The sequence below is a fragment of the Oceanobacillus sp. E9 genome, assembly GCF_001741975.1.
Classification (GTDB): Bacteria; Bacillota; Bacilli; order Bacillales; family Amphibacillaceae; genus Oceanobacillus; species Oceanobacillus kimchii.
On sequence record NZ_LSNA01000001.1, the window covers coordinates 692,057 to 749,727 of the forward strand.

Here is a 57,671-nt window from a genome sequence, read left to right on the forward strand (position 1 = left end):
AAGGTAAAACAAGTCTCTAAGTAGCAGTGTTATTTCAGTGGAGTTCAATTTCATAATATCGCTCCTTGAAATGCGATTCATGTACTCTTTTTCCTTTTTATAAAGAAACTCAAACTATCAATTTACTAAAGCAAAAATAATGTTTTCATTAATTCAGTTTATTATAGAGAGAATTTAATGTAGCTTTCAATGATTGGTACCATAGGTTTAGTAAGTAAATACAAATTACCAATTTTTGTAACTGTTTTCATACTTATACAGATGAATGAATAAGTATATAAATCTTAATTTTAAAGGGTCTCATCGGAATTTTTAATGAAATTCAATGAAAGATAAGAAGGAGGTGTTTTAGTAACATAAGAAAAGATTAGTCTGTCCAAAATCTATTGTTTTATGATAGAATATTGTTTACCGGTTGGTAAACCGCGTGTAGTGGGGATTATAATCCCCACCGGGCACAGGATGTATTTTATTAATTCACCTATCTTAAGACACCAATTCAAAAAACTCCTTCCACAAATTAACATCATATCGTTTATTATCCCAATGCCCATTCATAATTACTAAGTATAGAGAGGATATCACACATATAAGAAAGAATTTTCAGAATAGAAAGGATGGAATTACACCATGAGTTTAACTAAAAAGATATTAATTGCGCTCATTGCAGGTGCTGTTGTTGGAGGAATTTTAACATTTACACCTGATTCATTTTTTGGACCAGTAGATAAGTATTTTCTAAATCCAATTGGTCAAATATTCTTAAATTTAATTATGATGCTTGTTGTACCGCTAGTATTCGTATCTATTACTCTAGGAACAGCTGGATTAGGTGAACCAGCTAAACTAGGTAAAATTGGTGTAACTACTGTTGGGTTTTTCTTATGTACTACTGCACTTGCAATTACAATAGGATTAGGTTTAGGTTATATCATACAACCAGGAGAAGCAGGAATGTTCGATACCGAAAATGCGAACTATGAGCCAAGTGAAGCTCCTCCGATAATGGATACATTAATAAACATCATTCCAGAAAATCCAATCGCAGCAATGTCATCAGGAGAAATGTTACAAATAATTGCTTTTGCAATATTTATTGGTATTGCTTTAGCTTACCTTGGAGATAAAACTCAAGGGATTTATAATTTATTTGAACAAGCAAATGAAATATTGAATTGGTTAGTTATGGTAGTAATGAAATTCGCCCCTTATGGAGCTTTTGCTTTGATCGCATCGGCCATAGGTGGTGCTGGGATAGACGCAGTAGGATCTATGCTAAGCTATATGTTAACGGTTATACTTGGATTATTTGTTCATGGTCTATTAGTATATGGTTTGGTCATTTGGTTCTTAGGAAAACAGAATCCATTTACCTTTTATAAAGGATTTTTCCCGGCAATGTCTGTTGCGTTTAGTACATCAAGTTCCAATGCAACATTACCACTTTCCATGAAGACAGCACAGGAAAATCTCGGGGTAAAGAAAGAAATTAGTAGTTTTGTTCAGCCTCTAGGAGCAACCATAAATATGGATGGTACTGCAATAATGCAGGCCGTTGCGACCGTGTTTATCTCGCAAGTATATAGTATACCATTAGGATTTTCAGAACTACTAATGGTAGTGTTAGTTGCAACATTAGCTAGTGTTGGAACAGCAGGAGTACCAGGTGTAGGAATGATTATGTTAGCAATGGTATTAAATCAAATTGGTTTACCTGCAGAGGGTATTGCATTAATTATTGGTATTGACCGTATTTTAGATATGCTACGTACATCATTAAACATTACTGGTGATGCAACAATAGCGTATGTAATTTCTGAAAGAGAAAAACGTAAAGAAGCAGCTAGCGTGAAATAGTAAAACAAATTTGCAGGAAGAAAACCATTCGCTATAAGAGTGGCTTTCTTCCTGTTTTTTTGCAAAATGCGGACAAGGGACTTTAAAAAAGTCACAAAATGTTCTAAAATAGATAACAGTTACCAAAATGTTTTAATAATTTCGTGTAATTAAAATTGTAATCGTTTGCAAAATCATAGTGAGGTGATTAAATGGATATGCAAGTAGTACCTGCACGTGAAGGTAATCATAATTTAAAGGATTATGAAGCTTTTAGAAAGAATTTTTCATGGGAGGAAGTCAAGAAAAATTTCTCTTGGTATGAAACAGGAAAGGTGAATATGGCCTATGAAGCAGTAGATAAGCATGCAGCTAATCCAAACAAAAAAGATCAAGCAGCCTTATTATACTCTGCTCCCAATCATGAAGAGAAAGTAACGTTTGAACAACTTCGACTAAAGAGTAATCAATTTGCAAATGTACTAAAGAAATATAACATTGAAAAAGGCGATCGTGTCTTTTTGTTTATGCCGAGGAGTCCAGAATTCTATGCAGCATTTTTTGGAATTCTAAAAATCGGAGCTATTGCCGGTCCATTATTTGAAGCGTTTATGGAACAGGCAGTAGGAGATCGGTTGGAAGACAGCGAGGCTCGAGTGTTAATTACAACGCCAGAATTATTATATCGTGTACCACAGGATAAGCTCCCGAATTTAGAAAAAATTGTACTTGTAGGTGATAATTCAGAAACAGATGATAAATATATTCATTATGATGAAGAGATGAAAGACGCATCTGAAGAATTTGATATTGTCTGGGTTGATTTAGAGGATGGAATGTTATTGCATTACACATCTGGTTCAACAGGAAAACCAAAAGGAATCCTTCATGTGCACAATGCCATGATTCAGCATTATGCTACTGCAGAATGGGTCCTTGATTTAAAAGAAGATGATATTTATTGGTGTACCGCAGATCCAGGTTGGGTAACTGGTACGAGTTATGGAATCTTTGCCCCGTGGCTTCACGGAGTAACCAATGTTATTCGCGGTGGACGGTTTACACCAGATGATTGGTATCAAACATTACAAGATTATAAAGTATCGGTCTGGTATACGGCACCAACTGCATTACGAATGTTGGTAAGTTATGGAGAAGACACGGTGAAAAAATATGATCTATCTTCTGTTCGGCACATCCTTAGTGTTGGAGAGCCATTGAATCCAGAAGTAATTACATGGGGGTTAAAAGCTTTTGATCTGCGAATTCATGATACATGGTGGATGACAGAGACAGGTGCGCAATTAATTGTGAACATCCCTTCTCTTGAGATTAGACCAGGATCCATGGGAAAACCAATACCTGGCGTAGAAGCTTCAATCGTTGATAATGAAGGAAATGAAATTCCACCAAACCAAATGGGGAACCTTGCTATTAAGGAAGGCTGGCCATCGATGATGCGGGAAGTGTGGAATAATAAAGGTAAGTATGATAGCTATTTCGTAAATGGCTGGTATGTGTCGGGTGATAGTGCATACCGTGATGAAGATGGGTATTTTTGGTTCCAAGGTCGTCTGGATGATGTCATTAATACATCAGGCGAAAGAGTCGGCCCATTTGAAGTAGAAAGTAAATTAATAGAACATCCAGCGGTTTCAGAAGCAGGTGTTATCGGAAAACCGCACCCTGAACGCGGTGAAATTATTAAGGCATTTATTACTTTAAATGCAGGGTATGAAGATAGTGAAGAATTATTAGAGGATATTCGTCAATTTGTCAAAACAGGCTTAAGTGCACATGCAGCTCCTCGAGAAATTGAGGTGAAGGATAGTATTCCAAAAACGAGAAGTGGGAAAATTATGCGTAGACTTCTAAAATCTTGGGAACTTGGTTTGCCTACAGGAGATACATCTACTTTAGAAAAATAATAATAGGGTATTAGAAGTGGCTGGGATGACCTCCCAGCCTTTGTCGTGCATTTTTACGACTTAAGAAAGGGTTTTGTTCAAAGTTAATGATGTTTAGCAAAAATGTAACTGGGGAACAAAATATTATATAAGTCATTAAAGGAGTGGATAAATAATGAAAAAACGTATAGCAACTGTAATTACGGATATGTTTGAAGATGTGGAATACACCGACCCTGTCCAATCCTTTAAAGAGGCAGGACATGAAGTGATTACGATTGAAAAAGAAAAAGGAAATTCAGTTAAAGGAAAATCAAATGATACCAACGTAACAATAGATGAAGGTATTGATAATGTGAATCCAGAAAACTTTGATGCATTATTTATACCTGGTGGTTTTTCTCCCGATATGCTTCGTGGAGATGATCGGTTCGTAACTTTTGCTAAGCATTTTATGGACGAGAAAAAACCAGTAATGGCGATTTGCCATGGACCACAGCTCTTAATTACTGCTAGATCGTTAGAAGGAAGAGGGGCGACTGGCTATAAATCTATTCAAGTAGACATGGAATATGCAGGTGCAAAAGTGAAAGACGAAGAAGTAGTAGTTTGCCAAAATCAATTGGTAACTAGTCGTCAACCTGATGATATCCCTGCATTTAATCGAGAATCATTAAAAGTTCTCGAAGGATAAATAATCAATGTATAGGAAAGCCTCAAGGAATTATGAAAAATCCTTGAGGCTTTTTTTGGACATAAGTAAGCACAAATATTTGGACTTTATATTTATTTATAATCAGGTGCCTAAGCTTTGTTCTTTCTTATTCTAGTTTGGTGATGGTGAATTGATCGTTTAGTAACAACCAGTTTTGTGGGAAGGCTAAGCCGAGTTTCCAATAAGCAATCCCAAGCAAGTTGAATTCACGAATTAAATCGAATTTACCTTGAATCGAACGAGCATCCTCAAACCAAACTTCATGATTTGCTCCAGCACTATCTGTATATGTGAAAAAAGGTGCTTGGGCTACAGGATCAAATTGAATAGCAGCATTATTTTCGATAGCAATTTGTATTGCTTGTTGTGGACTGACTGCTTGAGCTGGACCACCACCTTCTACAAAAGGAAGCGTCCAATCGTATCCATATAGATTTTGCCCCATCAATATTTTTTCCGGTGGGATAACGGAAACAGCATATTCAATTACATCACGGACCGAATTTAATGGGGAAACTGCCATTGGAGGCCCGTAGCTGTATCCCCATTCATATGTCATAAGAACAACAAAATCTACTATTTCTCCATGGGCCGCATAATCATGTGCTTCATACCACTGTCCAGTCTGAGTACCACTTGTTTTAGGAGCAAGCGCAGTGGAGACAAGTAACCCTTCCTGCGATAAACGTTCTTTTGCAGTCCGAAGAAATTGATTATAAGCTTCGCGATCATCTCCAGGCAGAAATTCAAGGTCAAAATGCACGTCTCTAAATCCTTGTTGAAGTGCTGTATTGATAATTTCTGTTAACAATGTATTTTGTACGGCACTTACGGTAACGATAATATGCCCCAGTTCATCACTGAACGCGCCCTCTTCTAAATTGGTTATAACCATGGCCATTGCTGTATTATTTGCATTTGCCGTTTGAAATAAATTACCAGCCGGAGGAGCCTTCAATGTTCCATCTCGGTTTACTTGATAACTAAATAGTGCAAGGTAGGTTAAATAAGGAGATCTATTTTCTGCTGCTGTTTCTAGAGTTGAAGATACTGTATCCCCGAAAGGTTCTACATAAGCATAAGAAGTGATAGGGCGTTTTTCAATCGGTGGTATATAAATCCGCATGCCAGACGATAATGTCTGATTTATAGATAATCCATTAATCCGTGCAATTTCCTGTACTGTAAAACCAAATTGATTAGCAATAGAAGTTAACGTATCACCAGGTTGAACAAAATAAAATTGACCAACAATTGGAATAACAAGTGCTTGCCCAATAGCAAGTGCATCAGGAGAAGTTAAATCATTTGCTTCTATAATATCAGCGACGGAGGATTCATATGTATTAGCAAGTTGGTATACACTATCTCCTTGTTGCACAACGTGAATTTGCAAAGGAACTACCTCCTTACATAGAGTCTCTAACTATCTATATGAGGAGGTTGGAGGCATTATGCTAAACTGGAGATATATCTGCATCCATAACTGATTCCATTAAATATAAAGCGTAGTTATTGTTTTCTTTTTGTTCAGAAGCCATACAATTTTTGGGAATAGACATTTTTATTTTATACATGTAAGCATCTTTTGCACTAAACAAAATACAAATATCTCCTGCTATTCCAGCAAGAATAATATGGTTTCTCTCCAATTCTATAAGTAAGGAATGAAGAGGAGTTTGAAAAAAAGCGGAATGCTGTGGTTTAATCAAAAAGTAATCATTGTCATCGGGTTTAACCTGTTCGATAATTTCTCTACTTTTTTCATTCGAACAATAATCGATTACCTTGCTAAAATCAGCTTGCCACAAGCCATAATGATCATTAACATAGATAATAGGTAAATTGTTTTCTTTGGCAAAGGAGCGTAGTTTTATAATATTCGGTATGATTTGTTTCGTATTGTAAAGCAGGTCGTCTCCACCATCAAATTGAAAATCATTGATTAAATCGACAAAGACTACTGCAGTATTTGTAGGTGAAAAATCCATAATGCCCCTCCTTTGATATTCTAGTGTTATTATTACCGTTCAAATCTAAATTAAAACTCTAAATAAAGTGATGTGATACAGTGAAAGACGAAATAACAGTGAGCCAAGATGAATTATTTATGGCAGCTGCAATAAGAGAAGCAAGACGAGCGTGGGTTCTGAATGAAGTTCCAATTGGAGCAGTAATTGTTCATGATGGAGAAATTATTGGCAAAGGCTTTAATCTTCGTGAATCGATGCAAGCCACCCTCACACATGCTGAACTATTAGCCATGCAAGAAGCAAATAATGAAATTGGTAGTTGGCGATTAGAAGATTGTACGTTGTATGTCACATTGGAGCCTTGTCCGATGTGTGCAGGTGCGATTGTTCAATCAAGAATGAAACGGGTAGTTTATGGAGCACCTGATACGAAAGCAGGATGTGCAGGGACATTAATGAACTTGTTAAATGAACCTCAATTTAATCACCAAGTTGAGGTAACATCTGGAATTTTAGAGCAACAATGTAGTACGATTTTAAAAGAATTTTTCAAAGAACTAAGAGAAAAAAAGTCTAAAAATACTTCGGCAGATGACTAGAACGGTTTGCTCATCCTAACAGTTAGTAGTACGGAGCTTCAAGACGATGAGTCTATAACCAAAAAGGATAATTCTGCTCGTAAAGATTCGATTCTGTTCATCTAATATTCGGTGATGCAGAACTAACACCGCCATAGAATGAAGTATCACTTTATCATTGCAATTTTATGTCGCTGACTTTATAATAGAAAATACGTGCTAAGCGGGGAGGTAGCGGTGCCCTGTACTCGCAATCCGCTATAGCGAGGCCGAATTCCCACTCGAGGTGGGACGACTTTATGGTCTGACTTAAGGGATTGGTGTTGACGCCCGGGTCCTGCGCAACAGGAACCCACGAATCCTGTCAGGTCCGGAAGGAAGCAGCAGTAAGTGGTTATTCTTGTGTGCCGCAGGGAAGCCTAGGCTGAGCCATGAACTTAAGTAGCGCATAGGGTCGTTTCATCGAAAGTGGGTGCACGTATACATATACGTGATAACTTAAATAATTTATAGCATTATGAATAAATTAATAATTTTAGGCTGATTAATTATATCAGCCTTTTTAATTTTTAATGAAGGGGTGCTTTAATGTTTAAGCAAAAAAGAAAAAAGGTAGTAGGATTTTTCAGTAGTCTATTTTTAGTGTTCTTATTAGCGGCTTGTGGTTCGGATGATGCAAGCAATGATAGTGCTGAAGAAGAAAGTGATAGTGCAGTAGTGGAGCACTCTATCACTGGTATTGAACCGGGTGCAGGAATCACGGTAACAACAGAAACAGCGATGGAAGAGTATGATCAGTTATCCGGATGGGAACTGGAGCAATCCTCAACAGCAGCAATGATTGTGGAATTGGAAAAAGCAATTGAAAATGAAGAACCAATTGTTGTAACGGGATGGAATCCACATTGGATGTTTGCAAAATTTGATAACCTTAAGTACTTAGAAGATCCACAAAATATTTATGGTGTTACAGAAGAAATTCGTAGCTTAGCAAGAGAAGGATTTGAAGACGAAAATCCAAATGCATATAAATTAATTGACCAGTTCAACTGGAGCGTAGAAGATATGGAAAGTATCATGTACGAATCATCGGAGACTGGTCAAGATATAGCAGAAGTATCGAAACAATGGGTAGAAGATAATCCTGATAAGGTAGATGCTTGGACAGCAGGTGTGGAAGATGGAAATGGAGAAACAGTTGAATTAGTTTCTACTCCATGGGATTCCGAGCGTGCTTCTTCCAATGTAGTAGCAGAGGTACTGCGCTCCAAAGGGTTTGAAGTAAAAATTACCGATGTTGATGTTGCAGTAGTGTTTGAAGCTCTCGCAAATGGTGATGCTGACGCAACATTAGCAGCATGGATGCCAAATACACATAAAGACTTTTATGAAAGCATAGAAGGACAATTTGTAGATATGGGAGCAAATCTTGAAGGTGCTAAAATTGGACTTGTCGTACCGGATTACATGGATATTGACTCCATTGAAGATCTAGAAGCAAAATAAATATTAGTATTTTTTACCCGAGCAAATTCATATAGAAAATATATGGATTTGTTCTTTTTTTGTGGCATAGGAAACTATAAAATTTGTGTGCTGTGGATAACTAAATAACTGAACCAGCCACGTTCAGCGCTCGATAAAGCAGATAAATTGCATTACGTACAACGGGCTCGTAAGATGTAATATAATTACTATCTTGGAAAGAGGTGTTTACATGACTCAACTAGATAAGCAATACAAAGTAAAAGGATTATCATTAAAAAATAGAATTGTAATGGCTCCGATGTGCCAATATTCTGTAAATGAAAAGGATGGAGTACCAAATGATTGGCATTTTGTTCATTATGTATCACGGGCAGTGGGTGGCGCAGGACTAATTATTGTAGAGATGACAGATGTTGATCCTGATGGTCGTATTACAGATTATGATTTAGGGCTATGGTCAGACGATCATGTTCCAGCATATCGTCGTATTGTTGATGAAGTACATCGCCACGATGCAAAGATTGGAATTCAAATCGCACATGCGGGTCGTAAAGCAGAAGATGCGGAGCCGCCTGTAGCACCATCTGCAATCCCTGTAACGTCTGAAAGTAAAGTACCTCGTGCGTTGACTACAGAAGAAGTAAAACAAACAGTCAAACAGTTTCAAGATGCTGCAAAGCGTGCAGTAGAAGCGGGATTTGATACGATTGAAATACATGGTGCGCATGGGTATTTAATTCATCAATTTCACTCCCCATTGATTAACAAACGAAATGACCAATATGGGGAAGATCTATCTTTATTTGGTGTAGAAATAATTCAAGCAATAAAAGAAGTGATTCCAGAAGATATGCCACTTCTCATGCGTATTTCAGCGATGGAGTACATGGATGATGGATATGATTTAAATCATTCTATAGAAATTGCTAAAAAATATCAAGAAGCGGGTGTGGATGTTTTCCATATTTCTAGTGGTGGAGAGGGAACTCCAGGAAAACGTAAACCTGCCAATCATCCAGGCTACCAACTTCGATTTGCTCGTACATTTAGACAAGAATTAAATGTACCTATTATTGCAGTTGGAGTATTAGAGAATCCAAAAGTTGCGGAAGCGGCACTTGGTAATGAAGATGCAGATTTAATTGCCATTGGACGTGGAATGTTAAAAGATCCCTATTGGGCAATGCACGCGATTGAAGAAATTACAGGAATAGTGGTTCCGCCTAAACAATATGAACGGGCATTTCCACGAAAAAAATAATTGCTACAGAAAATGCTAATAACGAATGGGATAGGCTATGTTAGTGAATATTATGCTAATATAGCTTTTTCGTTATGTAGAGATAGAAAAATGTACGTTACTAAACGGGTGTTCTGTGCTTTTCTTAATCTCCAAGGTTCACATAAGACCCTTTCATCGGGTATAATGAAAATTAGATTAATAAGGGGAATGTAAACTATGAGTTATCAAGCATTATACCGTGTATGGCGGCCACGAACATTTGAAGATGTAGTAGGACAAACACATATTACTCGAACATTACAAAATGCGATTGAACAGGATAAATTTTCGCATGCTTATTTGTTCTCTGGTCCACGTGGAACAGGGAAAACAAGTGCTGCAAAAATATTTGCACAAACCATCAATTGTGAGCATGCCCCTGTGAAAGAACCTTGTAATGAATGTGCAGCATGTAGAGGCATTCAAGATGGATCAGTATCGGATGTTATTGAAATTGACGCTGCTTCCAATACAAGTGTAGATGATATTCGAGATATTCGTGATAAAGTGAAGTATGCACCAAGTACGGTGCCGTATAAAGTGTACATTATTGATGAGGTACACATGATATCGGTAAATGCATTTAATGCTTTGCTGAAAACATTAGAAGAACCACCAAAGCATGTTGTGTTTATTCTTGCAACAACTGAACCACATAAAATCCCCTTAACGATTATATCTCGCTGTCAACGTTTTGACTTTAAACCAATATCCAATCAATCGATTGTTGGAAGAATGCAAACGATTATGCAAGCCGAAAATATACAAGTGACGGATGAGGCTTTAGAATCTGTTGCGCTTGCTGCAGAAGGTGGAATGCGTGATGCCTTAAGTATACTGGATCAAGCCATTTCTTATAGTAAAGAGCAAGTCACCTTAGAAGATGTTTTAGCAGTTACAGGTGGCGTCTCGCAAATCGTTCTTCATAAAGTGGTTTCTGCGATGGAGGAAAATAATGTCCAAGATGTATTAGTAGCATTAGATGAGATGATTCGTACTGGTAAAGACCCAGGGAAATTTGTACAGGATTTAATTTATTTTATGCGAGATCTTTTATTATATAGAAGCTCTGCATCTTTAGCAGATATGCTAGAAAGAGCAGTAGCTGATGATTCATTTAAACAACTGTCAGAACGTGTAACCAATCAATGGATTCAGCGCTCGATTATTGAATTGAATCAATGCCAACAAGAAATGAAATGGTCCAATAGCCCGAAAGTTTTTATCGAGATTGCCTTACTCACTATCACTAATTATGGACAAGAACATGCTGTAGAAGTTGGGAATCATGCAACATCTGCCTCTGAATCGGAAGTTGTATTACAATTACAAAGTAAGATGCAACAAATGGAAAAAGATATAATGACATTAAAAGAAAATCCACCTGCATCTAATACACCTATTAAACAAACGCCAACCGAGCGAAGAAGACCAAATACCCGGTCATCGAAAAATAGTTATAAGATTCCATATGACCGAATTCGTGATACACTAGGGAGAGCAGAGAAGAGTGAATTAAAAAATGTACACGCGCACTGGGCTAATTTCTTAAGTAAGTTAAAAACTACAAATGCACCAGCGCATGCCACGATACAAGATAGTAAACCAGCTGCTGCTTCAAATGATACATTGATTGTTGCATTCAAATATGAAATTCATTGTTCTTTATTTTTAGATCACCGAGAAATGGCAGAGTCATTACTTGGGGGTATGGATAAACAACGTACTATTATCCCAATTCCAGAAGAAGCATGGAATGAAGTACGTAATGATTATATTCAAAATCAAGATAAGCCAAAAGAAGAATCTGAAGATCAACAATCAAATCCTGTAGTTGATGAAGCAAGAAAGCTGTTTGGTGATGACCTGTTAGAGATACATGATTAATAATTATAGTTAACTACTTAAAGGAGGTATTTTCCATGAAGGGAAATATGAACAATATGATGAAGCAAATGCAAAAAATGCAAAAGAAAATGATGCAAGCGCAGGATGAGCTACATGAGATGACATTTGAAGCTACTGCTGGCGGTGGAATGGTAACTGTAAAAGCAAACGGCAAAAAAGAAATTATCGATGTAGAAATTAAAGAAGAAGTGGTAGATCCAGATGATATCGATATGTTACAAGATCTTATTTTAGCAGCGACAAATGAAGTGCTTAATCAAATTGATGAAAAAACGAATGATACAATGGGTCAATTTACTAAAGGCTTAAATATGCCAGGAATGTTTTAAACAAGGTATACAAAGACAAGGCGTCTGGCTAATGCGAGACGCCTTATTTTAGCAGTTAAGAAAGTACAAATCTTTCTTTCTGTGTAGTTTGCAGCAGGTATTGGTTTTTACCAAGGAGTTCAACCATAAAATAGCACTTATGGTTGTGTAGGAGGAAACATCATGTATTATCCAGAACCTATCACTAAATTAATAGATAGCTTCTCCAAGTTGCCAGGAATCGGCCCAAAAACAGCCGCTCGTTTGGCTTTCTTTGTGTTGAATATGAAAGAAGATGACGTTTTAAATTTTGCTAATGCACTAGTTAGTGCAAAACGAGAGTTATCTCATTGTACGGTATGTGGACATATAACGGATCAAGATCCATGTGCGATTTGTACGGATACGAGCCGTGATGGATCAATTATTTGTGTTGTTCAAGATCCAAAAGATGTTATTGCAATGGAAAAGATGAAAGAATTTCATGGGAAATACCACGTGCTTCATGGAGCTATCTCACCTATGGATGGAATCGGACCAGAGGATATTAATGTTCCTGACTTAATTAATCGCTTAAAAGATGAGGAAGTAGAGGAACTTATACTTGCAACCAATCCTAATATTGAAGGAGAAGCAACGGCAATGTATATTTCACGATTAGTAAAACCATCTGGAATCCGAACGACGAGGATAGCCCACGGACTGCCAGTAGGTGGAGATTTAGAATATGCGGATGAAGTAACATTATCAAAAGCTTTAGAGGGTAGAAGAGACGTTTAATAATGCAGGAATGTAGGGGTTAGGTGAAGGGTTATGGGGAAAAAACTTAGAAAAAGAGATGTAGATCAAGAATTATTAAATTCTCTGTACCATGTAGATCATGAATGGAAACAACTTCAGAACATTGTAAGGCAAAGTATTGAACCAACACAAAGTGGTCAGCATGAAGAAAAGTTAGCGAAAGCTAAATATATGTTTCTTATTCGAGAAGCACGTATACGTAAAGTAAGTGCGGTACGTGTATAGTTTTATAAAGTGTAAGGAAAGTATAGAAGTTGTAAGATAACCATACTGCTGAATAAGTAGTGTACGATAATGTGAAACTTCATCTATTGGAGCTTTAGCTCGTTCTACATGCGGGATGTACGGCGAGTCTGTAAAAGTCTCTATGCTGTTCAGGTTTTTCTTAGAAAATATAGTTCTATCAACCAACCTTTCTTCATACGTTTACAGTAAGAGATATGGAGAAGAGGTTGATGCGAGATGAGTTCGACCATATTTATAAGCATTATTGTTGGATTAATAATTATTCTATTACTCGTTGGAGCGCCTGTGAAACCAATGAAGTATATTGGACAGGCTACTATTAAGCTAGGGATTGGAATGTTGTTCTTATTTTTTATTAATGTGTTTGGTGGAGCAATTGGCCTCCATATTCCGATTAATGTATTTACCGTGTTTGTATCAGGATTCTTAGGCGTGTTTGGTATAGGCTCACTTGCTGCCATTCATCTCTTTGTATTGTAGGAGCTTTCAAAGATTTTGGGTATACTTTCCGTTAGATTAGGAGATACTAGCTTTTAACGGAGGTGGAGAAATGGAGCATACAAACGTCTTTGAGTTAGAGTGTTGTGGGATATGTGAAGAAAGAAAAAAAGAAGGGATTCACTTATACACGATGTTCATTTGCACGGAATGTGAGTACAACATGATCCATACAGAACCTAGAGAAGAAAAATATAATTATTATTTACGTAAATTAAAAAATATGAATCAACCAAAATTATATTCATAGTTCAAAAATTTAAATTATGAAATAGTGAAAAGTCTTTGCTTACAAAGGCTTTTTTTGTTCGGGAAAAAGTACTAGTCTACCCGTTTTTGACAGGGCTTTGTGTTTTTCTTATTGTATATGGTAGAGGAAATAAGGGAGATGAACAAGTTGGATCAATCTTGTATGCCATTAATAGATCATTTAAAAAATTTCAGTTCAAAAAAACCGGTATCATTCCATGTTCCAGGGCATAAGCATGGGTACATTTTTCCTGAAGCAGCTAAAGAATTATTTGATTCTGTATTACCTGTAGATGTAACTGAAATAGCTGGAATGGATGACTTGCATGCACCTAGTAAAATCATTGCAGAAGCAGAAGAATTAGCAAAAGATTATTTCAAGTCTGACCATACATTTTTTTTAGTTGGTGGATCCACTGTAGGAAATTTAGCAATGATCATGACTGCTTGTAATCCAGGAGATGAGGTAATTGTTCAACGAAATTGCCATAAGTCGATAATAAATGGTTTAGAACTTGCAGGTGCAAAACCAATCTTTATAGCTCCAGAGTGGAGAGTTGATCTACAACGTTATGCCGCACCATCCTACGATACAGTAAAACAAGCAATATTGAGGTTTCCGAATGCAAAGGCTCTTATTCTCACGTATCCAGACTATTTTGGAATGGTTTTTGACATTCAATCTATGATTGAATTCGCACATTTCAATCGTATTCCAGTATTCGTTGATGAAGCACATGGTGTTCATTTTTCAACGTCAGAAAAACTTCCACAATCGGCGTTGCAGTTAGGAGCAGATGTTGTCGTACAATCCGCACATAAGATGGCTCCAGCTATGACAATGGCCGCGTATTTACATATAGGCACTTCACGTGTAGAGAAAAATCAGGTCGCTTATTATTTGCAGATGTTACAGTCGAGTAGTCCATCTTATCCTATTATGGCTTCTTTAGATGCAGCTCGATTTTATTTAGCAGTATTATCGAAAGAAAAAATACAAGGCGTCTTAAATAGTGTGGAAGAGGTAAGAAACATATTCTCTCAAGCATCTTTTTGGGAATGGATACCTAGTGACGATCCGTTAAAATTAACGTTCCACGTGAAACATGGATATAAAATAAATGAGATAGAAACGATGTTCGAGAATCATGGAATTTATCCAGAGTTAACGACAGAAAATCAATTCTTATTCATACATGGTCTAGCACCTTTTGTACAACAAGACTATTTGAAAAAAACAATACAATTGGTAGAGGAACAATTAAAAAAATCAATGAAACATGCTACAATAGAAGGGACAAAGCTTTTTACCAATCCTATAGAGGAACTAGCATTGTCATACCAAGAAATGAAACACATTACATCACTTCTTGTCCCATTTGCTCAAAGTGAAGGTGAAATTGCAGCAGAAGCAGTAATCCCATATCCCCCTGGTATTCCAGTCATACTCAAAGGCGAGAGAATTACGGAGGCGCATATTACAAAGATTCAGCTTTTGATTCAACAAGGAGTAACCATTCAGCAACGGGAAGAAGGAATACGTATATATAGGAAGGCATGAAGGAGACACATATATGGCTGGTTTGTTTATTACATTTGAAGGTGGAGAAGGTGCTGGAAAAACAACGGTTATCCAACATATCTTCCAGAAATTAATTGCTCAAGGGATTGATGTTATTCAAACAAGAGAACCCGGAGGAATAAAAATATCGGAGAAGATTCGAAGTATTATACATGATCCAGAACATCTGGAAATGGAAGAAAGAACGGAAGCTTTATTATATGCAGCCGCTAGAAGACAGCATTTAGTAGAGAAAGTGTTCCCTGCTTTGGAACAAGGAAAAGTAGTGCTCTGTGATCGCTTTGTGGATAGCAGTTTAGCATACCAAGGTTATGCTAGAGGGTTAGGGATCGATGAAGTTTATGCGATAAATCACTTTGTGATTCAAGATTGTATGCCAGATTTAACACTTTTTTTCGATATTGAACCAAAAAAGGGTTTAGAACGTATAGCGACGAATAAAAATAGAGAAAGAAATCGATTAGATCTAGAAAATATTCAGTTTCATGAAGCAGTTTATGAAGGGTATCAAAAAGTGATTGCACGCTTTCCGGAGCGGATAAAGACGGTGCAAGCGGAGCAATCATTAGAGAAAGTGGAACAGGATACCATAGAGATAATCAGTTCTTTTTTAAATGAAAAAGAAAAGGGTGGTAACAATGAAATTAATTATTACGGTGATTCAAGATAAGGATTCAAACCGTCTCGTTAATGCATTAGGAGAACATAATTTTAAGACAACAAAACTAGCAACCACGGGTGGATTTTTAAAAGAAGGAAATACGACGTTAATGATTGGTTGTAATGATGAAGATGTTGATCGTGCATTAGAAATAATTAAAGATAATTGTTCACACCGCGAACAGATGGTAGCACCAATTTCACCAATGGGCGGAAATGCTGACTCCTATATTCCAAAGCCTGTAAAAGTAGAAGTTGGCGGAGCAACGGTATTTATCGTACCAATTGAGTCTTTTTATAAATTTTAATAAATTATGGATGAAAGGGGACTGAACACATGAAAATTACGAATGAAATGCAAACAAAGACGGAACCAAAATTTCATCGGTCTTCAAAGGTGGAGGATCCTTCTTTTCAACGAATGGTTCAGTCCCAAACAAAGCATTTGAATCAGCAAGAATTTCATCAGCTTGTACAACAATTGAGCAAGCAAGGAAGCAAACTTGCTCAGTATCGTTCTTTCAGAGAACTAGTGAAATTTAAAAGGATGGTTAAAAGTTTTTTAGATAAAGCAGTGGCACAAGGTTACAAGCTTGAGAAATCACATAGCTTTGGACTGCAAGGAAGTCGACATCTTTCGATAGTAAAAGAAGTGGATGAGAAACTAATTCAATTAGCAGAAGATATAATGGATGAAGAAAAGAAGACAGTAGATATATTAGGTCTAATTGGTGAGATCAAAGGTCTATTGATTAATATATATACATGAATAACACGATCCCTATTTAAAGCGGGAATCAATTAGGATGGATGAATGATGGTAACTTGGGAGGAAATCACAGACCTTCAGCCGATTGCTAGTCGAACGATCATCAATAGTATAAATAAAGGAAGAGTATCCCATGCTTACCTCCTACAAGGCGAACGAGGAACCGGGAAGCGTGATATTGCGCTATTATTAGCAAAATACTTATTCTGTTTGCATCGTGAAGGAGCGAATCCTTGTCATACATGTAATAACTGTAAACGGATAGATTCGGGAAATCATCCTGATGTACATTGGATTGAACCAGATGGACAATCGATAAAAATTGAACAGGTACGTAATTTGCAAAAGGAATTCACGTATTCAGGGATGGAATCGAATCAAAAAGTATATGTCATTCAAGATGCCGATACATTAACGATAAATGCGGCAAATCGTTTGCTCAAATTTTTAGAAGAACCTAGTAAACAAACGACTGCTATTATGATGACTGAAAATGGACACTCGATTCTACCAACTATCCGTTCAAGATGCCAAATCATAGAATTACAGCCGTTACCTCCTGATGTACTGAATCAAAGATTGCAAGCTGAAGGGGTTCAACAATTTGAAGCGAATCTTTTAAGTGCTCTGACGAATAATACAAAAGAAGCATTATCATTACACCAAGATGAGTGGTTTGCAGGTGCAAGAAAGATAGTGGTACAATTAATAGAAATGTATGTTCAAAAGCCAGAGGATGTTTATTTATTTATTCACCAACAATGGATCCCTCATTTTAAAGAACGTACAGAGCAACAAATGGGATTGGATTTATTATTATTAGGATTTCAAGATATCCTTCATCAACATATAAAAGAAGTCTCTACAACAGTCTTGTTACCGCAAGATGATGCGAAAATGGAACGGGCAATGATGTCTTTTTCTAAAGAACAATTATTATTTACATTGCAGCTGATTTTAACAGCGAAACGTAAATTAAAGCAAAATGTCCAACCGACGTTAGTAATGGAACAATTAGCACTTCAAATACAGAGGTGAAAAAATGCTAGAAGTTATAGGGGTAAGATTTAAGAAAGCGGGAAAAATCTATTACTTCGATCCAGACGAAGATAATATAGAGTTAGATAGTTACGTCATTGTTGAAACGGTTCGAGGAATTGAATTTGGTAAAGTAGTGATCACGAATAAGCAGGTAGATGAAGAAGATGTTGTATTACCACTTAAGAAGGTTATTCGTGTAGCGGATGATAAAGACAAACGAACCGTCGTTGAAAATCAAGAACAGGCTCAAAAAGCCTTTGATATATGTACAGAGAAAATTGAGCACCATGATCTAGATATGAATTTAGTAGAAGTAGAATATACATTTGATAGAAACAAAATCATCTTTTACTTCACTGCTGATGGTCGTGTTGACTTTCGTAATCTAGTAAAGGATTTAGCGTCCATGTTTAAAACACGTATTGAATTGCGACAAATTGGAGTACGTGATGAAGCAAAAATGCTTGGTGGTATAGGTCCTTGTGGTCGAATGTTATGCTGCTCTACGTTTTTAGGTGACTTTGAACCAGTATCGATAAAAATGGCGAAAGATCAAAATCTCTCATTGAATCCAGCAAAAATATCTGGTCTATGCGGTAGATTAATGTGTTGTTTAAAATATGAAAATGACGATTATGAAACAGCAAAAAAAGAATTACCTGATATTGGCAAGTCTATGAAAACGCCATATGGAGAAGGTAAAGTAGTAGGACTTAATATCTTAGAGCGCATGATACAAATTGAGTTGCCTGAAAAAGAACGCGTGGTAGAATATACATTAGATGAATTAATCGAAGAAGGAATAGTTGCGCAAGCCACAGAATGATGAGGTGAGTGGGCGTGGGAAACAGAGAAATATTTGATCAGGTTTCCGACATGGAAAAGCAAATTGGAGAGCTTTATGAACAATTGGGTGATTTAAAAGGTAAGTTAAGTGATTTACTGGAAGAAAATCATCGTTTAGCACATGAAAATCACCATTTGCGCCATCATCTAGAAGAGTACCGACAAGATGGAGATACTGATTCAAAACAACCATTGAATGAAACAAAAAAGAAACCTCATGCACTTCCCGGTGAAGGGTATGATAATTTAGCCAGATTATATGAAGAAGGATTTCATATTTGTAACCTTGAATTTGGGAGTCCACGCAGAAATGAAGACTGCATCTTTTGTTTAGATTTCTTTGACAAAACGAAATAATATTATCTTGTAAGAATGATAGGTCCTTTCTTAATAAGATTTTACATGGGCTGTCTCTAGCTTAGTGATTTAATTTGTAGCAACGGGATGTTACCGCATATACGGGGAAAAATTAATGAAGTGACTTAAAAATAAGGTTATACTACTTATGAAGGAGCTTTTGATTCTCTGTATATTACGGGTACGGTTGCAAAGATTAGTCAACTAATTTGGAGATAGCCTTTCTTCATTTTAATAAAATCGAACAAGACAGGATAAAGAGGGATCACTATGGTAGAACTTTATGATGATGAACGAACAGATTATTTATTAGCAAACAATGAGATGAAGATAATACAAAGTCCAACCGCATTCGCATTTTCTTTAGATGCTGTATTACTTGCTGATTTTGCATCGATTCCTAAAAAAAGAGGTACCATATTAGATTTATGTACGGGAAATGGTGTTATTCCTTTATTGTTATCACGCAAAACAACAGCAGAGATCACAGGAGTGGAGATACAAGAACGTATCTATCATATGGCTGAGCGGAATGTGCAATTAAATCAATTACAAGCACAATTGCATATGATTCATGGAGATTTAAAAGATATGCAAGCAGTACTTGGACAGAGCAGTTTCGATGTGGTTACTTGTAATCCACCATATTTTAAAACCCCTTCCAAATCAGAACATAATATAAATGAACACTTAACAATTGCCCGACACGAAGTGTATTGTACTTTAGAGGACGTGATACGCGCATGTAAATTACATGTGCGTCCGGGAGGAAAAGTAGCGATGGTGCATCGTCCAGGTAGGTTAGTTGATATTATGGAGCTGTTTAGAAAGTATAATGTTGAACCAAAACGAATCCAGTTTGTTTATCCGAAGCAAGGGAAAGAGGCAAATATGCTATTGATCGAAGGTATTCGAGATGGAAAAGCAGACATAAAAATCTTACCGCCTCTATACATCTATGAAAAGGATGGAACCTATACGAAACAGGCGGAGGAAATTATTTATGGATGAACAACATTATGTTTATATATTACGTTGTCGTGATCAATCTCTTTATACGGGGTATACGAATAATCTAGAGCATCGTTTACAAATGCATGAAACGGGCAAAGGTGCTAAGTATACACGAGGTAGAGGTCCATTTGAAGTATTGTATGTAAAGCAATTTCTCAATAAGTCAGAAGCAATGCAAGAAGAATATCGCATTAAACAATTACCCCGCTTTGAAAAGCTGAAGCTAATTGAATTCCAAGTACAGGAGTGATGACACGTGAATATACAAAAAAGCTTTGAGAATGAGGATGCCGCTTTGTATGTAGTACCAACACCAATTGGAAATCTTGAAGATATAACGTATCGTGCCATTCGTATGTTAAAAGAAGCATCGGTAATTGCTGCAGAAGATACTCGTAATACGAAGAAGCTTCTGCATTACTTTGAGATAGAGACACCTTTAATTAGTTATCACGAACATAATCATCAAAGTCGTGTGAATCAGCTGATGGAGCGAATAAAAGATGGAGAAATGGTCGCATTAGTCAGTGATGCTGGTATGCCTGCAATATCCGATCCGGGTGTTGAACTTGTACAAGCAGCAATAGCAGAGGAATTAAAAGTAATTGTTCTTCCAGGGGCAAACGCAGCTCTATCTGCATTAGTAGGTTCAGGATTAACGACACAACCCTTCACTTTTTATGGTTTTTTACCCCGGAAGAAAAAAGAGAAAAAACAAATACTAGAGGATTTACAAAAAACAGAAGGTACAATCGTTTTTTATGAATCTCCATATCGGGTTAAGGATACAGTAGAAGTGATCCAAGAGACATATGGAAATAGAAATATGGCATTAGGTAGAGAACTAACCAAACGCTTTGAAGAGTATGTTCGAGGGACAGCAGAAGAAATTTTTTCATGGTGTATGAAAAATGAAATGCGTGGAGAATTTGTTGTCATGGTGGAAGGTCGAAATATGTCGGATGAAGCCGATATTCGACAAGAATCGACATGGTGGGAGTCAATGACTTTACATGAACATGTCACTTATTATATAAGTACGTCAGGTTTTAACAGTAAAGAAGCGATAAAGCAAACTGCAGTAGATCGAGGAATTCCTAAACGAGAAGTTTATCAGGCTTATCATATCCAAACATAAAGAAAGCTGACAATTCAATAGAGTTGTCAGCTTTCTTTATACAACGTAAATAAGATTTAGCACCGAATATGGCTTATTTGAAACGGGACTGTATTTCTTCCAACAGAATTTGAGCACCTGCTGGACTGAGGACTAAATTACCATTTGCAATAGACAAATTTTCATCGGAAACTTCTCCAGTAATTTGACAAGTCATATTAGGTTTGTATTTCTTGAGAACAATTTTATCATTATCTACATAGATCTCCATTGTGTCTTTTTCGTGGATGTCCAATGTGCGACGTAATTCAATGGGTATTACTACACGGCCCAATTCATCGACTTTACGTACAATTCCAGTTGATTTCATTGTTTGACTCCCCCATACTCGAAAAAATACGGATATTAACTCTCCTCAAACAAGTATTTATCCGAATTTTCCTTATTGATGATACTACATAAAAAAATCGCCATGGTTCGACACCTATATTAAAATCAGAATACCAACAAATTGCTCACTTGTCAATCAAATTTTACTAAAAGTGGAAAAATTTGATTAGTTCTTTGGTCACCGTTTATTTCGTCACAATAATGGCAACGGTATAGAAGAAGCAAAGAGCGGTAAATGTACACGATTTGGCAAATTACGTTATAATAGCTACAATAGAATCTATATATAATAAGGAAGAGATTTAGGAGGCACACGAATGGCAAGAGAAAATGCATTTTATATAACGACGCCAATATACTATCCTAGTGGAAAGTTACATATTGGAAATGCGTATACTACAATCGCATGTGATGTAATGGCACGATATAAACGCATGCGTGGATTTGACGTTTTTTATTTAACAGGTAGTGATGAGCATGGACAAAAAATAGAACAAAAAGCGAAAGAGATGAATATTTCTCCAAAAGCCTATGTAGATGATATGGCTGAAGGGATGAAAAAATTATGGAATACGTTAGAAATTAGTAATGATAAATTTATTCGTACAACAGAAGAACAACATAAAAAAGTAGTCGCGGACATATTTGAACGATTCTTAGAACAAGGTGATATTTACTTAGATGAGTATGAAGGATGGTATTCGGTTCCTGATGAGACATTCTATACTGAAACACAGTTAGAGGATGTTGAAAGAGATGCCGATGGAAATGTTATCGGCGGTAAGTCTCCAGATAGTGGACATCCAGTAGAATTAATTAAAGAGGAATCTTATTTCTTCCGGATGAGTAAATATGCGGATCGCTTGTTAAAATTCTATGAGGACAATCCAGGATTTATCCAACCAGAATCTCGAAAAAATGAAATGATTAATAACTTTATTAAACCGGGTTTAGAGGATCTAGCAGTTTCTCGTACAACATTTAGCTGGGGGGTACAGGTTCCAAGCAATCCAAAACACGTTGTATATGTATGGATTGATGCACTTACCAACTATATTACAGCTTTAGGATATGGTACAGATGATACTTCCCTTTATGACAAATTTTGGCCAGCGGATGTGCATATGGTTGGAAAAGAGATCGTACGATTCCACACTATTTATTGGCCGATTATGTTAATGGCTCTAGACTTACCTCTACCAAAAAAAGTCTTTGCCCATGGCTGGCTTTTAATGAAAGATGGAAAAATGTCGAAATCAAAAGGGAACGTCGTTTATCCAGAAATGCTTGTCGAACGTTATGGTTTAGACGCGTTTCGTTACTACCTCATGCGTGAAGTTGCTTTTGGTAGCGATGGAGTTTTTACACCGGAAGATTTTATTTCTCGAGTAAATTACGATTTAGCAAATGATCTTGGAAACTTATTAAATCGCACAGTGGCGATGATTAACAAGTATTTTGATGGAAAGGTGCCTGAATTTAAAGGTGAAGTAACGAGTGTTGATGGTGAATTACAAACAATTGCAAATAACGCCGTCGAAGAATATGAAAAACAAATGGAAGGCATGCAATTTAGTGATGCATTAAAACAAGTTTGGATCTTAATTTCGAGAGCGAACAAATATATTGATGAAACAGAGCCTTGGATATTAGCAAAAGATGAAGGTCGTAGAAATGAGTTAGCAAGTGTAATGGTTCATTTAGCAGAAAGTTTACATGCGGCTGCACTTATGTTACAACCGTTCTTAACTCATGCACCGAAGAAAATTGCAGAACAACTTGGTCTAGGAGAAGAATATGGATTAGATTGGAATACAATTGGTTTCGGCAATTTCCCAAAAAATACAACCGTTGTTAAGAAAGGTACACCAATCTTTCCTCGTCTTGATTTGGATGAAGAAGCTGCGTATATTCGTGAACAAATGGCTAATGGCGCAAAAGGTACTACTTCAGAAGATGAGGCTGGCGACTGGGATCCTAATGAGACTGACCTTATATCTGAAAAAGAAAAACAGATTAAATATGATGTATTTGATAAGGTTGAGCTGAAAGTGGCTGAAGTTAAAGATTGTAGTAAAGTAGAAGGCGCAGATAAGCTATTAAAATTCCGATTAGACGCTGGAGATAAAGGAGATCGACAAATACTTTCTGGTATAGCTGAATACTACTCAGACCCGGAGCAATTAATCGGGAAAAAAGTTGTCATCGTCGCTAATTTGAAGCCACGTAAAATGCGTGGAGAAATTAGTCAAGGTATGATATTATCAGCGGAATACGACGGCAAACTACAAATTGTCGAAGCACCAAGTGAAGCCCCTAATGGTTCGTCAATTTCTTAAGTGTAAAAGAACTAAAGTAAAAAGTAAAAACTAACAGGTAATTCATACCGAGCTATAATTGGGTGACAGTTCTTGGATATCCGAATTATAGCTCGATTTTTATTCAACAAAAAGAAAAGGATGAACAGGTATGTTATTTGATACTCATGTACATTTAAATGCGAAACAATTTGAAGACGATCGTGAAAAAACTATTCAACGAGCGTATGATGCCGGCGTGAAGAATATGGTGGTTGTCGGGTTTGATCGAGAGACAATACCATTAGCAATAGAGATTGCAGAAAGCTATCCGGCTATTTATGCTGCAGTAGGTTGGCACCCTGTAGATGCTATTGATATGACTGAAGAAGATCTTAAATGGATTGAACAATTAAGTTTCCATCCAAAAGTGGTTGCCATTGGAGAAATGGGGCTTGACTATCATTGGGATAAATCACCAAGGGATATTCAAAAAGAAGTATTCCGTAAGCAAATAGCACTTGCAAAAAAAGTAAACATGCCGATAATTATTCATAATCGAGAAGCAACGGAAGATATTATAAAAATTTTACAAGAAGAAAATGCAAAAGAGATTGGCGGAATTATGCATTGTTACAATGATTCGGTCAAATATGTACAAGATTGTTTGGACATGAATTTCTATATTTCTTTAGGTGGACCTGTAACCTTTAAGAACGCACCGCTTCCAAAAGAAGTTGCAAAAGAAGTTCCTTTAGACCGTTTATTAATTGAAACAGATGCGCCGTTTCTAGCTCCTCATCCAAATCGAGGAAAAAGAAATGAGCCTGCTTATGTTCGATTAGTCGCCGAACAAATTGCTTCTTTAAGAGATATGAGTGTAGAAGAAATTGGTGAAATTACTACTAGGAATGCAAGACAATTTTTTAATATTAACGAATAAAAATTACTCTTTATTGTCATAATCGAACTAAAAAATGGAAAAAATCAAGGGGATAAACGGACTGTTTATCCCCTTTTTTTACAATTTGATAACAAGCTTTAGGACTAGGTGCATCATAGCATTTCGTCCAATATCCCTAGATTATTGATGAATTACCAGGATAAATGTAATTGGTTTGTAAACGAACCGTAAACGGAATAGCTTTGACTTTGCATATACCTGTTAATATAATCAATTGGAAGTGAGGGGGGCTTTTATGATGAAGCTAATTTCAAGGTTATCAAGGTCGAAACAGAAATTGATAACATCAGGTATTGGTGTTTTTGTATTAATTCTTTTTTCGAGTTTTGTAATGTACGAAGCGACAAAAGCGGAAGTAGTATTTGCTGAAAACGGAGAAGAACAAACAATCAACACACACAAAGATACTGTTGGAGAGCTTCTGACCGAATTAGGAGTTGATGTTGGCAAACATGATCTCTTATCGCATCAATTGGATGCCTTGATTCAATCAGGAATGACAATTGATTATGTAGCTGCTAAAGATATAACCATTGCTATTGATGGCAAAGAAAAAGATTACAGTACAACTGCCGAAACGATTGCAGCATTTTTTGAGGAAAATAATCTAATGTTTACAGAAGACGATCAATTATCTCATAAAACTTCAAGTAAGATAGAAGATGGACTACACATAGATGTTATAACAGCCTTTGAGGTAGAGATTCAGAATGGAAATGACAACACAACTGTCATGACAACTGGCGGAACAGTTAAAGAAATTATAGAAAAGGCTGGGGTATCTTATGATCAAGACAGCAAAGATAAAATAACTCCTGGTTTAGATGAAGAAGTTGAAAAAGGAGACAAAATAGAAGTAGTTCGAGTAACAGAGGAAGAAAAAGTAGTCGAAGAAACAATTGATTATGAAACACAAACAAAAGAGGATAGCTCCTTGCCAAAGGGAGAAGAAAAAGTAATTACTGAGGGTGAAAATGGTCAAGTCACAAAAACATACATGGTTACGATGGAGAACGGGGATGAAGTAGACAGAGAACTTATTGACGAAGTTGTAAAAGACAGTGTAGCAAAAGTAATTGCAGTTGGAACAAAAGAACCTAAAGCTCAGCAAGCATCCAGCAATCATACCAATCAATCATCTAAGAATGCGAGTTCGGGTTCAAATGGAAAAACTTTAACAATGAAAGCTAGTGCTTTTACAGCTAGTTGTAGTGGTTGTTCTGGTGTTACTGCTACCGGCATTAATTTAAGTAGTAATCCCAATATGAAAATTATCGCAGTAGACCCTAACGTCATTCCACTTGGTACGAAAGTACATGTAGAAGGATATGGTGAAGCTGTTGCTGGAGATACGGGCGGCAATATTGTCGGCAATCGTATCGATGTGCATGTGCCATCTAGTTCTGATGCGTATGCATGGGGTGTACGCACTGTGAAAGTGACAATTTTAGATTAGCATATTTTTATATGACGAAGGATAAAATGCTCTTATCATGCTATTATGGTAAGAGCATTATTTTTGTATGTTCGGAGGAAAGGTTATGAGAGTGAAGGAAATAATTGTGGTAGAAGGCAGGGATGATACAGCTCGAATCCAATTAGCAGTCGATGCGGATACAATTGAAACGAATGGTTCAGCGATAAACAAACAAACATTGGAAAAAATTCGTCATGCTAAAGAAAAACGTGGAGTAATTATATTTACGGATCCTGATTACCCGGGCGAACGTATTCGTAATATTATTAATGAACATATCCCAGGATGTAAACATGCTTTTTTACCAAAAGAAGAAGCCAAAAATAATAAATCTGACCGTGCGAGTTTAGGAATTGAACATGCCAGTGTAGAAGCAATACAAAAAGCGTTGGAACATGTATATGAATTAGAGGAAATGAAAACAAGTGATATTAATAAGGCGGACCTTATTGATTATGGACTAATTGGTGGAAAAAAGGCAAGTGTACGCCGTGAAAGGTTAGGGAAACGATTGAAAATCGGACACACTAACGGTAAGCAATTATTAAAGCGACTCACACAGTTCCAAATTAGTAAAAAACAGTTAGATGAAGCTATGGAATTAATAGATCAGGAGGTTCAACATGACGACCAAATACATCGCAACTCCTTCTAGAACGAAGGAAATTTTAGGTAAATATCATTTCACATTTAAAAAAAGTTTAGGACAGAACTTTTTAGTGGATGTTTCGGTTTTACAAAATATCATCCGCCATGCAGGTATTACAAAAGATACTGCTGCAATTGAAATTGGTCCAGGAATTGGAGCATTGACGGAGCAGTTGGCAATACATGCGGATAAAGTTGTTGCATTTGAAATTGACCAACGACTATTGCCTATATTAGAAGATACATTGGGTGAATATTCGAATGTATTTGTGATCCACCAAGATATTTTAAAGGCGGATGTGACACAAGTTATTGCAGAACATTTTCAAGAAGGTCAAGAAGTTCATGTCGTGGCAAATTTACCGTATTACATTACGACTCCTATTTTAATGAAATTAATTCGTGACCGGTTACCAGTAACAAGTTTAACAGTCATGATTCAAAAAGAAGTAGCAGATCGAATGTCTGGCAAACCGAATTCGAAAAGCTATGGTTCCTTAAGTCTTGCAGTACAATATTATAGCGAGGCAAAAGTAGTAATGAATGTACCAAAGCAAGTATTTATGCCACAACCGAATGTCGATTCAAGTATATTGCAACTAACTATCCGGCAACAGCCTCCTGTAGATGTTACCGATGAAGATTTCTTTTTTGAAATTATCCAAGCAAGCTTTGCACAGCGCCGTAAAACATTAAAAAATAATCTCTCCCGCTTTTTTAAAGGAGTTCATGATAAAGAGAAAATTGAACACATATTACAAGAAGCAGGGGTTGATGGGATTCGAAGAGGCGAGTCACTGACCATGGACGAATTCGCACAAGTAGCAAATTCGTTTTATCAATACCAAGAACTTAAATAATGTGTATAGTAGGTTGGTATGCAAAAGGCACAATAGCCTGCTTTTTCTCATATGGTATAGGAGACATATCGTGTGAGGTGTACTGATGGTTATTGCAAATGGAGAGCTGGTGACACGAAAGTCATATGAACATGATTTATTATTTCGTGTAATAGAGATTAAAAAAGATATCGCTGTTTTGCATGGAGAGGATATGCGATTAGCTGCAGACGCCCCTCTTAATGATTTAACAAAAGTAGATCAGCGAGAGAAAAAGAGAAGAAAAGAACAGGAAAAAGAAAAGCAAGAAACATCGTATAGATTATTTAGGCAAGATTATCAGTTAATGAAGGAAAAACGAAATTATGAGGCAACCGAAGGGTATTCGAATGCAGCCAATTATTTTCAATTACCTGCGAAAGTATTGCATATGGATGGAGATGCAAACTATTTACGAAAATGTATACAATTATATCAACGAATAGGATTACAAGTTCACGGGGTGCATTTAACAGAAGTGCAAATGCCAGAAGAAATTAATGATCTATTGGAACGTATTCAACCAGATATACTTGTTATTACAGGTCATGATGCATATTCAAAAAACAAGGGATTAAAGAATGATTTGCGTGCATATCGGCATTCAAAGTATTTCGTGGAAACAGTAAGGGAAGCAAGAAGAGTGGTCCCTAACCTTGATCAGTTAATTATTTTTGCGGGCGCATGTCAGTCACATTTTGAATCCATTATTCGCGCTGGTGCCAATTTTGCTAGCTCCCCTTCGAGAGTAAATATCCATGCGTTAGATCCTGTTTATATTGTTGCCAAAATAGCATATACACCTTTTATGGAGAGTGTATCGGTTTGGGAAGCACTTAGAAACACGTTAACAGGAGAAAGAGGATTAGGTGGTATCGAAACGAAAGGTTTATTACGAACGGGTATGCCTTTTGTAGAGGATAGTAATGAAGAGGAAATGTAAAGAGTCTTCCAGAAAAGAGAGGGCTCTTTTTTTATTTATAGACAGTTATTAGCTATCTAAAATGATTATCAGTTTGCTTTTCTTAACAAAATATACATATTTAATGAATATCTACACATAATAACATAAATAGACAAAAATTATTGTTGACAGCAAAAACAATATGCTGATATAATATAAAGTTTTGTTTGACTTTTGGACAGGGGTATGTTAAAATTATCCTATGTGAGGTGGAGTGTAGTGGCAAAGACATTAATAGAAATTAAGCAAGGTCTTGAGTGTCAGGTAGGTCAACGATTAACACTCAAAGCAAATGGTGGACGGAGAAAGACGATTGAACGGTGTGGAATACTGGCAGAGACATACCCATCCGTTTTTATCGTAGAGCTTGATCAAGACGAAAATGCATTCGAACGTGTTTCCTATAGCTATGCAGACATACTAACAGAGACGGTAGAGTTGAATTTTCTAAAAGAAGTTCAACAATAACTTAGAAACAGTAGACAAGTCTTCGTCTACTGTTTTTTTAGTAAGTATAAAATTTTTGATTTCATATGTTTTTGCTTCAGGAAATGAATAATACATATTCTTATTTATCCCGCATGTAGATGAGGCAAAGCAAAAGAGGTATCTGAAGGAAACCACAGGACGTAAGTCTCCACTTTATGCATTTTAATTACTACCTCGCTTGGATAATTCTAACTCGTCTATCTTATATAAAGTTACATAAACTATAGTTGCCGGATAGTAAAAGCTTATTTAGAGGGGGAACTTTTTCATGGGAAGACGTGGAATTATGTCAACGCAAATGAAAGAGGAAATAGCTAAGGAGTTAGGGTTTTACGATACGGTAAAGCAAGAAGGTTGGGGAGGCATTAAATCAAGGGATGCCGGAAATATGGTGAAGCGAGCAATAGAGATCGCTGAGCAACAGATGAGAGGCAAATCCTAAATTTAGGGATTTGTCTTTTTTTTAATTCGTCTTTTGAGAATTTACTTAAGGAAGTATTTATACCTCGATTTAATATTTATTCGCCTCAATATCTCGAATATGGTACAATAATCTATATTTTTAAGCCCGTGTATAAAGAAAGAAAGGTAGGTGATCTGGTGATTGTCATGGAGAAAGCACCTGCAAAGATTAATCTGTCTTTAGATGTTTTGCATAAACGAGATGATGGTTATCATGATGTTGAAATGGTGATGACAACCATTGATTTATCTGACCGAATCGAATTACAACAACTTCCTAAGGATGAGATTCAAGTTGCGTTGGAAAGCAGATATGTTCCCAGTGATGAACGAAATTTAGCTTACCAGGCAGCTAAATTATTTAAAAACACATATCAAATTCCATACGGAGTTCGTATCCATATTGAAAAAAACATTCCTGTATCTGCAGGTCTTGCTGGAGGGAGTACAGATGCTGCAGCTGTTTTACGAGGATTAAATCGCTTATTTCACGTAAATGCGCCTTTGAAAGATTTAGCAACATTAGGTTCAAACCTGGGGGCGGATGTAGCTTTTTGTGTATACGGAAAGACAGCAATCGCAAAAGGGTTCGGAGATCAAATTGAGTTGCTTCCATCACCACCACACTGTTGGGTAATTACTGCAAGACCAGATATAGGAGTATCCACTAGAACGATTTTTGAACGGATTAATCTACAAAACCTTCATCATCCTGATACCAAAAAAGTTTTAGAGGCACTACAACAAAGAGATTTTTATCAAATTTGTATGAGTTTAGGAAACGCTTTGGAAGATATAACATTTGCGATTCATCCGGAGGTTTTCCGAATTAAGAATGCAATGCTACAAGCTGGTGCAGATGGAGCGATAATGAGTGGTAGCGGACCAACTGTATTTGGTCTAGTGCAACATTTCAGTAAAGCACAACGGATTTATAATAGTATGCGTGGTTTTTGTGAGGATGTACAATTGGTACGGATTTTAGGGTGAGTATTGTTTAAAGTCGTATATTAATGATATATTATATTTAAAACATTCGGATTTGGAGGTGTAACAACGTGAAAAGAAGTAATCGATTAGTAGTTTTGACAGATTATTTCCTGGAAAATCCAAGAAAGCACATTAAACTAACTCATTTTGTAGAGCTTTGTAATACAACGAAGTCCTCGATTAGTGAAGATTTAGATATCATTCATGACGTATTTCAGCAGCAAGGAATGGGATATTTACAACGAACCACTGGAGCTGGTGGTGGAGTACATTATATACCAGAATTTACTTCTGAAAAAAGTGAAGCATTTATAACGGAACTGCAACGTCAACTAGAAGACCCAGTCCGTATTTTGCCAGGTGGATATCTTTATATGAGTGATATATTAGGAGATCCAAAAATGGTTCGTGAAATTGGAAGAGTGTTTGCTTCTCGTTTTTCCAATTTAGAAATAGATGCAATTGTAACGGTAGCAACCAAAGGAATTCCCTTAGCGTATGCTGTTGCCTCATTTTTAAGTGTGCCAGTAGTGATCGCCAGAAGAGATCCAAAAGTTACGGAAGGATCATCTGTTAGTATTAATTACGTATCTGGTTCATCTCGTAAGATACAAACAATGGTATTACCTAAGCGTAGTTTAAAAGAAGGATCGAATGTCTGTATCATTGATGATTTTATGATGGCAGGAGGAACAATTGCTGGGATAAAGAGTTTACTGGAAGAATTTAATGCAACAGTAAAAGCAATTGGTGTATTAGCAGAAGCTGAAGATGAGGAAGAAAGAATTGTTAATGACTATACTTCTTTAATAAAAATTTCGCATGTAGATCTACAAAATAATACAATTACGATATTACCAGGTAACTATAACAATTAGATGTATAATTTATTAGGTCTTTTTATCCGTGATTTTTCATCTATTACCTTTTTCTTATATTATTATTAAAATATTTCATTTTTTTTGCAATTTAAAGCAGGAATTTTATTTGTTTTGTTGAATTAGTTAAGAAGTAAGATCAAAGAGAAAAGGTGGTGAAACATCATGGAAGTGACTGACGTTAGATTACGCCGCGTAAATACAGAAGGAAGAATGCGAGCGATTGCATCAATCACGTTAGACCAAGAGTTTGTTGTCCATGATATACGCGTAATCGACGGTAATAATGGACTATTTGTGGCTATGCCATCAAAACGAACTCCAGATGGTGAATTTAGGGACATAGCACACCCTATTAACTCCGGAACCCGTTCTAAAATCCAAGAAGCTGTATTAGCGGAATATCAAAAGGCGGGCGAAGATGAAGTAAACTACGAAGAAGCAGGTGCTTCATAATTAAATATGATTGTGATAGGAGAAGGATTTAATCTTAAAGCAGGTTATCCTTCTTTTTTGTTGTTATCAAAAAAGTTCCCCGAAATTTTCTATCCTATAAGGGAATTGTACTGAAACGATATATTTTTGCGATAATTGGACTTTAGTCCTTTGTAGCTTGCTTTTTAGCTAGATGCTGTGACACTCCATAATATTCTATTGTTTCCAACTAATTCCTTTAATGTATCAATGTTTTCACTTTTATTGAAAAGATGGGCCAATTACGATATATTTTTAAGTGGATATTTAGAGATAATGGAGGTTTCCTAATGGCGAATCGATTTGCTGTAATATTAGCAGCGGGGCAAGGGACTAGGATGAAATCAAAGCTACATAAAATGCTTCATCCAGTTGCTGGCAGACCAATGGTGCAACATGTCGTTGATCAGCTGCAACAGGTTAACTTAAATAAAATTGTTACTATTGTTGGATTTGGAGCAGAAAAGGTGAAGGCACAACTTGGCTCTTCAAGTGAATTTGCATATCAAAAGGAACAGCTAGGTACCGGCCATGCTGTTTTACAGGCAGAGGATCTATTGAAAGATGAAAAGGGTGTAACAGTTGTTGCTTGTGGAGATACACCTCTTATTCGTGATGAAACGTTCGAAGCACTGATTCAATATCATGAGCAAACAGGAGCTAAAGCAAGTGTTCTTACAACCAAAGTAGAAAACCCAATGGGATACGGTCGTGTCGTTAGAAATGATCAAGACGAGGTTGAGAGAATCGTTGAACATAAAGATGCCAATGAAGGTGAAAGATTAATTCAGGAAATTAATACGGGGACGTATTGTTTTGACAATCAAGCCTTATTTGCTGCTTTAAAAGAGGTTTCCAATGATAATGCACAAGGCGAATATTACTTACCTGATGTAATTAAGATATTGCGCCATCAAGGGGATACGGTTAGTGCGTTCTTGACTCCTGATTTTGATGAGACAATTGGAATAAATGATTTTATAGCACTTGCAGAAGCTGAAAAAATAATGAAAAAGCGCATTAATGAAGAACATATGCGCAATGGTGTCAGTATTATTGATCCTGAACAAACTTATATTGAACCGGATGTACAAATTGAATCAGATGTTATTCTCCATCCTGGAACAGTATTAAAGGGTGAAACAATTATTCGTACTGGGGCAGAAATCGGCCCGCATACTGAACTTGAGGATTGTGAAGTTGGAGAGGAAACTGTCATAAGACATAGTGTTGCTACAAGTAGTAAAATAGGGAATAGAGTAAATATTGGTCCATTTGCCCATATTAGACCAGCGTCACACGTGGGTAACGATACAAAGGTTGGAAATTTCGTAGAGATTAAGAAAACAACCCTAGGAGACCATAGTAAAGTATCTCATTTAAGCTATATTGGTGATGCTGACGTTGGAGAACGTGTTAATGTTGGCTGCGGAACCATTACAGTAAATTATGACGGTACGAATAAGTATTTAACTACAATTGAAGATGATGCATTTATTGGTTGTAATTCGAATCTAATTGCACCTGTAACGGTTGGAAAAGGTTCTTACGTAGCTGCCGGATCTACTATTACAAAAAATGTACCCGAAAATGCATTATCGATAGCAAGAGCAAGACAAACGAATAAGGAAGAATATGCATCTAAATTCAAAAAATAGATTAACAATTTTATGGAGGTAATCAAAAAATGACATCCAGTTATAAAGATTCGTCGTTAAAAGTTTTTTCATTAAATTCAAACCCTGAGTTAGCAAATGAAATTGCTACACATATAGGAACAAATTTAGGAAAATGTACGGTTTCAAAATTCAGTGATGGAGAAGTACAAATAAACCTTGAGGAAAGTGTTCGTGGCTGTGATGTATATGTAGTACAATCTACTTGTGCCCCTGTTAATCAGCATATTATGGAATTGTTAATTATGATTGATGCATTAAAGCGAGCTTCTGCAAAATCCATTAATATCGTAATGCCATACTATGGTTATGCACGACAAGATCGTAAAGCTCGTTCTAGAGAACCTATTGCGGCTAAATTAGTAGCTGATTTAATTGAAAAAGCAGGTGCAAATCGTGTGATTACATTAGATTTACATGCACCACAAATTCAAGGATTTTTTGATATACCTATTGATCACTTACAAGGTGTTCCAATTCTTTCGAGCTATTTTGAACAGAAAAATCTGGATGACGTTATTGTTGTCTCTCCAGACCATGGAGGAGTTACAAGAGCAAGAAAAATGGCAGACCGCTTAAAAGCACCAATTGGAATAATTGATAAACGTCGACCAAAACCAAATGTTGCGGAAATCATGAATATCATCGGGAATATTGAAGGGAAAACAGCGATATTAATTGATGATATTATTGACACTGCTGGTACCATTACGCTTGCAGCGAATGCCCTCATTGAGAACGGTGCAAAAGAAGTATATGCATGTTGTACACATCCTGTTTTATCTGGACCTGCGATCGAGCGCATCGATAACTCTAAAATTAAGGAACTAGTGATTACTGATAGTATTCCATTACCTGATGAAAAATTTAGTGCAAAAATTACAGCTTTATCGGTAGCTCCATTAATTGGTGAAGCGATTATTCGCGTTCATGAAATGCAATCCGTAAGTATCCTTTTTGATTAATGTTTAGTACGATCTGATTTCGGGTATTAATGATATTGACCGTTTTTTACAACCAAGATGAAGCATAAGTATTTAACAAAAAGAAAATATAAGTTATAACGAATGTTTTTAATAAACTTGGAGGGTGATTTTAATGGCAGTAAAATTAAACGCAACGAAAAGAGAAGATCTTACAAAATCAGCAACAAAACAAATTAGGTTAAGCGGAAGAGTACCAGCGGTTGTTTACGGTAAAGCAAAAGACCCTAAAAATGTTTCAGTTGATAGTGTTGAATTAGTAAAAACGGTTCGAGATGAAGGTCGAAATGCAATTATATCTCTACAAGTAGAGAATAATAGTGTTGATGTTATGCTTCATGACTACCAAATTGATCCGATTAAAGATGAATTACTACATGCAGACTTCTATATTGTGAATATGTCCGAAGAAATGGATGTAAATGTAGCGGTTCGTCTTGATGGGGAATCCAAAGGTGAAAAAGAGGGTGGCGTATTACAACAGCCATTCTATGAAATATTAGTTCGTGCAAAACCGAATGAAATTCCAGAAGAAATTGTTATCGATGTATCTGATTTGGATGTTGGTGATAGTATAATGGTATCTGATATTAAAGTAGTAGGTAACTATGAAATATTAGAAGATCCAGATACTTCTGTTGTTTCAATTACACCACCGACAACTGAAGAAGATCTAGAAACAGACGATGTAGATGAAAATGCAGAGCCGGAATTAGTAGGTGCTGAGAAAGACTCTACAGACGAAGAATAAGAAGATAAGTATTAAATAAAAATGTAATAATAATATAATGCAACTGAAAAATCCCCTTCTTTGTTAGGATAGAGTTATGCTTCTTGACAAGAAGGGTTGTTGTATTTGTATATGATAATAAAAGTACGAGTTCAAAAAGAAAAAACGACTAAGGTTAGGTAAGCTTACAGCTGTGATCGTATCCTCAGAGAATTTTGTACATTGAAGGTCTTATTTTTAGATTTTTAAACATCGACTAAAAAGGAAGAATATAAATGAAACTTATTGTTGGTCTAGGGAACCCTGGAAGAAAATATAAAAAAACGAGGCATAATATTGGCTTTTTTGTCATTGATGAATTATTACATCGTTATAAATGGAAGCTAAATAATTCAAAGTTTGAAGGGGATTACTCCATAGAATATATCGATGGAGAGAAAGTCATCCTATTACAACCTCAAACATTTATGAATCTCTCTGGTAAATCAATTGGTCCGTTAATGGACTATTTTGATATAGATATAGATGATGTATTAGTTATTTATGATGATTTAGATCTACCTACTGGAAAAATTAGACTTCGTCAAAAAGGTGGTCATGGTGGACATAATGGTGTACGCTCTACGATTGATCATTTAGGCACAAAAGATTTCAAGAGAGTTCGTTTAGGTATTGGACGACCAATGAATGCCACTCCAGTGATTGATTATGTGTTAGGTAAATTTCCAAAACAAGAGACTTCTGCAGTGACAGAGAGCGTGGAAAAAGCGGCTGATGCAATAGAGGCCTGGATAAAAGGCAAACCATTTTTAGAAGTCATGAATGATTTTAACCAGTAGAGCATAGCTTATCATATATTAAGTATATTCTAATTCAACCCGGTTAAACTGTTAGTAACAGATTGTTTAACTGGGGTGGTAAAATGACAATTTATTATGATTGTAGGCATTGTGGTCAACGAATTGGAAAACTAGATCAAAAGGAAATTGATGTATCTTTACTTGGATTTGATCAATTAACAAATAAAGATTTAACCGATATGATATATTATGATCAAGACGGTAATATGCGGGTGAAATCAATTTGTGAAAATTGTCAACGTACACTGGAACAGCATCCAAACTACCATGAATTAGATTTCTTTTTACAATAAGATATAAAGCAAATATTTTTAAGGGCCTTTGGTATAAACCAAGGCATTTTTGCGCTTTTACATACAGTTATAAGAGGGGACAAACGATGAAAGCTATTCATACATTTTTAAAATCAAAAGAAGATATTCATTCCATAGTTGAAGGAGTAACTAGTGGAATGAAAGAACAGATGATAGCAGGGTTAAGTGGTTCTGCTAGAAGTTTAGTAATTTCTGCTATTCATGAATCGATTTATCGACCTGTGTTAATTGTGACCCATCAGTTAGCTCAAGCACAGCAACTATATGATGATTTCGTTGAGCTAGTAGATGATGAACGTGTCTACCTTTATCCAGTCAATGAATTGATTGCTTCAGAAATTGCGATTGCAAGTCCGGAATTACGTGCACAGCGAATAGAGGCATTGACAGAATGGACACGCCATAAGTCAGGAATTTTGATTGCACCAGTAGCTGCCTTGAAGCGTATCCTTCCACCACAAAATTATTGGGATAATTATCAACTTCTATTTAAATTAGGTCATGATATTAAGATAGATCACTATATGAGTTCACTAGTAGACATGGGATATGAGCATGCCTCTATGGTTACCTCGCCGGGAGAATTCAGTAAACGTGGTGGAATTATTGATATTTATCCGATTACGGAAAAACACCCAATCCGTATTGAACTTTTTGATGAAGAAGTCGACTCCATTCGATACTTCGATGCAGAGTCTCAGCGTTCGCTGGATAGACTTGATGAAGTTAGTATCGGTCCAGCAAGTGAATTGTTATTAACGGATGAGGATTTATTAAAGACTTCCGAACAATTAGAAGAAGCATTAGCTACAACATTAAGAAAAATGAATAAACCAGAAGCAAAAGAACAATTGGTAGAGGTCATCGAACATGATATTTCGCGTTTTAAACAGTTAGAGCGTTTTCAAGAAATGTATAAATATATTGGATATCTGTACACAAATCCAGCTAGTTTATTAGATTATCTACCTAATAACGGTCTCGTTTTCTTTGATGAGATGAGTAGAATCGGTGAAACAGCAATAAATCTAGACCATGAGGAAGCAGAATGGTATGCCAGCCTATTAGAAGGAAATAAGATGGTGCAAAATAGTCGATTTTCATTTGGTTGGGATGAAGTCATGGAGGGCATGAATCAACAACGTATTTATATGTCTGTATTTATGCGTCATATTCCAAATACCAATCCTGAGAATGTTATTAATCTATCTTCTCGAACGATGCAGGAGTTTCATGGTCAGATGCATTTATTTAAAAATGAATTACAACGGTGGGATAAAGGTGATTACTCCGTCATAATACTTGCCGCAGATGAACAAAGAGCAGAAAAGGTTCATTCTATACTAGATGATTATGATATTGAGACACAAATAAGTAAGAAAGATCCGGTATTACCAGTTAAAATGCCTACTATTATTGTTGGAAATATCCAGTCTGGAACGGAATTTCCTATGCATAAGCTAGCGGTTGTTACGGAACAAGAGTTGTTTAAGAAGCGAATGAAGCATAAACGAAAACAACCAAAAGTATCGAATGCCGAGCGCATTAAAAGTTATCAGGAACTAAAAATAGGAGATTATGTTGTTCATGCCAATCACGGTGTGGGTAAGTATTTAGGTATAGAAACTTTAGAAGTAAGCAACTTGCATAAAGACTATATGTTAATCAAATATTCTGGTGATGATAAGTTATTTGTACCGATTGATCAGATTGATCTTGTTCAGAAATTTGTTGGATCAGAAGCAAAAGAACCAAAATTATACAAGCTCGGTGGATCAGAATGGACGAAAGTAAAACGAAAAGTACAATCGTCTGTTGAGGATATTGCTGATGATCTAATTAAACTATATGCGGAAAGGGAAGCGAAGCAAGGCTATGCTTTCTCGCCAGACTCTGAATTACAACATGAATTCGAAGCATCGTTCCCTTATCAGGAGACGGAAGATCAGTTACGTTGTATTCAAGAAATTAAAGAAGATATGGAAAAAGAACGTCCTATGGATCGATTGCTTTGTGGAGATGTTGGCTATGGAAAAACCGAAGTGGCAATTCGTGCTGCGTTCAAAGCAGTATCTGATGGGAAACAAGTGGCGATACTAGTGCCAACAACGATTTTAGCACAGCAGCACTATGAAACGATTCGAGAACGTTTTCAAGATTATCCTATCAATATAGGGTTATTGAGTCGTTTTCGTACCAAAAAACAACAAACAGAAACAACTAAAGGACTAAAGAGTGGAAATGTTGATGTAGTTGTCGGCACCCATAGAATTTTATCCAAAGACGTAGAGTATAAAGACTTAGGATTATTAATTGTGGATGAAGAGCAACGATTTGGTGTGAAGCATAAAGAAAAGATAAAACAATTGAAAACAAATGTAGACGTTCTTACATTAACTGCGACACCAATCCCGCGGACATTGCATATGTCGATGCTAGGGGTGCGGGATTTATCTGTTATTGAAACACCGCCAGAGAATCGTTTCCCTATTCAGACGTATGTAACGGAGTATAATCCTATTTTCATGAGAGAAGCGATCGAACGAGAAATGGGAAGAGGCGGCCAAGTCTTCTTCTTATACAATCGTGTGGAGAATATAGATAAGGTAGCTCGTGATTTAGGTATGCTTGTTCCAGATGCAAAAATTGCGGTTGCTCATGGACAAATGAACGAGTCTGAATTAGAGAATGTTATATTTAGTTTTCTAGAGGGAGAATTTGATATTCTCGTTAGTACGACCATCATTGAAACAGGGGTAGACATACCGAATGTAAATACGTTAATCGTCAATCATGCCGATTACATGGGATTAAGTCAGCTCTATCAATTACGTGGTCGAGTAGGAAGGTCGAATCGTGTAGCATATGCATACTTTACGTATCAAAAAGATAAAGTACTTACAGAAGTCGCGGAAAAGCGCCTGCAAGCAATTAAGGAATTTACAGAGCTTGGATCTGGTTTTAAAATTGCAATGCGTGATTTATCCATACGTGGCACCGGGAATTTATTAGGGTCACAACAACATGGATTTATTGATTCTGTTGGTTTTGATATGTATTCTCAAATGCTGAAAGATGCAATAGATGCACGAAAAGCAGGAAAAGAACTTGAAGAAATCAAACCATTTGAACCAGAACTCTCATTGAAATTAGATGCTTACATTCCAGATGAGTATCTAGAGGATGAAAAACAAAAAATTGAAATCTATAAACAGTTTCAAACACTGGATAGTGAAGAAGCGATTGGTGATCTAAAAGATGAATTAATTGATCGGTTTGGTGATTATCCGCAGGAAGTAGAACATTTATTTACCGTAAGTGAAATGAAAATGTATGCGAAAATACAGCGTGTAGAGTCAATTTTAGAGACACCTAAAAAGATAGAAATGCTTGTCGATGAATCACGTAGCCAAGAAATCGATGGATCAAAGCTATTTGCTTTAGCAAATGAGTATGGGAGAGATATTGGACTTGGCACAGATAATAAAAAGTTAAAAATTGGAATTAAGTGGAGTAAAGATTCAAAATTTAAGCGATATGATACGGTTACAAGCTTTATAAAACAGCTAGATAAAACAAATCGATAAAAATTTTATTTGGAATGTATAGTTATTACTGGATGATTTATACTAAAACCACAGCTGGTGATTGTTTCGTGTTTTTCCAAAAATTAATTATGAGGAAATACATGTGGACCAGAATCATCATTTAGAAAGCGAGGCTACTTAGAATGAAAGCAACAGGAATTGTACGTCGAATTGATGATCTGGGGAGAGTTGTGGTTCCTAAAGAGATCAGAAGAACCTTACGTATACGAGAAGGGGATCCACTAGAGATTTTTGTTGACCGAGAAGGGGAGGTTATTCTAAAAAAATATTCCCCAATCAATGAATTAGGACATTTTGCTAAAGAATATGCAGAAGCATTATTTCAATCTCTTCAGACTCCGGTAATGATTACTGATCGCGATGATGTTATTGCAGTTGCTGGGGAATCCAAAAAAGAATACTTGAATAAACCGATAAGCAATGTAATAGCAGATACTATTGAAGGTCGTTCACAAGTATTTGAGGTAGATTCGAAATCAATTGAAATTATTGATGGACAAGAACAACAATTGCAATCGTATTGTATTCATCCCGTCATTGCGAATGGAGATCCTATCGGCTGTGTAATGATTTTTTCAAAAGAAGAAAAGCTAAGCAAAATAGAGCAAAAAGCAGCAGAGACGGCATCAACATTTTTAGCAAAACAAATGGAATAGACATAAGTACCTCAGGAATTTTCCCCTGAGGTTTTCTTATGCCCTGTGATATATTCACAACCTTTATATCATCTAAGCCGATTATGAAATATGTTATAATTAGAGAAATTCATTGAAGTAAAGGAAATACATTATGAAAGAGAATGATACCAATAGATTGGTAAAAGGAGCATTATGGTTAAGTATTGCCGGATTGCTTAGTAAAATACTTAGCGCTGGTTACCGTATTCCCTTACAGAATCTAACAGGGGATATGGGCTTTTATATATATCAGCAAATTTATCCACTACTAGGTATAGCAACGATGCTTGCATTGTATGGATTTCCATCCGCTATTTCAGCAGTGACTTCCAGAGAACTTTCACAAGAAAAACGATTAACATGGAATTCCTTCTATGCACCGATATTAGCCATATTATGTATATTTCATTTCTTGCTAGCAGCTGTAATATGGATTAGTGCACCATTATTGGCAGAAACAATAAATGAAGCTTCACTTATATGGTCCTATCGGTTAACCGCAATTGTATTTTTATTTATTCCTGTTGTTGCTCTTTTTCGAGGAGTACTTCAAGGAATGTATCAAATGATACCAACTGCTGTATCACAAATTGGAGAGCAATTAGTAAGAGTGGGTATTATCATTAGTGCAGCGTGTTTGGTTGCTTTTTCGTCCTATTCCATCGATTGGATAGGAATGGCGGCAGTATATGCGACATTTTTTGGAATTTGTATGGCTACAATAATTTTATTGGTTTTCTATGTTAAGGAGAGAAATCAACTACAATCTTTCCCGAAAAATAGTGACAATAGCTTTTCTATTAAACCTTTTATATCAACTGTGCTAATTCTTGGAATTGTTGCTGCAATGAATCATATGACGCTATTGTTTATTCAATTAGCAGATGCTATCACCTTCGTACCACAGCTATTAGAGTTTGGTTGGGGAAATATAGAGGCCAAAGAGTTAAAGGGTGTATTCGATCGGGGACAGCCACTGATACAGCTTGTCACCGTCTTAGGCTCATCGATTGCATTAACGATTCTCCCGATGATTAGTGAAAAAAAATTAAAAACGGAAAAATTACATGTATATACATATGTACGAACGGCATTTCTAACTGGTTTTTACATTGTAATTGGAGCTGTTATTGGATTACTATTATTATTGCCTGAAATAAATCGGCTTCTATTTCAAAATGAACAGGGGAGCATAGAACTACGTGTTCTTATGTTATCGGTTGTCTTTGCTACATTGGCCATTATAGGATCAACCGTTTTACAAGGGTTTGGGTATATTAAACGTACTGCACTATTTATTGCAATTACCTTTTTTATTAAATGGATAGGGAACCAGTTATTGATTCCAAATCTAGGAATGATGGGGGCTGCTATTGCGACGGTATGCAGTCTGTTATGTTTGTTTTTATTAATTATGATGGAAATACGACGTAAACTACCAGAATTACACATCTCTCGCTCTATACAATGGAAAAGTATATTTGTTGCAGCGGGTATCCTTACTTTTTATGTGTGTATTTGGAAGCTTTTTATTCCAGAAATATGGTTGGGTTCTCGATTGTTTTTATTAATATATTTGATGGCTGTTTGCTTTAGTGGTGGTATCATATACTTTATATTTATTTTACGTATGCAAGGATTTACGAAACATCAATTACAATTATTACCCAAATCGACATTATTACTACGGTTAGCGGAAAAGAGGAATAAATTATGAGCAAAATAGAAATCATTGGACTGGGCGCTGGGAATTTGGATCAGTTACCTTTTGGTATGTATAAAAAGCTCATTCAAGCTTCAGGTCCTGTCCTAACAAGAACAATTGAACATCCGGTTATAACCGAATTACAAACAGAAGAAGTGAAGTTTGTTTCTTTTGATCATTTATATGAAGAAGAAGAAACATTTTCAATTGTTTATGAACGGATTGTAACGGAATTAATTCACCAGGCAAAAAAAGACAATGAAACCATTCTTTATGCGGTTCCGGGACATCCGATGTTGGCAGAAAAAACAACGCAGCTTTTATTAGCACAGACGGAGGTAGAAGTAAGTATTTTAGGTGGACAGAGCTATTTGGATGATTTATTTACTGCAATGAAGATTGATCCGATAGATGGATTTCAATTTGTGGACGGGACGGATTTACACCGCGATCAATTAAACTTAAAAAACCATCTGTTTATTTGCCAAGTGTACGACGCATTTATCGCCTCTGAAGTAAAATTAACGTTATTAGAAGACTTGCCTGCTGATTTTGAAGTATATATCGTAGAAGCGGCAGGAAGCATAAATGAGCAGATAGTGAAAGTAACACTAGAAGAGTTAGATCAAAAAATGTGGACGAGTAATCTAATCTCAGTTTATGTCCCTCCGGTCCCAGATGAATTACTTCGTCATACATTTAATCATTTCCGTCAAGTTATGAAGACACTACGAGGTCCAAATGGTTGTCCATGGGATAAGAAACAAACACACGAATCCTTACGTTATCATACTATTGAAGAGGTGTATGAGTTAATCGATGCCATTGATGCAGAAGATGACGATAATATTATGGAGGAGCTTGGAGATTTATTGATGCACGTGTTGCTCCATAGTCAAATCGGAGAGGACAATGGTTACTTCTCTATCGAGGATGTTATACTGTCGATTACCAATAAGATGATTCATCGTCATCCTCACGTGTTTTCCAATCAAAATGTACAAGATGCCAATGAAGTAGAGAAGAACTGGGAAGAATTGAAAAAGGAAGAAAAAGGCCATCAACGAGCATTACTTTTAGATGGTATTCCAAACCACCTACCTTCTCTATCAACGGCATATAAAATACAGAAAACAGCAGCGAAAGTTGGATTTGAGTGGGAAGACGTCGGGGGAGTTTGGGACAAACTTTATGAGGAAATTGAAGAAGTGAAAGAAGCAGTTCGAGAAAAGAATTTAGACGAAGTGGAAGATGAAATAGGGGATGTCCTATTTGTTATGGCGAATCTAGCTAGATATTACAACGTACATCCAGAGATCGCGTTAAATCGTGCCAACAATAAATTCAAATATCGTTTTGGTTATATTGAAGACAAATTATTAGAGAATAATCGTACATTCGAAAACACTTCTCTTGAGCAAATGGATGATTACTGGAATGAAGCGAAAAAGGTGAAAAAAGAGGAGGAAAATAAATGAGACTAGACAAATTTTTGAAAATATCTCGCGTAATTAAACGGAGAACTCTAGCAAAAGAAGTTGCTGAGCAAGGTAGAATCTCAGTAAATGGCAACACAGCAAAAGCTTCTACAAAACTATCCGAAGGGGACGAGTTAGCAATACGTTTCGGACAAAAGATAGTTCACGTACGTGTGAATTCATTACGTGAAATTGTACGAAAAGAAGAAGCAGAGACATTATATACAATTATAAAAGAAGAAAAGATTGATGATAAATAGAGTTCTATACTTGTCCCTCCAATCATAGAGTAATAATGATAAGGAGGGTATTTAATATGAACTACTATGAACCGAAAGAAACAATAAATCGTGTCCAGACTGAACATTCCGTCAAGATAAATAATCGAAAAGACCTCGAGATTACCGGTGTAAAGGAAGTCGATAGCTTTGATAATGAGGAGTTTCTGCTAGAGACGGTTATGGGCTACTTAATCGTGCGTGGCCAGAACTTACAACTAAAAAACTTGGATGTAACGGAAGGTGTTGTAACGATTAAAGGGAAAATTTATGAACTTTCCTATGTGGATGAACAGCAACAGGAGAAAGCTAAAGGTTTCTTTAGCAAGTTGTTCCGATGACACTTAGTGTGCAGTTTATCACGATGATATCCATGGTTTTAAGTGGATTTTATTTGGGTATTATACAACAGACATTTCGAAGATTAACGACATATTGGCGAGATAATGCTTTTCTAACTTATTTTTTGGAGATAGGCTTCTGGCTGACGCAGGCAGGGGTCATCTTTTATGTACTTTACCGTGTAAACGCTGGAGAAGTACGATTGTATGTGTTGCTTGCTTGTTTACTTGGCTTTTCTATATATCAAGTGTTTGCGAAAAAACCATATATTCGAATTTTAGAAGTTATTATTCGTATTGTCAGCTCCATATATCATTTTATTCGCCGTTTATTGGATAAACTGCTGCTAACACCTTTTAAGTGGATAATTACCCTTATTTATCGTATGATAAAAACAATCTTTGGTTGGACAATTACTCTACTCTTGTTTATATTAAATGTGATTTTAGCACCATTTATTTGGATTGGAAAAGGAATCTATAAAATAATTCCAGATTCTTTTAAAAAATTTTTAAAGAAAATAGAAGGATTTTATAGTAAAATAAAGAATATATGCTATAGGTGGTTACAGTTATTTCGAAGGAGGTAATAGCTTTGGCGAACAGAAAGAAAAATGTAACTAGATTAGATTCCAATTATATGCAGCAACACGATGTGTACATAGAAAGACAAAAACGAAAAAAACAACGTTTGGTTCGTCGTCTGGTATTATTTGGTGTAGTCATTGCTATTGCATTTGGAAGTATGACTGCTTATCATGTTAATCAACGTGCTACACAATCGGACAAGTTGGAAGAGTACCAGCAATTAGAAGAAGAACTTGTCCAATTAAAAAATCAGGAATCCAATTTGGAAAAAGAAATTAAGTTATTACAGGATGAAGATTATGTGCTAGATATTGCACGGACTAATTATTTCTTCTCTAAAGAGGGAGAAAAAATCTTTAAGTTACCTGATGAGGATCCGTCTTATTGACACTTTTCGTTCTGATTAATATACTATATGAGAAGTACATTTAATCTTTTAAGGAGGAGCATTTTTTTTATGTCAATCGAAGTAGGCAGCAAGCTGCAAGGGAAAGTAACTGGAATCACTAATTTTGGAGCCTTTGTTGAGTTAGAAAAAGGAAAAACTGGGTTAGTTCATATTAGTGAGGTTGCTGACAACTATGTAAAAGATATTAATGAACATTTAACTGTTGGTGATGAAGTGAAAGTTAAAGTTATTAATGTCGAAAAAGATGGCAAGATTGGTCTATCTATAAAAAAGGCGAAGGATCGTCCTGTTCGCCAACAAAAGAATACCAAAGAGCGTACAGAGAATTTTGAATCGAAAATGAGTCGTTTCTTAAAAGACTCAGAGGATCGTTTAGCCTCTTTGAAGAAGCACACCGAATCTAAACGCGGGGGTCGAGGTGCTAGAAGAGGATAGCAGTTGCTGTCTATGATAATGCTCTAATATAAATGAAAGCAGACACATCCATTGGATGCAGTCTGCTTTTTTGGTTTTTAAAGATAGTCATATATAAAAAAGCTCGTCCTGCTATTATGCAAAACGAGCTTCTTGTTTATGATAGCGGCGGAGGGGATCGAACCCACGACCTCACGGGTATGAACCGTACGCTCTCGCCAGCTGAGCTACACCGCCATTTAAACCAACAAAAAATATCATACAACAGTAAAGGACATGTGTCAATAGAAAATAAAAGATTATAGAAATAAGTACATCTATATGATAACGTGGCTGTCCTAATTCAGTTAGAGTACTTACTTCTTTTACTTTGCATGTAATGAGGTTGGGACAAAAATTACACAAATCCGAATGAATGGCCATTATATTTCTCACGTTTATTCTATCTATTATTCGTCTTTTGACTAAAATCTTTGTTAAGTCCCACCCTCTAAATTTAACGATGAGACTAAACCAAGAAAACTGTTTGTTCAACTAGCACAGGGGAGAGAAAGAAAATTTTCAACTAAATGAAGCTTCTCTTTCATAAATTATCTTCCAACTGAATTTGTTCCACTCGCTACGCTTCTAAACGGGCGCTTGCGCTTTTGTTCTGTAGACACAGTTTCTTCAGATTCTTCAGGCGGATATCTTCTCTTTATAAAGAAAGAAAGTATAAATCCTAAAATAGCAAAAATTGTAGCAATCATAAATGAGTCATTAATTCCTTCAATAGTTGCTAAGTTCTCGATCACTTGTAAATGTTCTTCTGATACAACTGTTTGCGTCATTTCGTCCATATGCTTAACCGTTTGGCTACTCATTACAGTTACTAAAAATGCAGTACCAATCGCACCGGACATTTGCCGTAACGTGTTAGCCATTGCGGTTCCATGTGAATATAAACGCTGTGGTAACTGATTTAACCCTGCTGTCATAATTGGCATCATAATCATTGAGATACCTACCATTCGGAGACTATAGACGAACATTAAATAATAATACCCGGTCTCATTCGATAAATCAGAAAATAGAAAAGTAGTTATGGCAGTTATACCTAGACCAGTAATCGCTAACGGCCGAGCGCCAATCCGATCAAATAATTTACCGGTAATCGGAGACATGATTGCTGAAATCAACGCCCCAGGTAATAACATTAATCCCGATGCCAACGGAGAAAACCCTCGTAAGTTTTGTAAATAAATAGGCACCAGAATCATCGCTGCAAACATTGACATGGTTATAACAACACTAATGACGGTTGTTAGCGAAAACATACTATATTTAAACACTCGAAATTCGAGTATAGGAGTCTTTAGTTTCAATTGCATTCGAATAAAGAACACCATTACAATTGCTCCTATAATTAATGGGGCAATGACTTCTACATGCTTCCAGCCCATTTCCCCCGCCAAGCTAAACCCAAGGAGTAATCCACCAAATGCGACGGTAGACATTAATATCGAAACATAATTTACCTTTGGGTTTGATTGCTTCGTTACATTCCGTAAAAAGAAAAATGCCAAGATGATGTCGATAATGGCAATTGGGAGAACGATAAAGAATAATATGCGCCAAGAATAATTTTGAACCACAAGTCCCGATAATGTTGGACCAATAGCAGGTGCAAACATCATAGCAAGTCCGATATATCCCATCGCAGATCCACGTTTATTGACAGGGAAAAGACTTAAAATTACATTCATTAGCAAAGGCATCATTATTCCTGCTCCAGCCGCTTGAATGACGCGACCGAATAATAGTGAAGGATAACCAAAGGCTAAACCACAAACGAGTGTACCTAAGGAAAATAGTGACATTGCTGTTAGGAATAATTGTCTTGTGGTAAACTTCTCCATTAAAAAAGCTGTAATTGGAATGAGAATTCCATTCACAAGCATAAAGATAGTCGTTAATGATTGTGCCTGATTGGCAGACATATTCATATCCACAATCATGACAGGTAATGCAACATTTAATAATGTTTGATTAAGAATAGCGATGAATGCACCGATTACCATGACAAAAATAATTGGTATCTTTGGTAAGTTGGTTGCATCTAGATACATAGATCTATCCTTCATGTTGATCACTCCTCTCCACCGCCAATTTTTCTTTTATCAATTGATGGAGGCGAAATAAACTTTCTGTATCTTCGTCACTAACTTCAGATAACTTATGAAGTCTTGCATGGAAGAGTTTTTTACCTTCTGCTTCTTTCTTTTTACCTTCTTCCGTTAAATTAAGATTAATGGCACGTCTATCCGATGTGGATTGTTCTCGTTTAATAAAAGAGGCCTTTACTAATCTGTCAACGGTGCTGCTGACGGTACTCTTATTAATATTCATTTTTTCCGCAAGTTGTTGAAGACTTATGTTAGGTTGCTCGGATATATATTTCATCGTCTGAAGCTGTACGACAGTTATACCCAGATCATTGGCATGATGCCACATTTGTTTATAAAAAAATCGATTCACTTCTCGAAAGGAGTGAATGATTTTAGTAATTTTTTCTTCATCATTCATTTCTTAAAACTCCTTAGACTACAGAAATGTTCATGTGCGAACTATTTTGGTCACTGATAAATACTATAGGGTAGATTTAAATGGATTGCAAGAGAAATATTTCGTATTACGAACCTTTTTCTGCCTCTAATTTAAATTAACGTACTTCTTCCTTTTTAATTTCTACAAACGATACGACTTTCGGCAAATTACTTCATATATAAGCATGTTTTCAAATACGTCTATGATGAAAACTATGAATGGAGGTAGAATAGCGATACGGTGATGTTTTTGTGAAGAAATTATTTAAAATTCATACGGGAGACATAGGACGATATCCACACATTGCCATCATGGATTGTGTTGAAAGATGCTTCTTATATGGAAAACCGTCGAACGATTTTTGGTTGGGCCTATGTAATTTTGACAAAAAAAGAAGGCATCATGTGGTTTACTAGTTTGAAAGATAGGAGTGGATAACATGATAGGATCAATTCCAAGGGCGGAATCGGGAACGATAGGTTTTGAGAAGTCGGGGAAAAAAGGAAAGATACGTCAAAAGATACAATCGAAGGCGAAACGATTGTTAATAGACAAAGGATGGATCTTTTATTTAACAGGGTTTTTACTTGGACGAGCAGTAATTCTATCCGCTGTATCACCATTTGCGGTAGCTTTTATTGCCACAATATGGCTTGTCCATCGAGATAAAAGTCTAAAATCGATGATTGCAGTGTTTCTTGGAGCACTAAGTTATCATTTTGAGCATGCGATGTTCATCGCGTTAGCATTTTTAGTATTTATTTTAATAGGATCGCTAACGAAGAATATGAAGAATCAACAATTGGTTTTACCTGTAGTCGTATTTCTGTCTACAATACTTTCTCGAATCTTCTTCTACTCATTAAGTAACACGGTAACCTCCTATGAATGGGCCCTTTTAGCGATAGAGGGAGTATTAGGAGCAGTTCTTGTTATTATCTTTATGCAAAGCATTCCTCTTTTATCACCAAAACGATATAAACCAGCATTAAAAAATGAGGAGATTGTATGCTTAATTATATTAATTGCCTCCGTTTTAACAGGGTTTATTGGATGGCAAATTTATGGAGCTTCAGTAGAACAAATATTTTCGCGATACTTTGTATTAATTTTTTCATTTATTGGTGGAGCTGCAATTGGATCTACAGTAGGAGTTGTTGCAGGATTAATATTATCTCTCGCAAATGTTGCCAATCTCTATCAAATGAGTTTACTGGCTTTTTCAGGATTGCTAGGAGGATTGCTAAAGGAAGGAAAAAAACTAGGAACGGCAATTGGTTTGTTAGTGGGTACTTGCTTGATAGGAATTTACGGGAATTCTGTGGCATTAGTTCCTTCTTTAATGGAGTCTTGCATAGCTATCGGCTTGTTTTTATTAACACCAGCTAGCTGGTTTAATCATATAGCCAGATATATTCCAGGAACAGAAGCATATACGAATGAACAAGAACAATATTTACAAAAAGTAAGGAATGTTACCGCGAAACGTGTGGAGCAGTTTTCAGATGTATTTCGTGCGTTATCAAAAAGTTTTTCAGTTACAGACCCTACGGTTAATGATGAACAACAGGAAGCTCGTCGCGATACGGATTACTTTTTAAGTCAGGTTACAGAGAAAACTTGTCAAGGATGCTTTATGAAGGATCGTTGCTGGCAAAAGGAATTCGATCAAACCTATTCTTTAATGGAAGAAATGAAAGAAGATGTTACGTCTGGTAAAGATCCTAACCGAAAAGTGATGCGGAAATTTGAGAATCATTGCGTTAAATCCCGGAAGGTTGTAGATGCAATGAAAGAAGAAATGAGCTTCTATGAAGCAAATCATAAACTACGGCAGCAAGTCACAGAAAGTAAGCGGCTTGTAGCAGACCAGCTGCAAGGGGTATCAGATGTGATGGAGGATTTTGCTAAAGAGATTGTAAAAGAAAGGCAACATCATGAACTCCAAGAAGCACAAGTTATCGCTGCTTTAAAGCATATAGGAATAGAATTAACACGATTAGATATTTATCAATTGGAAAAAGGGGATGTCGATATTGAATTAACAGCAAGTTTCGGAGAATATCGCGGAGAAGGAGAGAAATTAATTGCTCCGATATTATCTGATATACTTCATGAAATTATTGTTGTTAAGCAAGAAGATATCTCTCCGTTCCCACATGGATACAGTCATTTTACGTTTGGTTCAGCAAAAGAATTTGCCATTGAAACAGGTGCGGCAAATGCTGCAAAAGGAGGCGGTTTAGTTTCGGGAGATAGCTTTACAACGATTGAGTTAGGGGCTGGTAAATTTGCGATGGCAATAAGTGACGGTATGGGCAATGGCAAGCGGGCACGAGAAGAAAGTATGGAAACACTTCGATTACTTCAGCAAATTCTGCAATCTGGCATTAAGGAAAAAGTAGCGATTAAATCGATAAATTCTATTTTATCGCTTCGAACGACAGAAGAAATGTTTGCTACATTAGATTTAGCAGTGATTGACCTACATGATGCATACGCGCAATTTGTAAAGATTGGCTCTACACCGAGTTTTATTCGGCGTGGCGCTAATATGTTTAAAATAGAAGCGAGTAATTTACCGATTGGTATTATTAAAGAGTTTGATGTAGAAATTGTGAAAGAGCAATTACTTCCCGATGATTTATTAATTATGATGAGTGATGGAATATTTGATGGGCCACAACATGTAGAAAATATCGATATTTGGTTAAAGCGAAAAATTAAAGAGATGGACACAGATGATCCACAAGAAATTGCGGACTTGTTATTGGAAGAAGTAATTAGAACAAGATCAGGAGAAATTATAGATGATATGACCGTGCTTGTTGCGAAAGTGAAGAAAAACACCCCGCAATGGACAAGCATACCAATCTATGAAAGCAATGTTTTATAAAGTGAGTCAATATCATAATTGTTATAAAAAACGAATAATTGTCAGATTTAAATGAAGGACGGCTTCTCCTGCGGAAAGAGGCCGTTTGCAACGGAAATCCAATAGTGCAACAGTCTTATACAGGCTGTTACCGCCTATTAAACATATATACTGTTTGAATTTGGTTTGCCAATGAATTGTTCACCGAAGTAAACCGATGTAAATTGTGCAAGGATAGTTAATCTCCCTTACCACGAATAAATGTATAGTTTTTGATGTACTTGGCGAAGATGGTAGTGGAAAAAGAGGGAGGTAAAGGTCATTGAAAAGCGGTACACTTAAACAAATTTTATTATTAACAGATGGTTGCTCGAATAAAGGTGAAGATCCATCGGCAGTAGCAGCTTTAGCTAGTCAGCAGGGAATCACGGTAAATGTTATTGGTATTCTAGATGATGATCAATCAGAAAGCCCGGACGGTCTTCAAGAGGTAGAAGATATTGCACTTTCTGGAGGTGGTGTCAGTCAAATTGTCTATAGCGAAAATCTATCGCAAACCGTGCAGATGGTAACACGCCAAGCAATGACACAGACATTACAAGGATTTGTTAATAAAGAACTTCGCCAAATATTAGGTGATCAACAATCCATGGAAGATTTAGATCCTGAGAAACGTGGAGAAATTATGGAGGTTGTAGAAGACCTTGGTGAAACAAGTGATTTAGAGGTAGTAGTTTTAGTAGATACAAGTGCAAGTATGCGAGATAAATTACAGACAGTAAAAGAGGCATTAATGGATCTCTCCATTAGTTTAAATTCACGGGTTGGTAGAAACCGATTTTGTATATACAGTTTTCCTGGAAAACGAAAAGATATTGATCTAATCCTAGATTGGTCACCAAAGCTAGATTCAATATCAAGTGTATTCCCAAAGTTATCCAGTGGAGGTATTACTCCAACCGGTCCTGCTATTCGTGCAGCAATGTATCAGTTTAGTAAGAAAAACTTACTAAGGAGTTTGAAGCGTGAAGATGAATACGGCATCGAAGAATCCGGATATTAATTTACGTCCACAACAACAAATAAGAGGCAAGTGGCATCACAAAAACTATACCGTTATTCGCAAACTTGGGGCAGGAGCAATCGGAAGCGTATATCTATGTGACTATCTTGGGAAACCAGTAGCTTTGAAAATAAGTGAAAAAGGTTCTTCGATGACAGTAGAAGTTAATGTATTAAAGTCATTGGAAAAGGTCCAGGGATATCGCCTTGGACCTTCTTTATTGGACGTTGATGATTGGATGTCGACTAGTGGGAGACTCTACTCATTCTATGTAATGGAATATATCAGAGGAGAATCTCTAAGTAGCTTTGTCCGTGCGAAAGGAAAAGCCTGGATTGGTGTATTTATGTTACAGTTGCTAGAGGACTTAGAGAAGTTACATGAGTCAGGCTGGGTGTTTGGTGACTTGAAAACGGATAATTTAATGGTATCATCGACGCCTCCCCGTGTACGTTGGGTAGATGTCGGTGGTACGACAAAGGTAGGAAGATCAATAAAAGAATATACCGAGTTTTATGATCGTGGATATTGGGGTATGGGTACTAGAAAAGCAGAACCAAGTTATGATCTTTTTGCATTAACGATGGTATTTTTAAATATATATTATCCACGGCGATTTGATCGGGTAAAAGATTCTTCTGAAAAATTGTTAATGAAAAAACTCGATCAAGTGAGTGATTTAACTCTATATCGCCCCCTACTGCAAAAGGCACTTCGAGGTAAATATACGACAAGCACTGCTATGAAAAAAGATCTTATGTCGTTAATGCAACAGAAACAAAAACGAAAGCACTATCACCAACGAAGTAAAAAACCATCAAACTATTTACTTATTGAGTCAATTAGTATAGGTTGTATTGCGACTGTCTATTATTTGCTGTCTCTACTTTTATAGTAAAAAGAGGTATGATAGGATATAGACGATATTTTAGTGAAGCGGTGGGTTAAAATCGATGAAACAATCTATTCTTTCCTTTATTCAAAAACATCAATTACTACAAGAAGGCTCAAAAATTATTGTTGGGGTATCGGGTGGTTCTGATTCAATGGCACTACTGCATTTTTTAAAAGATTTGCAAGAGAAATGGAGTTTGGAGGTTATTGCGTTAACCATTGACCATCAATTACGTGGTGAAGATTCAACAGCCGATCAGAAATTTGTAAAACAATGGTGTCTACAATCAGATTTAAAGTGTATTGCTCATCAAGTGGATGTTGGTGAATATCAGCGTCAATACCAAGTTAGTGAAGAGCTTGCCGCACGTAGATTAAGATATGATATTTATGCTGCGGAGATGAAGAAACAAGGTGCTGACTATATTGCACTAGGACATCATGGAGATGATCAAGTAGAAACCTTATTCATGCGGTTAACACGTGTGGCTACTTCAAATGCTTTTGAAGGTATTCCAGTAAAGCGTTCCTTTGCAAATGGTCAACTTATTCGTCCTTTTCTCTGTGTAAACAAACAAATGATTTTACACTATGTTAAAGAAAATGAAATTCCTTTTCGTGAAGACCAAACAAATAAAGATAATAGATTTACAAGGAATTACTATCGTAATGAGATTATCCCGCTTCTTAAAAAGAATAATGAGCGCTTATTTGTAACAGCACAACGATTGAGTGAAACGTTAGGGGAAGATGAGAAATACTTGGCCGAACAAGCAAGAAAAATGGTGGAAGAGGTAATCGAACGGGATACAAATTCCACTAAAATTAGTTTCGTTAATCAAGCATTTATAGAACGTCCCCACGCTTTACAAAGACGTGCCTATCATCTAATATTAAACTATCTGTATGATACATTACCTAAGGATTTATCTCATATTCATGAAGAGAAATTTTTTGCATTAATAGAACGACAAGAGGGTAATACTTATATAGATTTCCCTTTATCATTACGTGTAGAAAATTCCTATGGCAAAATTCATCTATATTTTTCAAATCAACTTCCTCGTCAATTTGCATTTCACTTACCATTGCAAGTCCCTGATCGAGTGGAATTGCCAGATGGTGCTCAGATTACTTCTGAGTTGGTTGATGCTAAAACAGACAAAATAAGCCGCAATAATATTATTATTCCAATTGATTCTGTAGCATTGCCATTACATATACGAACGCGAAAACCAGGTGATCGAATGACGTGGGATGGCTTAAAAGGTACGAAAAAATTAAAAGATATTTGGATTGACGCAAAAATCCCAGCAAATGAGAGGGATAAGTGGCCTATCGTTACGGATGATAATGATAAGATTATCTGGTTAATAGGACTTAGAAAAGCGTTTGGTTCTAATCAATTTTGCCAGGGTGGAGAACAGATAAAACTTAGCTATCATAAAGGGACTATTTAGGAGGATGAATCATGCTTCAAGACAATATTCATGGTGATATTCAAGACATTTTAATAACAGAAGAACAAATTCAGGAGAAATGCAAAGAACTAGGAGCAACACTTTCTGAAGAGTATGATGGTAAGTTCCCGCTTGCTATTGGCGTTTTAAAAGGTGCTATGCCTTTTATGTCAGATATTCTTCGCTACGCAGAGATCCATTTAGAAATGGATTTTATGGACGTTTCTAGTTATGATGGCGGGACGACTTCAACCGGTGAAGTAAAAATCTTAAAAGATTTAAACACGAAAGTCGAAGGTCGAGATTTAATAATAGTGGAGGATATAATAGATAGTGGCTTAACGTTAAGTTACTTAGTAGATCTATTTAAATACCGTAAAGCAAATTCCATAAAAATCGTGACATTATTAGATAAACCGTCCGGAAGAAACGCAGCGATAAAAGCCGATATGGTAGGATTTGAAGTACCTGATGAATTTGTAGTTGGATATGGCCTAGATTACGCTGAAAAATATCGGAATTTACCATATATCGGTATACTTAAACCCGAAGTATATGGTGGATAATAATTTTAATTAATTAAAACAGGTTGGGTAAAATAGATAAGATATAGTAATTCTTTAATATGGCTAATAAATAATTGGAAAAAATTAACCTAAAAAGGTTATATCATTTGTATTAAAACTTTTTCGTATGATACGATGAACTATAGTTTTTCCCCATCTGGGAGGAGGTAGGCAATGAGTCAGGTATTTCGTAATGTCTTATTTTGGTTGCTCATATTCTTTGTAATTGTTGGAGTTGTTTCAGCAATCAACAATCAAGGCGAAGAAAGAGAACAATATGATGTACAGCAATTTATAAGTGCTTTAAATAATGGTGAAATCGAAGAACTCGTATTTCAGCCATCACATGGCATTATTCGTCTAACAGGGACATTAACTGATGGAGAGACAGAATTTGTCGCTCAAGTTCCTGATAATAATGACCTCGTGTCACAAATTACTAATACAGCTAGAGAACAAAGCCAATTAACCGTTATGGAAGAAGAACAGCCAAGTCCATGGCTTACATTCCTAACTGGAATTATTCCGTTCTTATTAATCGGTTTATTCTTCTTATTTATACTTAGCCAAGCACAAGGAGGCGGCGGTGGCGGCCGTGTAATGAACTTCGGTAAGAGTAAAGCAAAAATGTACTCTGAAGATAAGAAAAAGGTTCGCTTTAAGGATGTAGCTGGTGCCGATGAAGAAAAACAAGAGCTTGTTGAAGTAGTTGAGTTCTTAAAAGATCCACGTAAATTTTCACAAGTTGGTGCGCGCATACCTAAAGGTGTACTTCTAGTAGGACCACCTGGTACAGGTAAAACGTTACTTGCACGTGCGGTTGCTGGAGAAGCTGGAACACCTTTCTTCTCTATTAGTGGTTCGGACTTTGTGGAAATGTTTGTTGGGGTAGGTGCTTCTCGTGTACGTGACCTATTTGAAAATGCGAAAAAGAATGCTCCATGTATTATTTTTATCGATGAAATTGATGCTGTAGGGCGTCAACGTGGTGCAGGCCTTGGTGGTGGTCACGATGAACGCGAACAAACCCTTAACCAATTACTTGTTGAAATGGACGGATTTGGAGCAAATGAAGGTATTATCATTATTGCAGCTACAAACCGTGCAGATATTTTAGACCCTGCATTATTACGTCCAGGACGTTTTGACAGACAAATTATGGTTGATCGACCTGATGTGAAAGGCCGTGAAGCTGTACTAGGTGTACATGCGCAAAACAAACCACTAGATGCAAATGTAGATTTAAAAACAATCGCAATGCGTACTCCTGGTTTCTCTGGTGCAGATTTAGAGAACTTACTTAACGAAGCTGCTTTAATTGCAGCTCGTGATGATCGTAAGAAAGTCAATCAGTTAGATATTGATGAGGCAATCGATCGAGTTATTGCTGGGCCAGCGAAGAAGAGCCGAGTTATTTCTAAAAAAGAGAGAAATATTGTTGCATATCATGAGAGTGGTCATACGGTTATAGGTATGGTGCTTGATGATGCGGATGTCGTGCATAAAGTGACCATTGTTCCACGTGGTCAAGCCGGTGGTTATGCTGTAATGCTACCTCGTGAAGATCGGTATTTCATGACAAAACCAGAGCTCTTTGACAAGATTACTGGGTTACTCGGTGGACGAGTAGCAGAAGAAATTATCTTTGGAGAAGTAAGTACAGGAGCCTCTAATGACTTCCAGCGTGCTACAAATATTGCTCATAAGATGATTACAGAATATGGTATGAGTGACAAAATCGGACCATTGCAATTTAGCAGTGGCGGTGGAGGAAACGTCTTCTTAGGACGTGATATCCAAAATGAACAGACTTATTCTGATGCAATCGCACATGAAATTGATAAAGAAATGCAGGAGTTTATTAATTACTGCTATGATCGTGCGAAAACAATTCTTACAGAGAACAAAGATAAGTTAGAATTGATTGCAAAGACCTTATTAGAGGTTGAAACTTTAGACGCAAAACAAATTAAATCTTTATTTGAAGAAGGAATATTACCAGAACCAGATGAGGAATCAGATGAGTTGAAGGTAAATATTAATTCGAAAGAAGATGAAGATAAAAAAGGTATTTCCTATG

General features: G+C 36.4%; 59 protein-coding genes, 1 tRNA gene and 1 other RNA gene (1 of these 61 cut by a window edge). 55 read left to right on the plus strand and 6 right to left on the minus strand.

Annotation, left to right across the window (positions count from 1 at the left end):
• The first annotated feature begins 630 nt into the window (after nt 1–630).
• The 3 genes from AQ616_RS03260 (at nt 631) to AQ616_RS03270 (ending at nt 4,437) form a co-directional block, all read left to right on the plus strand.
• Complete coding sequence (locus AQ616_RS03260) at nt 631–1,857, plus strand: dicarboxylate/amino acid:cation symporter (RefSeq protein ID WP_017798782.1); 1,227 nt, start codon at nt 631–633, stop codon at nt 1,855–1,857.
• A 191-nt stretch (nt 1,858–2,048) separates the two neighbouring features.
• Nucleotides 2,049–3,764 (plus strand): acetate--CoA ligase, encoded by a 1,716-nt coding sequence (gene acsA, locus AQ616_RS03265; RefSeq protein ID WP_017798783.1) that lies wholly within the window; start codon nt 2,049–2,051, stop codon nt 3,762–3,764.
• A 154-nt stretch (nt 3,765–3,918) separates the two neighbouring features.
• Nucleotides 3,919–4,437, plus strand: a complete 519-nt coding sequence (locus tag AQ616_RS03270; RefSeq protein WP_017798784.1) for a type 1 glutamine amidotransferase domain-containing protein — start codon at nt 3,919–3,921, stop codon at nt 4,435–4,437.
• A 127-nt stretch (nt 4,438–4,564) separates the two neighbouring features.
• Here the strand turns inward: AQ616_RS03270 and AQ616_RS03275 are convergent, their stop codons facing one another.
• Both AQ616_RS03275 and AQ616_RS03280 read right to left on the minus strand, forming a co-directional pair.
• Entirely contained in the window at nt 4,565–5,854 is a 1,290-nt protein-coding gene (locus tag AQ616_RS03275; protein ID WP_017798785.1) for a glycoside hydrolase family 18 protein, read from the minus strand.
• A 61-nt stretch (nt 5,855–5,915) separates the two neighbouring features.
• Entirely contained in the window at nt 5,916–6,449 is a 534-nt protein-coding gene (locus AQ616_RS03280; protein WP_069685056.1) for a cysteine hydrolase family protein, read from the minus strand.
• An 80-nt stretch (nt 6,450–6,529) separates the two neighbouring features.
• Here AQ616_RS03280 and tadA point away from each other — a divergent pair, with 80 nt between their 5' ends.
• From tadA to rsmI, 20 genes are all read left to right on the plus strand, one after another.
• The gene (tadA, locus tag AQ616_RS03285) at nt 6,530–7,030 is read left to right on the plus strand and encodes a tRNA adenosine(34) deaminase TadA (RefSeq protein WP_084822424.1); all 501 of its coding nucleotides are present in this window, start codon (nt 6,530–6,532) and stop codon (nt 7,028–7,030) included.
• A gap of 193 nt (nt 7,031–7,223) precedes the next feature.
• An RNA gene (gene ffs, locus AQ616_RS03290) (signal recognition particle sRNA large type) lies at nt 7,224–7,489 on the plus strand.
• Between the two features lie 108 nt (nt 7,490–7,597).
• Nucleotides 7,598–8,515 carry a glycine betaine ABC transporter substrate-binding protein gene (locus AQ616_RS03295; protein ID WP_069685057.1) on the plus strand — a complete coding sequence of 306 codons (918 nt, stop codon included), beginning with the start codon at nt 7,598–7,600 and terminating at the stop codon, nt 8,513–8,515.
• Nucleotides 8,516–8,726: 211 nt separating this feature from the next.
• Nucleotides 8,727–9,758, plus strand: a complete 1,032-nt coding sequence (locus AQ616_RS03300; protein WP_017798789.1) for an NADH:flavin oxidoreductase/NADH oxidase — start codon at nt 8,727–8,729, stop codon at nt 9,756–9,758.
• A 198-nt stretch (nt 9,759–9,956) separates the two neighbouring features.
• Complete coding sequence (gene dnaX / locus AQ616_RS03305) at nt 9,957–11,666, plus strand: DNA polymerase III subunit gamma/tau (protein ID WP_069685058.1); 1,710 nt, start codon at nt 9,957–9,959, stop codon at nt 11,664–11,666.
• Between the two features lie 35 nt (nt 11,667–11,701).
• On the plus strand, nt 11,702–12,016 hold the full coding sequence (locus AQ616_RS03310; RefSeq protein WP_017798791.1) for a YbaB/EbfC family nucleoid-associated protein: 315 nt from the start codon (nt 11,702–11,704) through the stop codon (nt 12,014–12,016).
• Nucleotides 12,017–12,178: 162 nt separating this feature from the next.
• Complete coding sequence (gene recR / locus AQ616_RS03315) at nt 12,179–12,775, plus strand: recombination mediator RecR (RefSeq protein WP_017798792.1); 597 nt, start codon at nt 12,179–12,181, stop codon at nt 12,773–12,775.
• A gap of 33 nt (nt 12,776–12,808) precedes the next feature.
• A complete protein-coding gene (locus AQ616_RS03320) occupies nt 12,809–13,021 on the plus strand; it encodes a YaaL family protein (protein WP_017798793.1) in 213 nt (70 codons plus the stop codon).
• A 237-nt stretch (nt 13,022–13,258) separates the two neighbouring features.
• Entirely contained in the window at nt 13,259–13,522 is a 264-nt protein-coding gene (locus AQ616_RS03325) for a pro-sigmaK processing inhibitor BofA family protein (protein WP_017798794.1), read from the plus strand.
• Between the two features lie 70 nt (nt 13,523–13,592).
• Complete coding sequence (locus AQ616_RS03330; protein WP_017798795.1) at nt 13,593–13,790, plus strand: sigma factor G inhibitor Gin; 198 nt, start codon at nt 13,593–13,595, stop codon at nt 13,788–13,790.
• Nucleotides 13,791–13,937: 147 nt separating this feature from the next.
• Nucleotides 13,938–15,350 carry an aminotransferase class I/II-fold pyridoxal phosphate-dependent enzyme gene (locus tag AQ616_RS03335; protein ID WP_084822425.1) on the plus strand — a complete coding sequence of 471 codons (1,413 nt, stop codon included), beginning with the start codon at nt 13,938–13,940 and terminating at the stop codon, nt 15,348–15,350.
• Between the two features lie 13 nt (nt 15,351–15,363).
• Entirely contained in the window at nt 15,364–16,041 is a 678-nt protein-coding gene (tmk, locus tag AQ616_RS03340) for a dTMP kinase (protein ID WP_017798797.1), read from the plus strand.
• Nucleotides 16,010–16,339, plus strand: coding sequence for a cyclic-di-AMP receptor (locus AQ616_RS03345; protein WP_017798798.1), 330 nt, complete (start codon nt 16,010–16,012; stop codon nt 16,337–16,339). The genes tmk and AQ616_RS03345 overlap by 32 nt, the downstream gene beginning before the upstream one ends.
• 29 nt (nt 16,340–16,368) lie before the next feature.
• Nucleotides 16,369–16,800, plus strand: coding sequence for a YaaR family protein (locus AQ616_RS03350; RefSeq protein WP_017798799.1), 432 nt, complete (start codon nt 16,369–16,371; stop codon nt 16,798–16,800).
• Nucleotides 16,801–16,848: 48 nt separating this feature from the next.
• A complete protein-coding gene (gene holB / locus AQ616_RS03355; protein WP_017798800.1) occupies nt 16,849–17,838 on the plus strand; it encodes a DNA polymerase III subunit delta' in 990 nt (329 codons plus the stop codon).
• Between the two features lie 4 nt (nt 17,839–17,842).
• On the plus strand, nt 17,843–18,667 hold the full coding sequence (locus AQ616_RS03360) for a PSP1 domain-containing protein (RefSeq protein ID WP_017798801.1): 825 nt from the start codon (nt 17,843–17,845) through the stop codon (nt 18,665–18,667).
• A 14-nt stretch (nt 18,668–18,681) separates the two neighbouring features.
• A complete protein-coding gene (yabA, locus tag AQ616_RS03365) occupies nt 18,682–19,044 on the plus strand; it encodes a DNA replication initiation control protein YabA (RefSeq protein WP_017798802.1) in 363 nt (120 codons plus the stop codon).
• A gap of 270 nt (nt 19,045–19,314) precedes the next feature.
• Nucleotides 19,315–20,055: a tRNA1(Val) (adenine(37)-N6)-methyltransferase gene (locus tag AQ616_RS03370; RefSeq protein WP_069685060.1), complete on the plus strand. Its 741-nt coding sequence runs from the start codon at nt 19,315–19,317 to the stop codon at nt 20,053–20,055.
• Nucleotides 20,048–20,308 (plus strand): GIY-YIG nuclease family protein, encoded by a 261-nt coding sequence (locus AQ616_RS03375; RefSeq protein ID WP_017798804.1) that lies wholly within the window; start codon nt 20,048–20,050, stop codon nt 20,306–20,308. Before AQ616_RS03370 ends, AQ616_RS03375 begins: the two co-directional genes overlap by 8 nt.
• A 6-nt stretch (nt 20,309–20,314) precedes the next feature.
• Nucleotides 20,315–21,196, plus strand: coding sequence for a 16S rRNA (cytidine(1402)-2'-O)-methyltransferase (gene rsmI, locus AQ616_RS03380; protein ID WP_017798805.1), 882 nt, complete (start codon nt 20,315–20,317; stop codon nt 21,194–21,196).
• A gap of 73 nt (nt 21,197–21,269) precedes the next feature.
• Here rsmI and AQ616_RS03385 read toward each other — a convergent pair whose 3' ends face one another.
• Entirely contained in the window at nt 21,270–21,545 is a 276-nt protein-coding gene (locus AQ616_RS03385) for an AbrB/MazE/SpoVT family DNA-binding domain-containing protein (RefSeq protein WP_017798806.1), read from the minus strand.
• Nucleotides 21,546–21,882: 337 nt separating this feature from the next.
• Between AQ616_RS03385 and metG the strand changes: the two genes are divergently transcribed.
• The 25 genes from metG (at nt 21,883) to AQ616_RS03510 (ending at nt 46,168) form a co-directional block, all read left to right on the plus strand.
• Nucleotides 21,883–23,904: a methionine--tRNA ligase gene (gene metG, locus AQ616_RS03390; RefSeq protein ID WP_069685061.1), complete on the plus strand. Its 2,022-nt coding sequence runs from the start codon at nt 21,883–21,885 to the stop codon at nt 23,902–23,904.
• A 130-nt stretch (nt 23,905–24,034) separates the two neighbouring features.
• A complete protein-coding gene (locus AQ616_RS03395; RefSeq protein WP_017798808.1) occupies nt 24,035–24,805 on the plus strand; it encodes a TatD family hydrolase in 771 nt (256 codons plus the stop codon).
• A 256-nt stretch (nt 24,806–25,061) separates the two neighbouring features.
• Nucleotides 25,062–26,282, plus strand: coding sequence for a G5 and 3D domain-containing protein (locus AQ616_RS03400; protein WP_084822426.1), 1,221 nt, complete (start codon nt 25,062–25,064; stop codon nt 26,280–26,282).
• 85 nt (nt 26,283–26,367) lie between these two features.
• Nucleotides 26,368–26,958: a ribonuclease M5 gene (gene rnmV, locus AQ616_RS03405; RefSeq protein WP_069685062.1), complete on the plus strand. Its 591-nt coding sequence runs from the start codon at nt 26,368–26,370 to the stop codon at nt 26,956–26,958.
• The gene (gene rsmA, locus AQ616_RS03410; RefSeq protein ID WP_069685063.1) at nt 26,927–27,811 is read left to right on the plus strand and encodes a 16S rRNA (adenine(1518)-N(6)/adenine(1519)-N(6))-dimethyltransferase RsmA; all 885 of its coding nucleotides are present in this window, start codon (nt 26,927–26,929) and stop codon (nt 27,809–27,811) included. The genes rnmV and rsmA overlap by 32 nt, the downstream gene beginning before the upstream one ends.
• Before the next feature lie 85 nt (nt 27,812–27,896).
• A complete protein-coding gene (gene yabG / locus AQ616_RS03415) occupies nt 27,897–28,772 on the plus strand; it encodes a sporulation peptidase YabG (RefSeq protein ID WP_017798812.1) in 876 nt (291 codons plus the stop codon).
• A gap of 240 nt (nt 28,773–29,012) precedes the next feature.
• Nucleotides 29,013–29,261: a biofilm formation stimulator Veg gene (veg, locus tag AQ616_RS03420; RefSeq protein WP_011064455.1), complete on the plus strand. Its 249-nt coding sequence runs from the start codon at nt 29,013–29,015 to the stop codon at nt 29,259–29,261.
• A 289-nt stretch (nt 29,262–29,550) separates the two neighbouring features.
• Entirely contained in the window at nt 29,551–29,724 is a 174-nt protein-coding gene (locus AQ616_RS03425; RefSeq protein ID WP_011064456.1) for a small, acid-soluble spore protein, alpha/beta type, read from the plus strand.
• A 158-nt stretch (nt 29,725–29,882) separates the two neighbouring features.
• Entirely contained in the window at nt 29,883–30,734 is an 852-nt protein-coding gene (gene ispE / locus AQ616_RS03430; protein WP_069685064.1) for a 4-(cytidine 5'-diphospho)-2-C-methyl-D-erythritol kinase, read from the plus strand.
• A 68-nt stretch (nt 30,735–30,802) separates the two neighbouring features.
• Nucleotides 30,803–31,612 (plus strand): pur operon repressor, encoded by an 810-nt coding sequence (gene purR / locus AQ616_RS03435; RefSeq protein WP_017798814.1) that lies wholly within the window; start codon nt 30,803–30,805, stop codon nt 31,610–31,612.
• A gap of 165 nt (nt 31,613–31,777) precedes the next feature.
• On the plus strand, nt 31,778–32,068 hold the full coding sequence (gene spoVG, locus AQ616_RS03440) for a septation regulator SpoVG (RefSeq protein WP_011064459.1): 291 nt from the start codon (nt 31,778–31,780) through the stop codon (nt 32,066–32,068).
• A 308-nt stretch (nt 32,069–32,376) separates the two neighbouring features.
• Nucleotides 32,377–33,744: a bifunctional UDP-N-acetylglucosamine diphosphorylase/glucosamine-1-phosphate N-acetyltransferase GlmU gene (gene glmU / locus AQ616_RS03445; protein ID WP_069685065.1), complete on the plus strand. Its 1,368-nt coding sequence runs from the start codon at nt 32,377–32,379 to the stop codon at nt 33,742–33,744.
• Between the two features lie 29 nt (nt 33,745–33,773).
• Nucleotides 33,774–34,727 (plus strand): ribose-phosphate diphosphokinase, encoded by a 954-nt coding sequence (locus tag AQ616_RS03450; protein WP_017798816.1) that lies wholly within the window; start codon nt 33,774–33,776, stop codon nt 34,725–34,727.
• Between the two features lie 133 nt (nt 34,728–34,860).
• Complete coding sequence (locus AQ616_RS03455; RefSeq protein WP_069685066.1) at nt 34,861–35,496, plus strand: 50S ribosomal protein L25/general stress protein Ctc; 636 nt, start codon at nt 34,861–34,863, stop codon at nt 35,494–35,496.
• Between the two features lie 254 nt (nt 35,497–35,750).
• Nucleotides 35,751–36,314: an aminoacyl-tRNA hydrolase gene (gene pth / locus AQ616_RS03460; protein WP_017798818.1), complete on the plus strand. Its 564-nt coding sequence runs from the start codon at nt 35,751–35,753 to the stop codon at nt 36,312–36,314.
• 83 nt (nt 36,315–36,397) lie between these two features.
• Nucleotides 36,398–36,628: an anti-sigma-F factor Fin gene (gene fin / locus AQ616_RS03465; protein WP_017798819.1), complete on the plus strand. Its 231-nt coding sequence runs from the start codon at nt 36,398–36,400 to the stop codon at nt 36,626–36,628.
• 86 nt (nt 36,629–36,714) lie between these two features.
• Nucleotides 36,715–40,236 carry a transcription-repair coupling factor gene (gene mfd / locus AQ616_RS03470; RefSeq protein WP_069685067.1) on the plus strand — a complete coding sequence of 1,174 codons (3,522 nt, stop codon included), beginning with the start codon at nt 36,715–36,717 and terminating at the stop codon, nt 40,234–40,236.
• Between the two features lie 143 nt (nt 40,237–40,379).
• Nucleotides 40,380–40,913 (plus strand): stage V sporulation protein T, encoded by a 534-nt coding sequence (spoVT, locus tag AQ616_RS03475; protein WP_017798821.1) that lies wholly within the window; start codon nt 40,380–40,382, stop codon nt 40,911–40,913.
• Between the two features lie 133 nt (nt 40,914–41,046).
• The gene (locus tag AQ616_RS03480) at nt 41,047–42,651 is read left to right on the plus strand and encodes a putative polysaccharide biosynthesis protein (protein WP_069685068.1); all 1,605 of its coding nucleotides are present in this window, start codon (nt 41,047–41,049) and stop codon (nt 42,649–42,651) included.
• Nucleotides 42,648–44,117 carry a bifunctional methyltransferase/pyrophosphohydrolase YabN gene (gene yabN, locus AQ616_RS03485; protein ID WP_017798823.1) on the plus strand — a complete coding sequence of 490 codons (1,470 nt, stop codon included), beginning with the start codon at nt 42,648–42,650 and terminating at the stop codon, nt 44,115–44,117. The genes AQ616_RS03480 and yabN overlap by 4 nt, the downstream gene beginning before the upstream one ends.
• Nucleotides 44,114–44,377, plus strand: a complete 264-nt coding sequence (locus AQ616_RS03490) for an RNA-binding S4 domain-containing protein (RefSeq protein WP_017798824.1) — start codon at nt 44,114–44,116, stop codon at nt 44,375–44,377. The genes yabN and AQ616_RS03490 overlap by 4 nt, the downstream gene beginning before the upstream one ends.
• A gap of 56 nt (nt 44,378–44,433) precedes the next feature.
• Nucleotides 44,434–44,736, plus strand: a complete 303-nt coding sequence (gene yabP, locus AQ616_RS03495) for a sporulation protein YabP (protein ID WP_017798825.1) — start codon at nt 44,434–44,436, stop codon at nt 44,734–44,736.
• Nucleotides 44,733–45,326, plus strand: coding sequence for a spore cortex biosynthesis protein YabQ (yabQ, locus tag AQ616_RS03500; protein WP_017798826.1), 594 nt, complete (start codon nt 44,733–44,735; stop codon nt 45,324–45,326). The genes yabP and yabQ overlap by 4 nt, the downstream gene beginning before the upstream one ends.
• Before the next feature lie 5 nt (nt 45,327–45,331).
• Nucleotides 45,332–45,712 carry an FtsB family cell division protein gene (locus AQ616_RS03505; protein ID WP_017798827.1) on the plus strand — a complete coding sequence of 127 codons (381 nt, stop codon included), beginning with the start codon at nt 45,332–45,334 and terminating at the stop codon, nt 45,710–45,712.
• A 69-nt stretch (nt 45,713–45,781) separates the two neighbouring features.
• Nucleotides 45,782–46,168: a S1 domain-containing RNA-binding protein gene (locus AQ616_RS03510; RefSeq protein WP_017798828.1), complete on the plus strand. Its 387-nt coding sequence runs from the start codon at nt 45,782–45,784 to the stop codon at nt 46,166–46,168.
• 142 nt (nt 46,169–46,310) lie between these two features.
• Here AQ616_RS03510 and AQ616_RS03515 read toward each other — a convergent pair.
• The 3 genes from AQ616_RS03515 to AQ616_RS03525 all read right to left on the minus strand — a co-directional run bounded on the left by AQ616_RS03515 (nt 46,311) and on the right by AQ616_RS03525 (nt 48,712).
• Nucleotides 46,311–46,384: transfer RNA gene (locus tag AQ616_RS03515), tRNA-Met, on the minus strand.
• A 353-nt stretch (nt 46,385–46,737) separates the two neighbouring features.
• Complete coding sequence (locus AQ616_RS03520) at nt 46,738–48,270, minus strand: DHA2 family efflux MFS transporter permease subunit (RefSeq protein WP_084822427.1); 1,533 nt, start codon at nt 48,268–48,270, stop codon at nt 46,738–46,740.
• On the minus strand, nt 48,260–48,712 hold the full coding sequence (locus AQ616_RS03525; protein WP_069685069.1) for a MarR family winged helix-turn-helix transcriptional regulator: 453 nt from the start codon (nt 48,710–48,712) through the stop codon (nt 48,260–48,262). Before AQ616_RS03525 ends, AQ616_RS03520 begins: the two co-directional genes overlap by 11 nt.
• A 324-nt stretch (nt 48,713–49,036) precedes the next feature.
• Here AQ616_RS03525 and AQ616_RS20030 point away from each other — a divergent pair, with 324 nt between their 5' ends.
• The 7 genes from AQ616_RS20030 to ftsH form a co-directional block, all read left to right on the plus strand.
• Nucleotides 49,037–49,171, plus strand: a complete 135-nt coding sequence (locus AQ616_RS20030; RefSeq protein WP_017798831.1) for a hypothetical protein — start codon at nt 49,037–49,039, stop codon at nt 49,169–49,171.
• A 1-nt stretch (nt 49,172) separates the two neighbouring features.
• Complete coding sequence (gene spoIIE / locus AQ616_RS03530; protein WP_069685070.1) at nt 49,173–51,629, plus strand: stage II sporulation protein E; 2,457 nt, start codon at nt 49,173–49,175, stop codon at nt 51,627–51,629.
• Between the two features lie 301 nt (nt 51,630–51,930).
• Nucleotides 51,931–52,671 (plus strand): VWA domain-containing protein, encoded by a 741-nt coding sequence (locus AQ616_RS03535; protein ID WP_017798833.1) that lies wholly within the window; start codon nt 51,931–51,933, stop codon nt 52,669–52,671.
• On the plus strand, nt 52,634–53,566 hold the full coding sequence (locus tag AQ616_RS03540; RefSeq protein WP_017798834.1) for a serine/threonine protein kinase: 933 nt from the start codon (nt 52,634–52,636) through the stop codon (nt 53,564–53,566). The genes AQ616_RS03535 and AQ616_RS03540 overlap by 38 nt, the downstream gene beginning before the upstream one ends.
• Nucleotides 53,567–53,624: 58 nt before the next feature.
• Complete coding sequence (gene tilS, locus AQ616_RS03545; protein WP_069685071.1) at nt 53,625–55,025, plus strand: tRNA lysidine(34) synthetase TilS; 1,401 nt, start codon at nt 53,625–53,627, stop codon at nt 55,023–55,025.
• An 11-nt stretch (nt 55,026–55,036) separates the two neighbouring features.
• Complete coding sequence (hpt, locus tag AQ616_RS03550) at nt 55,037–55,591, plus strand: hypoxanthine phosphoribosyltransferase (protein ID WP_017798836.1); 555 nt, start codon at nt 55,037–55,039, stop codon at nt 55,589–55,591.
• A 174-nt stretch (nt 55,592–55,765) separates the two neighbouring features.
• Nucleotides 55,766–57,671, plus strand: the 5' portion of a protein-coding gene (gene ftsH / locus AQ616_RS03555) for an ATP-dependent zinc metalloprotease FtsH (RefSeq protein ID WP_069685072.1). It continues 122 nt past the right edge of the window; only the first 1,906 of its 2,028 coding nucleotides appear in the window; its start codon is at nt 55,766–55,768; its stop codon lies off the right edge, out of view.

Bases quoted from the DNA above. Each gene is read 5' to 3' on its own strand.
- AQ616_RS03270 (WP_017798784.1), top strand. From the start codon at position 3,919: ATGAAAAAACGTATAGCAACTGTAATTACGGATATGTTTGAAGATGTG.
- AQ616_RS03385 (WP_017798806.1), bottom strand. From the start codon at position 21,545: ATGAAATCAACTGGAATTGTACGTAAAGTCGATGAATTGGGCCGTGTA.
- pth (WP_017798818.1), top strand. From the start codon at position 35,751: ATGAAACTTATTGTTGGTCTAGGGAACCCTGGAAGAAAATATAAAAAA.
- yabN (WP_017798823.1), top strand. From the start codon at position 42,648: ATGAGCAAAATAGAAATCATTGGACTGGGCGCTGGGAATTTGGATCAG.
- AQ616_RS03300 (WP_017798789.1), top strand. From the start codon at position 8,727: ATGACTCAACTAGATAAGCAATACAAAGTAAAAGGATTATCATTAAAA.
- tilS (WP_069685071.1), top strand. From the start codon at position 53,625: ATGAAACAATCTATTCTTTCCTTTATTCAAAAACATCAATTACTACAA.
- AQ616_RS03510 (WP_017798828.1), top strand. From the start codon at position 45,782: ATGTCAATCGAAGTAGGCAGCAAGCTGCAAGGGAAAGTAACTGGAATC.
- AQ616_RS03400 (WP_084822426.1), top strand. From the start codon at position 25,062: ATGATGAAGCTAATTTCAAGGTTATCAAGGTCGAAACAGAAATTGATA.
- acsA (WP_017798783.1), top strand. From the start codon at position 2,049: ATGGATATGCAAGTAGTACCTGCACGTGAAGGTAATCATAATTTAAAG.
- AQ616_RS03295 (WP_069685057.1), top strand. From the start codon at position 7,598: ATGTTTAAGCAAAAAAGAAAAAAGGTAGTAGGATTTTTCAGTAGTCTA.
- spoIIE (WP_069685070.1), top strand. From the start codon at position 49,173: ATGATAGGATCAATTCCAAGGGCGGAATCGGGAACGATAGGTTTTGAG.
- metG (WP_069685061.1), top strand. From the start codon at position 21,883: ATGGCAAGAGAAAATGCATTTTATATAACGACGCCAATATACTATCCT.
- dnaX (WP_069685058.1), top strand. From the start codon at position 9,957: ATGAGTTATCAAGCATTATACCGTGTATGGCGGCCACGAACATTTGAA.
- AQ616_RS03395 (WP_017798808.1), top strand. From the start codon at position 24,035: ATGTTATTTGATACTCATGTACATTTAAATGCGAAACAATTTGAAGAC.
- AQ616_RS03360 (WP_017798801.1), top strand. From the start codon at position 17,843: ATGCTAGAAGTTATAGGGGTAAGATTTAAGAAAGCGGGAAAAATCTAT.
- AQ616_RS03345 (WP_017798798.1), top strand. From the start codon at position 16,010: ATGAAATTAATTATTACGGTGATTCAAGATAAGGATTCAAACCGTCTC.
- rsmA (WP_069685063.1), top strand. From the start codon at position 26,927: ATGACGACCAAATACATCGCAACTCCTTCTAGAACGAAGGAAATTTTA.
- AQ616_RS03370 (WP_069685060.1), top strand. From the start codon at position 19,315: ATGGTAGAACTTTATGATGATGAACGAACAGATTATTTATTAGCAAAC.
- hpt (WP_017798836.1), top strand. From the start codon at position 55,037: ATGCTTCAAGACAATATTCATGGTGATATTCAAGACATTTTAATAACA.
- yabG (WP_017798812.1), top strand. From the start codon at position 27,897: ATGGTTATTGCAAATGGAGAGCTGGTGACACGAAAGTCATATGAACAT.
- yabQ (WP_017798826.1), top strand. From the start codon at position 44,733: ATGACACTTAGTGTGCAGTTTATCACGATGATATCCATGGTTTTAAGT.
- AQ616_RS03320 (WP_017798793.1), top strand. From the start codon at position 12,809: ATGGGGAAAAAACTTAGAAAAAGAGATGTAGATCAAGAATTATTAAAT.
- AQ616_RS03455 (WP_069685066.1), top strand. From the start codon at position 34,861: ATGGCAGTAAAATTAAACGCAACGAAAAGAGAAGATCTTACAAAATCA.
- AQ616_RS03330 (WP_017798795.1), top strand. From the start codon at position 13,593: ATGGAGCATACAAACGTCTTTGAGTTAGAGTGTTGTGGGATATGTGAA.
- AQ616_RS03450 (WP_017798816.1), top strand. From the start codon at position 33,774: ATGACATCCAGTTATAAAGATTCGTCGTTAAAAGTTTTTTCATTAAAT.
- AQ616_RS03425 (WP_011064456.1), top strand. From the start codon at position 29,551: ATGGGAAGACGTGGAATTATGTCAACGCAAATGAAAGAGGAAATAGCT.
- AQ616_RS03375 (WP_017798804.1), top strand. From the start codon at position 20,048: ATGGATGAACAACATTATGTTTATATATTACGTTGTCGTGATCAATCT.
- AQ616_RS03280 (WP_069685056.1), bottom strand. From the start codon at position 6,449: ATGGATTTTTCACCTACAAATACTGCAGTAGTCTTTGTCGATTTAATC.
- holB (WP_017798800.1), top strand. From the start codon at position 16,849: ATGGTAACTTGGGAGGAAATCACAGACCTTCAGCCGATTGCTAGTCGA.
- tmk (WP_017798797.1), top strand. From the start codon at position 15,364: ATGGCTGGTTTGTTTATTACATTTGAAGGTGGAGAAGGTGCTGGAAAA.
- AQ616_RS03310 (WP_017798791.1), top strand. From the start codon at position 11,702: ATGAAGGGAAATATGAACAATATGATGAAGCAAATGCAAAAAATGCAA.
- spoVG (WP_011064459.1), top strand. From the start codon at position 31,778: ATGGAAGTGACTGACGTTAGATTACGCCGCGTAAATACAGAAGGAAGA.
- yabP (WP_017798825.1), top strand. From the start codon at position 44,434: ATGAACTACTATGAACCGAAAGAAACAATAAATCGTGTCCAGACTGAA.
- mfd (WP_069685067.1), top strand. From the start codon at position 36,715: ATGAAAGCTATTCATACATTTTTAAAATCAAAAGAAGATATTCATTCC.
- spoVT (WP_017798821.1), top strand. From the start codon at position 40,380: ATGAAAGCAACAGGAATTGTACGTCGAATTGATGATCTGGGGAGAGTT.
- AQ616_RS03480 (WP_069685068.1), top strand. From the start codon at position 41,047: ATGAAAGAGAATGATACCAATAGATTGGTAAAAGGAGCATTATGGTTA.
- AQ616_RS03520 (WP_084822427.1), bottom strand. From the start codon at position 48,270: ATGAAGGATAGATCTATGTATCTAGATGCAACCAACTTACCAAAGATA.
- fin (WP_017798819.1), top strand. From the start codon at position 36,398: ATGACAATTTATTATGATTGTAGGCATTGTGGTCAACGAATTGGAAAA.
- recR (WP_017798792.1), top strand. From the start codon at position 12,179: ATGTATTATCCAGAACCTATCACTAAATTAATAGATAGCTTCTCCAAG.
- rnmV (WP_069685062.1), top strand. From the start codon at position 26,368: ATGAGAGTGAAGGAAATAATTGTGGTAGAAGGCAGGGATGATACAGCT.
- glmU (WP_069685065.1), top strand. From the start codon at position 32,377: ATGGCGAATCGATTTGCTGTAATATTAGCAGCGGGGCAAGGGACTAGG.
- AQ616_RS03490 (WP_017798824.1), top strand. From the start codon at position 44,114: ATGAGACTAGACAAATTTTTGAAAATATCTCGCGTAATTAAACGGAGA.
- AQ616_RS03525 (WP_069685069.1), bottom strand. From the start codon at position 48,712: ATGAATGATGAAGAAAAAATTACTAAAATCATTCACTCCTTTCGAGAA.
- AQ616_RS03260 (WP_017798782.1), top strand. From the start codon at position 631: ATGAGTTTAACTAAAAAGATATTAATTGCGCTCATTGCAGGTGCTGTT.
- AQ616_RS03350 (WP_017798799.1), top strand. From the start codon at position 16,369: ATGAAAATTACGAATGAAATGCAAACAAAGACGGAACCAAAATTTCAT.
- AQ616_RS03325 (WP_017798794.1), top strand. From the start codon at position 13,259: ATGAGTTCGACCATATTTATAAGCATTATTGTTGGATTAATAATTATT.